This is a genomic window from Streptomyces sp. NPDC057445 (assembly GCF_042802855.1).
Classification (GTDB): Bacteria; Actinomycetota; Actinomycetes; order Streptomycetales; family Streptomycetaceae; genus Streptomyces.
The window spans coordinates 1-51,097 of sequence record NZ_JBHVDH010000031.1; the positions used below are offsets into that span (position 1 = coordinate 1).

Sequence of the window (51,097 nt, forward strand, 5' to 3'; positions counted from 1 at the left end):
CACCACTTTTTCGACCATGATCGACAAGGGGCGCAAGTCATGCCGGACCCGGAGACCGGGAACCCCATTGCGGGGCCACGAAAACGGTAACGGGGAGTCCGCTGCTCCGGTCCTCGTGGAGATGCTCCACGTCTTGCCGGGGCAGGTGAGAGATCGTGTACGCGGCCAACTGGTCCCTCGTGCGCCGCAGCAGGCTCAGAAGAATGCCGACAGTTGATCCGTGATATCGCGCCCAGTGGCTGCTCTCGTGGACGTAGGTCTTGTGCCAGGAGCCGACCGCCGTCACAAGATCGCTGGTGCGCGTGCGGGTCTGATCCTGGAAGAGGATCTGGCTGCGCAGATTCAACTCGGCGCCGCTCGAGTTCCGTAGACGTGGAGAGTGGACGGTCACCGGTTCTCCCCTTCCGAGCCGTCCGCACCCTGGTCGTCGTCTTCCGGTCGAGGAGGCTCCTCCTCCACGGGCCCCCGGTCACGCGCCCGCTCGACCAATGCCTTCAAGGCGTCATACAGGGTGTTCGTGGCCAGTCCGGCGGCGACGGAGATGGAGATCTCCGCCCAGTGGGCGTGGCGTAAGGAGTCGCGCCTGTTCTGCTGCAGGGGCGTGAGGGCGAGGGAGCACTTTCCGGCGAGGTGCTGATCCGCCTCTATTTCCCGTGCTAGCACCTTCAAGTTCGCGGCTTCGCCCCGGTATTCAAAGATCGGCATGGCGGGAGCCTACAACTGGCCTCCGGTTCCCGGATCGGGACTCGGACACCGCCGTCTTCGCTGGAGGACCGCTGTAGCGCAACGTCGGGTGAGTTCGCCCCCGGGTGGTCGTTTGAGGCCGGCGGCGACGTGGGGGGCCGGCGCCGGTATAGGCGCGGTCGGCGAGGACAGGGACGCCTTGTCGCTCACAGATCCGGATGATGTGGTGGCCCACGCCGACGCTCACTTTCCAGCAACATACGGCTGTCGTGGGTCGCTTCGGTGACTGATGGCCGGCGCGGTCCGACGCGCCCGTCGCCATCAGGGCGGCACGCGGACACAGGCGCCTGGCGACTACAACCTGTGCCAGGTGGGACCGTCAACGCGGGGCAGGCGGATGCGCCACTCCAACAGAGCCGCCGCCCCGAGATCATCAGTCAAGATCCGGACCAGTCCCGGGCCGGCGGTCCCGGCAACGTCCCCACGGCTGCCATATCCGCAGGTCAGCGAGCTGCTTGCGCTGTACAACCAGCAGACGAAGAATCTGCTGGGACGAACGCGCACCACACCGCAGCGCTTTGTCCGTGCCCGCAGAGCCGAGCGGCAAAGCCGGGTCGGACTATCAGTCAGGTCGCCTACCGCGCAACGGCCCTGAGCCGATCAGCCCCAAGATGTCCGAGTTCAACGGAGTGTAGTCAGCACCAAGTCAGCACGGGAGGGGTGAGCACAGGTGATGACGTGGGCTTTTAGTCAGCACCAAACCAGCACGGGAGTCAGCACCGCACCATCAAATCACCCTGAACTACGCGTCCCGGACGGCACCCGTTTCGACCACCATCGATCCCCTGAACCGCCTTTCCACGAGCCGGCATGGTGGCCACACGCATAGCCAACTCCCGAACTATGTTGCCTCGCCACATGTGCGCCTGACCTGCGTATTTCTACGGTGTGGCGACACGCAAACGTCCCCGTCACACCCCAGGAAGTGGTGCCGATGTCGTCGCCCGCAACCGCTCCACCGGCCCCGAACAACCTCAAGCGCATCGTCGCCGCCAGCCTCATCGGCACCACCATCGAGTGGTACGACTTCTTCCTGTACGGATCGGCCGCGGCGCTGGTCTTCAACAAGCTGTTCTTCCCGGACTCGGATCCGCTCGTCGGAACCCTGCTGTCGTTCCTGACGTACGCCGTCGGCTTCGCCGCGCGGCCGCTCGGGGCGCTGGTGTTCGGGCACTACGGGGATCGGCTCGGGCGCAAGAAGCTGCTGGTGCTGAGTCTGCTGCTGATGGGCGGGGCGACGTTCGCGATCGGCCTGCTGCCGACGCACGCCACCGTCGGGACGGCCGCTCCCGTACTGCTGACGGTGCTCCGGCTGGTGCAGGGGTTCGCGCTCGGTGGTGAGTGGGGCGGGGCCGTGCTGCTGGTGTCGGAGCACGGGGACGCCGGGCGGCGCGGGTTCTGGGCGTCGTGGCCGCAGACCGGTGCGCCGGCCGGGCAACTGCTGGCGACCGGTGTGCTGTCGGCGCTGACCGCGTTGTTGTCGGATGAGGCGTTCGGCTCCTGGGGCTGGCGCATACCGTTCCTGCTGTCCGGTGTACTCGTGGTCGTCGGCTTGTGGATTCGTCTCTCTGTCGATGAGTCGCCGGTCTTCAAGACCGCTCTGGCGCAGGCGGAGGCGCGCAAGGCCGCCACGGCCCAGGTCGAGAAGATGCCGCTGGTGGCGGTGTTGCGGCACCACTGGCGCGATGTGCTGATCGCGATGGGTGCCCGGATGGCCGAGAACATCAGCTACTACGTGATCACCGCCTTCATCCTCGTCTACGCGACCACCTCGGCCGGGCTCAGCAAGCAGACCGCCCTCAATGCCGTGCTCATCGCCTCCGCGGTGCACTTCGCGGTGATCCCGGCATGGGGCGCGCTGTCGGACCGGATCGGACGGCGGCCGGTGTATCTGATCGGCGCGGTCGGCGTCGGCCTGTGGATGTTCCCGTTCTTCTCGCTCATCGACTCCAAGTCGTTCGGCAGCCTGCTGCTGGCCGTCACGGTCGGCCTGGTGCTGCACGGGGCCATGTACGCGCCGCAGGCGGCGTTCTTCTCGGAGATGTTCGCGACGCGCATGCGGTACTCGGGCGCGTCCATCGGGGCCCAGTTCTCATCGGTGGCGGCAGGTGCCCCGGCCCCACTGATCGCGACCGCGCTCCTCGCCGAATACGGCAACTCCACGCCCATCGCCCTGTATGTCATCGCCGCCGCGCTTGTGACGGTCGTGGCGATCGCATGCGCCAAGGAGACCCGCGACCGGGATCTGGCGGACGTCACCGCAGGACAGGACGGACGGGAAGCGCGCGGCACGGATGCGGTGGCCGCCGCGGACGCCCCGACGTCCGCCTGACATCGGCGAAGGCCCAGGGTCTCTCGTCCGGATCAGGCCGGATCAGGGCGCCAGGGCATGCGAGCCCGGCAAGATCCGAACGAGAGACCCTGGGGGCCGCGTGAACCGTGCGAGGCGGTTCACGCGGCCCGCTGCGTCTGCCGGTGACCTCTCAGCGGACGACGGCCGCGGATATCTCGTGCAGCCGGAGGGCGAGCTGGATCTCCAGAGCGCGGGCCGGGGACTGCCAGTCCTCGCCGAGGAGCCGGCCGATGCGCTCCAGCCGCTGGGCGACCGTGTTCACGTGGACGTGCAGTTCGTCCTTCGTACGGGCCGGGCTCATGCCGCTGGCGAAGTACGCGTCGAGTGTGCGGACCAGGTCCGTGCCACGCCGCTCGTCGTAATCGGCGACGGGGCCGATGGTGCGCCGGACGAAGCCCGCGATGTCGCTGGTGTCGGCCAGCAGCAGTCCCAGGAAGCCCAGATCCTGCGCCGCCGCGCCTTCGCCGGAACGCCGCAGCAGCCGCAGGGCCTCGACGCATCGCAGCGCCTCCGCGTATGCCCCGGCTATCGAGCCCGGCGTGCCGACGGGCGCGTGGACCGGGGCAGAGGCGCCGACCGTCACGGGCTCACGGAGCGTGCCCCCGAGGTCCTTCGCGGTCTGGCGGGCGAGGTCGGTGGCGCCTTCTCCGGAGCGGAGCGGCAGCATCAGGACCGTACCGCCGTCGCGGGCAGCGGCCAGGCCGTGGCGGGTCGCCGCAAGATGGGACGCCGCGGACCACAGGCGCTGGCGGTCGGCGGTGGCACGGTCGGTGCCACCGGCGCCGGGCTGGATGTCGACGCGGGCGGCGAGCACGACATGCGGTGCGTCCAGATCGGCGCGGAGCCGCGCTGCGCGCTCCCGCAGCAGACGCGGGTCGCGCTCGGGCGCGTCCAGGAGGTCGTCGAGCAGCTCGCCCCGTACTCGCTGCTCGGCCTCGCCGGCGGAGCGACGGGCCAGCAGCAGAAGTGAGGTGACCATCGCGGCCCGCTCCAGTGTGCGTCGGTCGACGGGGTCGAGTGAGGGGTGTCCACGCAGGACGAGCGCTCCCAGCAGCTCGCCGCCCGCCGACACCGCGGCGACCCAGTCGTCGCCGTGCCGTATCGCGTGACCGTCGGCACCGATGAGCTCCAGGGCGGTGAGCGACGGGGCGTCGGGATCCGCGAACTCGACGGTGCCGTCGAGGACTTCGGACACCGCGCTTGCGACGTCATGCACCCCGCCGCCGTGCAGCACCAGTTCGGTGAGCCGGTCGTGCACGTCAGAGGCGCGCTCGATGACGCCGCTGTGGTCGCGGATGATCTCGTTGGCCCGCTCCAGCTCGGCGAGGGCGCTACGGGTCTCGGCGAGCAGGTTGGCGGTGTCGATGGCGACCGCCGCGTGGGCGGCGAACGAACCCAGCAGCGCCACCTGTTCCCGCTCGAAGACGCGAGCCCGCCGGTCGGCGGCGAACAGCACGCCGATCGCCTGGCTCCCCAGCATGAGAGGGACACCGAGGATCGCGACGAGGCCCTCGTCCCGGACGCCCGAGTCGATGGCGCGCGTGTGCTGGAAGCGCTCGTCGTCGAAATAGCTGTCGGTCACGTAGGGCCGGGCCGTCTGGGCGACGAGACCGCCGAGCCCCTCCCCCATGCCGAGCCGCAGCTGCTGGAAGCGGGCAGAGACGGAGCCCTCCGTGACCCGCATGTACGTGTCCCCGGCAGCCGGGTCGTTGAGGCTGAGATAGGCGACTTCCGTGCCGAGCAGCGAACGGGCACGCTGCACGATCGCCCTGAGCACCGCGTCGAGGTCGCGCAGACCGGACAGGTCGTGGGCGGTCTCGAACAGCGCGGACAGCTCCGCCTCACGGCGCCGTCTGCCCTCCAGCTCCGCGCGCACGCGCAGTGCGAGCTGCTTGGCATGCTCCAGGCCGGCCAGCGTCTCGGGGCCCGCGCCGCCCGCACGGGCGAGCAGCACGGGCCGGTCGTACGCCTCCGCGGCGGCGCCGCGGGCGAGGAGCTCCAGGTAAGAGGCCTGATCGTGGGACATGAACACAGGGATACCTGCCGTGCGGGGGGTCGCACCAGCCCTGTGGACGGCGCGGCCCCTGTGGACAACTCCGTCATCCCCTCGCCCCCGGCCGGGCGGGGCGGCCCGGCCCGTGAGGCGGCTCAGCGCGTTCAGTGCGCCGTCCAGCCCCCGTCCAGTGCCAGCGACATCCCGGTCATGAAGGAGGCATGCGGCGTGCAGAGGTACGCGACCGCCTCGGCCACCTCCTCCGGCTCGATGAGCCGCTTGAGCGCGGAGTCCTTCAGCAGGATGTCGGTGACGACCCGGTCCTGCGGGATGTCATGGGCAGCGGCCTGGTCGGCGATCTGTTTCTCGACCAGTGGGGTACGCACATAGCCGGGGTTGACGCAGTTGGAGGTGACCCCGTGCGGGGCACCCTCCAGAGCAGCGGTCTTGGAGAGCCCCTCCAGCCCATGTTTGGCAGCCACATAGGCCGATTTGTAGGCCGAGGCGCGCAATCCGTGGACGGAAGAGATGTTGACGATCCGCCCCCACCCCTGCCCGTACATGTGCGGCAGCGCTCCTCTGATCAGCCGGAACGGCGCCTCGAGCATGACGGTGAGCACCGTGCGGAAGACGTCGGGCGGGAACTGCTCGATCGGACGGACCAGCTGCAGCCCCGCGTTGTTGACGAGGATGTCGGTTCCCGCGGCTGCCGCCTCCGCCGCGTCGAGTTCGGTCAGATCGAGGACGAGGGGTTCCACCGAGCCCGGCACGCTCATCTCGAGCGCGCGCCCGACGAGCATGTCGAGACCGTCCGTCTCCCTGTCCACGGCCCTGACCTTGGCCCCGGCAGCGGCGAGCCGCAGCGCGCAGGCGCGCCCGATGCCGCTCGCCGCTCCGGTGACGAGGGCGGTACGGCCGGCGAGATCGAGGCCGACGGACCGTGTGGAGGCCAGGGAGTGGGGGGCGGGACCCGGATTCATGGTCATGTTCCGCACCCTAGGGAGGGCAAAGGCACCGACCGATGTGGGCAGCGCCCACAGTTCACTCAGGAACCATAGAGTCGAACCACGTCGGTCCATCGGTCAGCGCCTGCTTGATCCGGAAGAGTGCGAACTCCTGCAGCTCCGGAAGCGCGTCCACGGAGAACCAGCCGACTTCCAGTGATTCCTCGTCATTGACCCGTGCCTCGCCTCCGACGGCCCGGCAGCGCACACAGATGTCCATGAACTGGCACTGATCGCCGTTCGGGTATGTCACAGGCCTGTGCATGGCCTGTACGAGCACGACGCGCTCCACGACGCAGCGCACCGCGGTCTCCTCGTACACCTCACGCACGGCGGTCGTCGCGGGCTGCTCCCCCGGCTCCGGGATCCCGCCGATGATCGACCACTTCCCGGTGTCCGTCCGCCTGCCCAGCAGGACCCGCCCCTCGTCGTCGAGGACGACTGCGCTGACCCCCGGCAGAAAGAGCAGCTGAGTGCCCGCGCTCGCCCTGATCCGACGGATGAACTCAGGAGTGCCCATGGGTCCGACCCTATGTGCTGATCCACTGCGCCGCCTCAGGGCACGACGCGGCCGGGCGCCTCAGGCACCCGACCGTCCGCTGCCGCGCATACGGGTCCAGGCGGCGAAGCCGAGCGCCCCGGCGGCGAGCGCGACCAGGATGCCCTCGGGAAGGGTGCCCATGCGGGTGGCCGGAGTGAGCGAGGAGCGAAGAGGGACCTCGGCGACCAACGCGTCCGGGGTGAACATCTTCGTCTGCTGGACGATCTTCCCGTCGGGGCGGATGACCGCGCTGACGCCGCTGGTGACGGGGACGACCACGGCCCGGCCGTGCTCGACGGCTCGTACCCGCGACATCGCCAGCTGCTGGTACGTCATCTCGCTGCGCCCGAAGGTCGCGTTGTTGCTCGGCACGGAGATGAGCTGGGCACCATGGGTGACGGTGTCCCGCACGGCCCAGTCGAAGGCGGCTTCGTAGCAGGTCGCGAGGCCCACCTTCGTACCCGCGAGATCGAACACGCCCACCTTGTCGCCGGGGCCGAAGTCACGGCTCACGCGGTCGACGTTCGAGTTGAAGACCCGCACGACGGAGCGCATCGGGATGTACTCGCCGAACGGCTGCACATGCCGCTTGTCGTAGGTGGCGACAGGGCCGCGCGACGGATCCCATTCGATGAGGGTGTTGCGGAGCTTGCCCGTCTCGGGCGTGACGACGGCGCCGATCACGGTGGGCACGCCGATCTTCCTCACCGCCTCGTCGATGACGAGCCGCGCGTCCCCGTTGCGGTACGGGTCCAGGTCGGAGGAGTTCTCGGGCCACAGCACGAAGTCGGGCTTGGCCACCTTGCCCGCCGCGACATCGGCCGCGAGCTGCTCGGTACGGCGCGCGTGGTTGTCGAGGACCGCGCGGCGCTGGGAGTTGAAGTCCAGTCCGAGGCGCGGCACATTGCCCTGGATCGCGGCGACGGTCGCGGTGCCGTCCTCGGCCGAGTCGTCGACGAGCGGCAGCGCGGCGAGGGCCGCGGTGACGGGCACGAAGACGGTGAGTGCCGCTGCCGCGAGGGGGCCGCGCCGCAGCTCGCCGGTCTTGCGGTGGACATGGACCCGGCGCGCGGTCTCGTACAGCCCGAAGCCGCACAGGACGACACCGAAGCCGAGCACCGGCGTGCCGCCCACCGCGGCGAGCGGCAGGAACAGGCTGTCCGCCTGACCGAAGGCGATCTTGCCCCAGGGGAAGCCGCCGAACGGCACACGGGCCCGGACCGCTTCGCCGAGGACCCATACGGCCGCGCCCCACACCGGCCACAGCGGCAGGCGGGACACGGCCACGATGCCCACGCAGGTGAGGGCGACGAAGACTGCTTCGACAAAGGCGAGCGCGAGCCACGGGCCCGCGCCGACCTCCTCGCCCGTCCAGACGAGCAGCGGGAGCAGGAAGCCCAGGCCGGAGAGGTATCCGAGGCCGAGGGCCGCGCGCGGGCGGCGCCCCTGGAGGCACCATGCCAGCAGGGCGAAGCCGGGCAGAGTCAGCCACCACAGGGGACGGGGCGGGAAGCTCAGGTACAGCAGCACGCCTGACAGCGCGGCCGCGCCCGGTCGTACGAGCCGTCGCAGCAGCCTGAGGGGCGCGCCCTCGGGCGCCTCGACGGGCTGCCGGGTGTCGACGGGAGTCATGGTCGCGGTCACGTGCCGGAGTCTACGGTGGCGGGCTGGGTCGCGGCAGTCCGTCCCGGCCGAGACCGCCCATGGCGCGGTTGCGCCAGGGCGGGTAGGCCCGGGAACACAAATCCTGCGCAATCCATCCACAAAACCCGTCGTCGGCGTTACCGTGTGCGCCAGCCCTCCCATCTCCGCCTGCGCGACAGGCGGCGGGAAGGGTTCGCACAGGTCGGGGGCCGAGAAGGCCGGGGTCGGGGGTCGACATATGGCAGTACCGGCAGGCCGGTCGTCGGCCGCCGCGCGGGAGCGTGCGGACCGGGGCAACGGCCCCGATGCCATCGGTGTCGTCGTGCTCGGCGGCTGCGCGGCATGGGCACTGATCAGCGCGGCCGGCCGGGACGCTCGGCCCGAGGGCGTGCTGCTGGCCGTCCTGGCCGTCGCCGCCGGATACGCGTGCGGGCGGATCTGCGGCACGCTGCTTCCGGTGGCCACCGCTGCCGCCGCCGCGCTCGGCGGCCTGGCGCTGGCCCTCGCTTCGCCGCACGGGATGCCGGGCGTCGCGACCGTCGCCCCCACGCCACCGGGTCAGACGGGGGCCGCCGCGGCGCTGCTGGTCCTCGCGGTGGGCGCGGCGTGCTGTGCCGCGTCGGCGGCCGGGCCCGTGGCGATGCGCCTCATGCTGTGGCTCCTGGCGGTCGCCGTGGTCTGCGCCTCGCTCCTGCTCGGACCGGTCACGGGGTTCGTTGCCGCGCTCGGCGTGCTGCTGTGTTCGCTCGCGGCGGGCCGCATGCGCCGCCGGATGCTGGGGCTCGCCGGGTTCGCCCTGGCCACGGCGCTGGTGACCGGAGGCTCATGGGCAGTGGCGGAGGGCGCGCTCCCGGAGGGGCTCACGATCTCGCTCCAGGGGCAGCTCACGCAGCAGCGGGTGCAGCTGTGGCACGACGCCGCCGGCATGGCCAAGGAGCATCCGGTGCTCGGTGCGGGTCCCGACCGGTTCGGCGATCTGAGCCCGACGGTTCAGCAGGCGCTGTATTCCGACAGGAAGCCGCACTCCGCTCCGCTGCAGCAGGCCGCGGAGCAGGGCTTCGTCGGGGCGGGGCTGCTGGGCTCGCTGTTCTGCTGGATGCTGTACGGGCTGTGGCGCTCGTCGCGCGCGACGCCGGTGGTGCTCAGCGCGGGCGCCGCGCTGGCCGCTCTCGCCGCGCTGGCGAGCGTCGGCAATCCTCTGAGCTTCACCCCGGTCACCGCGGGCGCGGGCCTTCTCGCGGGCCTGGCCACGGCCCGGCAGGCCGCGGACGCCTTTGCTCCCGTGGCGTCGCCGGCCCGGGGAGCGGCCCTACCGAGGGAAGCGGCAACGAACACCCGTCACCCCGCCTGACTCGGGGCCGTCATCGACCGGGAATCGTCAGGGCTCCGCCGCCGGCCGGGCGGGACGTCCCAGGGCCCCGCCGCCCATCAGGCAGGTGACCCCACAGCCTGCCGGAGAGCACGCAGGAAGCCTCAGAGCCCCGCCACCGACGCGCAGGCATCTCAGAGCCCCGCCACCGACGAGGCAGGAACCTCAGAGCCCCGCCGCACTTCCCGTCGCCGGAAGCTGAATCTGCTCGCGGATGACCTGGACCGCAGTCGCGGCGTCGTCCACGGTGACCGTGAAGTTGCGGCCGTCGACGAGCGTGAGGATGACGCCCTCCCCGCGGCGGACGATGACGGCCGTTCCCTTCTCCGGGCGCCAGCGACAGCCCCACCCGCCCCAGTGGCGCGGGGTGACCTCGGGGGCGAACTCGGCGTCCACAACCTTCGCGAGCGGGATCCTCCGTCGCGGCACGCCGATATGGCCGCAGCGGACCTCCATGGCGTCACGGTCGACCGTGACGACCACATGGACGAAGGCGAGGGTGCCGAAGAGCATCAGCATCCCCGCCGCGACGCAGCCGATCACCGACATGAGGAGCGGGATGGTGCCCGAGGTCCAGGGCGAGTCGACGGCGAGTTCGATACCGAGCGCCATACAGGCCGCACCGGCGGCCGCGAGTACCCATTGGATGCGGTTGGTCGCGCGTCCGGTCCAGATGGGGGGCAGTGGCTCTGCGGCCTGCCCCTCAGCACAGGGGTGGTCCGTCATGCGTAGCAGCGTACTCACGTGGCGCCCGGGCGGCACCGGATCGTGCGGGGCGTAGTGCGGCCCCGCACACGCCCTCTGATCCGCGTCGCCGCAGGCCGCGACCCGGTCCGTCCGGCCGCCGGACGGGGGCGTCTCAGTGCGCCGGAGTGACGGGATTCACCGCACCGAGCATCCTGCCCTCCGCGTACGCCAGCGCCCGCTGCGGCAGCTGCGACATCCGGCCGCTGAGCAGCACGGTCAGCCGGGTGCTCGGCGTGGCGGCAGGCGCGGGCGAGGCACCGATGCGGCGCAGCGCCTGAGCGGCGACGGCCCCCGCGGAGCCGTGCAGGACGACCGGCCCCAGCCCTCCGGGCCGGCCGGCGCCGACCGCGGTACGGATGCGCTCTGCGACGAGCTCGTAGTGGGTGCAGCCGAGGACCACGGCGCTTACGTCCGTTGGAGTGAGACCGGCGGCCGCGGCCACGGAACGGTCGATCGCGTCCTCGTCGGCCTGCTCGACGGCGGCCGCGAGTCCGGGGCAGGGCACCTCGGTGACGTCGACACCATCGGCGAAGTCCCGGATGAGGCCGCGCTGATAGGCGCTGCCGGTGGTGGCAGGCGTGGCCCAGATGGCGATGCGGCCGCCGCCGGCGGCGGCCGGCTTGATGGCGGGGACCGTGCCGACGACCGGCAGGTCAGGCTCCAGTTCCGCCCGTAGCGTGGGCAGCGCATGGACGGAGGCGGTGTTGCAGGCGACGATCAGCGCGTCGGGGCGGTGGGCGGCCGCTGCCCGCGCGACGGCGAGCGCGTGCTCCGTCACGTCGTCCGGCGTCCGCGGGCCCCAGGGCATCCCGTCGGGGTCGGACGAGAGCACCAGATCGGCGTCCGGCCGCAGTCGGCGCACCGCGGCGGCCGCCGCCAGCAGACCGATTCCGGAGTCCATGAGCGCGATCTTCACCCGGTCACCCTAACCGACGGCCCTTGCGGTCCTGGCGGTGTGGGGCAGACTGCGGCGAATGGGCACCATTGCGTGGATCGCCTTGGGATCTCTGGCCGCGTGGCTGTGGCTGCTGCTCGGGCAGGGCTTCTTCTGGCGTACGGATCAGCGGCTGCCCCGGCGTGAGGCGCCGGGGACATGGCCGTACGTGGTGATCGTCGTACCCGCACGGGACGAGGCCGATGTACTGCCGGAGAGCCTGCCGTCGTTGCTGCGGCAGTCCTATCCGGGCGAAGCCGAGGTGATCCTGGTCGACGACGGCAGCACCGACGGTACGGGCAAGCTCGCGCGGGAGCTGTCCGAACGGTACGAGGGGCTGCCGCTCACCGTGACGACGCCGGGCGAGCCGGACCCTGGGTGGACGGGCAAGCTGTGGGCCCTGCGGCACGGTATGGCGCTCGCGCAGGCACGCCGGCCCGAGTATCTGCTGCTCACGGACGCCGATATCGCGCATGAGCCGGACAGCCTGGCCGAGCTGGTCGCGGCGGCCCGTACGAACGGCCTCGACCTCGTCTCGCAGATGGCGCGGCTGCGTGTGGCCACCGCCTGGGAGCGGCTGGTGGTGCCGGCCTTCGTCTACTTCTTCGCGCAGCTCTACCCGTTTCGCTGGATCAACAAGGAACGTGCCCGTGCCACAGCCGCCGCGGGCGGCTGTGTGCTGCTGCGCGCGCAGACGGCCCTGCGGGCCGGGATCCCGGAGTCCGTGCGTCAGTCGGTCATCGACGACGTGGCGGTGGCGCGGGCCGTCCGCCGGGCCGGCGGACGGGTGTGGCTGGGGCTCGCAGAGCGGGTGGACAGCATCCGCCCGTATCCCCGGCTGTCGGATCTGTGGCGGATGGTGTCGAGGAGCGCCTATGCCCAACTGCGGCACAATCCGCTGCTGCTCGCCGGGACGGTGGCCGGGCTCGCGGTGGTGTATCTCGCGCCGCCCGTCGCGCTCTGCGCCGCGCTGTCGGGGACGGACGCCCCGGGCGACGCCGTAGCGGGCTGGGCGGGGTTCCTCGCCTGGGCCGTGATGGCGGGCACGTACATCCCGATGCTCCGTTACTACCGGCAGACGCTGTGGCTCGCTCCCCTGCTGCCGTTCACGGCGCTGCTCTACCTCCTGATGACGCTCGACTCGGCGGTGCAGCACTACAGGGGGCGCGGCGCGGCCTGGAAGGGGCGTACGTACTCCCGCCCCGAAGCCGCGCCGGACCGTTGACGAGCGGCGTGGTCACTTCCTGCCCGGCGTCCAGTTCATGCCCCAGCCGTAGGCGTAGTCGATGGTGCGCTGGGGGCTGACTCCGCGTTCCGGCACCAGGTAGCGGGCCTCGCGCTGGACGACGAGGTCGCCGCCCTGGTTGGTGAGGAGGGCCAGGGCACAGACGGTCGAGGGGACGGTGCACTCGTCGAGGGAGAAGTCGACGGGGGCGCCGTGCTGCGGCTGGAGGGTGACGGTGGCGTGCAGATCGGCGAAACTGCGCGCGCCCTCGTAGATGGTGACGAAGATGACGACGCGGCGGAGCTTGTCCTTGTGGTCGAGGTTGACGGTGAGGTTCTCGCCGGAGTCCACCGCACCCGTACGGTCGTCGCCGTCGAGGTGGATGTACGGGGGTTGGTGGAGCGCCCCGAAGGCGTTGCCGAGGGCCTGGACGACTCCTTTGCGGCCGTCGGTGAGTTCATAGAGGGCGCAGAGGTCGAGGTCGAGGTCGGCGTGCACGGCGACGGCCCGGCCGAGCTTGGCTCCCCAGCCCTTGAACTGCTTGCGGACCTCCCAGTTGAGGTTGACGCGCATGGCACCCGACGTGCCGCCCTGCTTGCTGAGCGAGACGGTCGGCGACTCCTTCGTCAGGGTGACCTTGGTGAGGCGCACGGTGGCGGGACCGGGCGCGGTGGGTACGGCGGGCGCCGGCGGGGCGGTCACCGGTGGACGGGCCGGAGCCGCGGCGGGTGCGTGGTGAGGTGCCGGGGGCGGGGGCGCGGCCTGCTGGGGCTCGTCGACCGTGATGCCGAAGTCGGTCGCGAGGCCCTCGAGTCCACTCCCGTATCCCTGGCCCACGGCGCGGAACTTCCACGTGCCCTGGCGCCGGTAGAGCTCGCCGAGGATGAAAGCCGTCTCGACCGTCGCGTCCCGGCTGTCGTAGCGGGCGATCTCCGTGCCCGCGACGGCGTCGAGCAGGCGTACGTACAGTCCTGGCACCTGCCCGAAGCTGCCGCCGTCGGCCGACGCGGCGACGACGATCCGGTCGACGGTCGGCTCGACGCGCGCCAGGTCGACGAAGAGCTGGTCGGTCGCGCCGTCCGCCGCGGTGCGCTTGCCTTCGTGCCGGACCGCGCCCGAGGTGTGCGCCGGCTGGTTGTAGAAGACGAAGTCCGCGTCGGAGCGGACCTTCCCCGAGCCGGAGTCGAGCAGCAGGGCCGACGCGTCGACGTCGGGTACGCCGTTGCCCGACCGCCAGCCCAATTCGAGACGAACATTCAGGGCCGGTACTGGAACATTGGCTCCCTTGAGCATGGACATCCTCGCCCCCATCGCGGGTCCTCGTGCCCGGTCGTTTCCGTGCCGCCAACCTAGCGCCGGAGCCGCCCCGGCACCCGGCGCGACCCGAGGTAACACCTTCTCAGCTTGCCCTTTACAGGATTTAGACGCCGCTGGACGACCGTTTTTCCCAGATTCGCTCGCATTGGGGATCCCCGGTCACTGGTAACACGTCAAACAACCCTCTTATCGGGCTCCCCAACCAGCACATCGTGGGCTTAACTTATGTGCCATGACCTCCCCCCGCTCCACCTACGGTGGCGGTTACTACACCGCGCCGTCGTTCCCCGACACCCCGATCTACGACTCCCTGGTCGCTGAGCGGGGCACGCCTCAGATCGCCCCGATCCGAGTGCCTTCCGCATACGACACCATGGGCAGCTATCTGCCGGCGCTGCCCGCGGCCCTGCCCGCCCTCCCGGCGGCTCCCTCGCAGCCCGCTCCTTCCTATCCCTCGTACGGATACCCGCAGCCGATGCAGCAGCCCGTTCCGCTGCAGCAGGCGCCCGCGCCGTACATCCCGCAGCAGCCCACCGGCCCCCGTGGCTATCCGGGCGCCCAGCCGGGGCCCGCACCCCGTCCCATGGTGACCGGATACGAGGCGATGCGCCCCGCCGCGGGACCGCGTCCGATGCCCGCTCCCGCTCCGTACGAGGACCCGTACAACCGCCCCTACCAGGGCGGCGGGTACTGACCGGACAATGACCGGCGGACAATGACCGGCAGACACTGAGCGGCGGGCAGCAGACGGCGGGCGGTGGAGGCAGCACGGCCGAGGTCACGTCCCGACGGGCGGCCCAGCGACATGGGCACCGCTCGGCGGGATGCGAGGCGCGGCTGGCAGGATGGCTGTATGCCCACTCCTGTGCTCCGCTCCGTCCACGTCTACCCCGTCAAGTCGGTCGCGGGCCACGCACCGGATTCGGCCGTCGTGGAGCCGTGGGGACTCGCCGGTGACCGCCGCTGGATGCTCGTCGACGCGACGGGCCGCGCCGTGACACAACGCCAGCACGCCCGGCTGGCGTTGGCCGCCGCCGAGCCGTCGACGGACGGCGGGATCCGGCTGTCCGCACCGGGGCAGGAACGGCTGACCGTGGCGGTGCCCGAGCCTTTGGGCACTTCCGTCGTGGAGCTCTTCGGGGAGAAGGTGGAGGCGGTGCCCGTCGGCGCCGCCTCCGACGAATGGTTCAGCACGTTTCTCGGCGCACCGGTCCGGCTGGTGCATCTCGACGATCCGGCACACCGCCGTCCGGTCGATCCGGACTTCGCGCTGCCCGGCGAGACGGTCTCCTTCGCCGACGGCTTCCCCCTGCTCGTCACCTCCGTCGCGTCCCTCGACGCGCTGAACTCCCTCATCGCGCAAGGGGACCATCCGGACGAGGGCGCGCTGCCCATGAACCGCTTCCGGCCCAATCTCGTCGTGGACGGCACCGCACCGTGGGCCGAGGACGGCTGGCAGCGGATCCAGGTGGGCGAGATCGCCTTCCGCGTCGCCAAGCCGTGCGGGCGCTGCGTCGTGACGACCACCGACCAGCTGACTGCGGAGCGCGGCAAGGAACCGCTGCGTACGCTCGCCCGGCACCGCAGGTTCGGCGACCGGCTCGTCTTCGGCCAGAACCTGGTTCCGGAGCACCCGGGAAGCGTGAGCGTGGGAGACCCGGTCCGCATTCTCGGCTGAGTCACCGGAACGCCGGATCGCTCGGGGACCCGTCGCCGAGTCCGACGGCGCGCCGCTCTCCGGATCACTCGGCCAACCGTCCGGGCCCCGGGCGGGCTCAGAAAGCGGCCCGGCACCGCATGTCGGACGCGGGTGTCGGTCCCCGAATCGCCGGACGGGATCCCATGGAGCGCCGTCCGACAGCCGCAGACCGGGCACGCACCACCTTGGAACGCCGGGGCCGGCGTACGTCCTGCCGGGCGCTCGGCATCCGGGTCCCGATCAACCCAACCACCCCACCGCCTCGCCCGTCTCCCGGGGAACCCGCGTCTGCGGCCTGCTCGTCGGGGAGCGGTACGGGTGTGAATGCTCTCTCCCGGTGAACACCCGCGCCGGCCGTGCCGTAGAAGGTTGTGACGGACGCGCGAGGGAGTGCGGAACTGTGCGAGCGATCACGGGCATCTGGCGCTGGCGGCACAACCCCCTGTGCCGCGCCACCGATCTCCTCGAGGCATGGGCGGCGCTGACCGCCGCGCTGCTTCTGACCGTCGCCGCGCCTGCCGTCGGGTGGCTCTGCGGCGCGTTGGCCGACGACGCGCTCGGCGAGTCCGTGCGGGCGCAGCGTGCCGAACGGCACGTCACCACTGCTCGTGTGCTGGGGGCCGCCCCCGGGCCGGAGAACTCCCTCGGTGGCGATCCGGATCCGGCGGAACGCCGGGGCCGCCGGCTGGTGGTCGCCGAGTGGACCGGCGTGGACGGCGGCCGGAGGAGCGGCATGGTGGTCACGAGCGCGCGGACGGCCGACCCGGGGGACGCTTTCCGGATATGGACGGACGATCGCGGCAATCACGTCAATCGCCCCATGGAGCCGGGCACCGCGCGGGCGCACGCCGCGCTCGCCGGCCTCACCGCGGCGGCCGCCACGGCCGGGGTGGTGGAAGCCGGACGGCGTCTGTTCGTACGGCGGCTGATACAGCGGCGGTACACGCGCCTCGACCGTGCGTGGGCGAAAGCCGGTCCCGACTGGGGCCGTACGGGCACGGGCAGCTGACCGGTCAACTGCCGCCCTCCGCGCGCGCTACGGTGGTGCGACGCCCGGCACAGCGGGCGACGGCAGAGGTAACCGACGAGGTGGGGGCAGAGCAGCACCATGGCACAGGGCACGGTCCAGGTGACGCACACCGGCACGTCGCGGTGGCGGCGCCGCACAGGCGAGTACGCCTCCCTTGCCGCAGCCCTCGAGGCCGCCGGTGACGGTGACATCCTCACCGTCGCCCCCGGGACCTACCGGGAGAACCTGGTGGTGCAGCGCGCCGTGACCCTGCGCGGGACAGAAGGGTCCGTCGGATCGGTGCGGATCGCCCCGCCCGAGGGTGTTCCGCTGACCGTGCGCGCCTCCGCGACCGTACAGGACCTCCATGTCGAGGGTCAGGACACCGCGGCCCCCGCGCTGCTCGTCGAGGACGGCACGCCGGAGCTGATCGATCTGCGGATCGTCACCCGGTCCGCCGCGGGGATCGAAGTGCGAGGCGCGGCGCGGCCGACGGTGCGCCGGTGCACCGTCGACAATCCGGCCGGTGTCGGGATCGGCGTACTGGACGGCGCGGGCGGCGTGTTCGAGGAGTGCGAGGTCGTCTCGGCCGGGCAGTCCGGCGTATCGGTGCGCGGGGGCGCCCATCCTCGGCTGGAGCGCTGCAAGGTGCATCACGCCTCGGGTTCGGGGCTGAGTGTCACCGGCGAGGGGAGCGCGCTGGAGGCGCTCGGCTGCGAGGTGTACGAGATCAAGGGCGCGGGCGTGCAGATCGCCTCGCGCGCCACCGCCCATTTCACCGACTCCAGCGTGCACCGCACGTCCTCCGACGGCATCACCCTCGACACGGACGCGGTGCTCACGCTCTCCGACTGTGACATCCACGACGTCCCCGAGAACGCGGTGGACCTGCGCTCCCGTTCGGTGCTCACGCTCACCCGGTCGACCGTACGGCGGTTCGGCCGCAACGGACTGTCGGTCTGGGACCCGGGCACCCGGGTGGACGCCAACCAGTGCGAGATCCACGACAGTACGGGCGACTATCCGGCCGTATGGGTCAGTGACGGCGCAACCGCCGTTCTCGACTCCTGCCGCGTGCACGACGTTCCGGACGCGCTCTTCGTCCTCGACCGCGGCTCGCGGGTCGACGTCGTCGACAGCGATCTCTCCCAGGTGCGCAACACGGCGGTGTCGGTCAGCGACGGAGCCACGGCCCAGCTCGACGACTGCCGTATCCGGGAGGCTTCCACCGGCGCGTGGTTCCGTGACCACGGCAGCGGCGGAACGCTGAGCAACTGCACCATCGACCAGGCGCAGACGGGTGTGATCGTCACCAAGGGAGCCGATCCCTCGATCGAGCGCTGCACGGTGACCTCCCCGGCGGAGGCCGGCTTCTACGTGTCCGCGGAAGGCCGCGGCACGTTCCACGGCTGCCGGGTGACCGGCAGCGCCGGCTACGGCTTCCATGTGATGGACGGGTGTCGTACGACGCTGACGCGCTGCCGCACCGAGCGCTGCGCGCGCGGGGGTTACGAGTTCCCCGAGGAGGGGCTGGTCGTGGAGGAGTGCACCAGCGACGAGAGCGGTGTACGCACGGCGCCGCAGCAGACCCCGGCGGTGCTGACGGCGACCAGGCCGGACTCTCCCGGGCTGCTCGGTTCGATCCCCGGGCAGCGCGCGTCCGAACCCCTGCCCGTGCCCGGGCCCGGGCCCGCAGCCGGTGCGGCGCCCGTCGCCCCGGTCCGCAGCCCGGACGCCGTCCTCGGCGAACTCGACGCGCTGGTGGGCCTGGAGAGCGTCAAGCGCGAGGTCCGTACCCTCACGAACATGATCGAGGTCGGCCGGCGGCGGCAGGAGGCAGGGCTCAAGGCGGCGTCCGTGCGCCGCCATCTGGTCTTCACCGGCTCCCCCGGCACGGGAAAGACGACGGTGGCGCGGCTCTACGGGGAGATCCTGGCGTCGCTCGGGGTGCTGGAGCGGGGGCATCTCGTCGAGGTGTCACGGGTCGACCTGGTCGGCGAGCACATCGGGTCGACCGCGATCCGTACGCAGGAGGCGTTCGACCGGGCGCGCGGCGGGGTCCTCTTCATCGACGAGGCGTACGCGCTCTCCCCCGAGGACTCCGGGCGGGACTTCGGCCGCGAGGCCATCGACACGCTGGTGAAGCTGATGGAGGACCACCGGGACGCGGTCGTGGTCATCGTCGCCGGGTACACGGCGGAGATGGAGCGATTCCTGAGCGTCAACCCCGGTGTGGCCTCACGTTTCTCACGCACCATCACCTTCAGCGACTACTTGCCGGACGAGCTGCTGCGGATCGTGGAGCAGCAGGCAGAAGAGCACGAGTACCGCCTCGCCGACGGGACGGCCGAGGCACTGCACAAGTACTTCACCGCGCTGCCCAAGGGCCCCGCGTTCGGCAACGGCCGTACCGCGCGGCAGACCTTCGAGTCGATGGTGGAGCGGCACGCGGGCCGGGTCGCCGGGCTCACCGAGATGAGCACCGACGATCTGACCCTGCTCCATCCGGAGGACCTGCCCGAACTGCCCTGAGGCGGGCGGCCGGACGCGGCCCGCTCCCGCGGTGTCCGTCAGTCCCCCGCACCGGCGCGCTGGTGCGGCAGCGCGGGCGGCAGCCGGTCCAGCAGTTCCTTGCGTTCCTGCGCGAAGGCCGGATCGGCCTGGTAGTCCGAGTGCCCGAGGATCGGCTCCGGCAGCGGATGGGTGTCCGTACGCCCGTACACCACCGGGTCTTTGAGTGCTTCCCTGTCGACCTCGGGTCTGCCGTCCTCTGCGGGGAGCCGGAGCGGCCCGCCGATCGGGTCCGTGTGCCGCCACAGATTGCGCCAGCAGTGCAGTTCCTGATGGAGCACGCGCAGTTGGGCGGGCCCGAAGTAGGCCGGGAACCAACGGCCGTAGAGCCGCTCCAGCGGTGATCCGTAGGTGAGCAGGGCGACGCGGCGCCGGATGGCGGGAGGCAGCTGCCAGACCGCGGCTGCCGCGAGCACACTGCCCTGGGAGTGCCCGGAGATGACGAGCCGTCCGCCGGTGCTGCCCGTCCAGGAGGCCATCCGCCAGGTGAGGTCGGGTACGGCACGTTCGGCGTAGCAGGGCGGGGCGAAGGGGTGCGCGGCCCGTGGCCAGAACGTACCGACGTCCCAGAGGATGCCGATCGTACGGCGGGCGGCGGCGTCCCGGTACGCCCGTCTCCCCCAGGTGACGAAGAGTATGAAACCGAGCCCGATCAGCCACGAGCCGAGCGTCTGGGCGGCATCGGCCGCGGCTTCCACGACCGGGTGGGCGCGGTCGAAGGTTTCCCCGAGGACCTCGCCGCTCGCCCATGCTCCGGCCACCGAGCCGGCACCGAGCAGCAGGGTGGCCGTACAGAGGATGCCGATGACGGTGGGGGCCGCGTCGGTGAGACCCGCCCTCGCCCTCGTCCCGGCGATCCGCCGGGTACGGACCTCGTCGGGTCGCTCGTGCTCGTAGTCCCCCTCGACCTCGAGCGCGAGGGCACGCGCCGTGCGCCACGTCCGCACCCCGAGCACGGCGAGCGGGGCGAGCAGCAGGAACAGCAGGACCGGAATGACGGACGCCTGCCAGCTGAGCAGCACGGGCGGCCCGACGATGGGCCCGCGGCCCACTCCGGGCGTGCCGGGCCCGTCCAGCCAGTCGGCGACGCGCTGGGCGACACCACCGGTCATGACGCCGCCGAGGGCGCAGGCCAGCAGCGCGACGGCCGGACCTCCCAAGCCGTGCATGGCGGTGCGGGGGTGCCGCACCCGGCGGTGGAGGACGTGCGCGGTGACGGCCATTGCGACGATCATGCCGCCCTGGGCGAGGGTGAGGATCCGGAAGGCGGCGTCACCGGGGAGCGTGCCGTGGGACACCCAGCCGGGCCGTGACCAGGAGGCGTACAGCATCGCCAGGGCGAGCAGGGCGAGGGAGACGCCGGGCAGCCAGCCGACCAGAGCACGGTCGACGCGGTTGTCGGTGACGTTCTCGCTTCGGCCCCGGCGGAACACGATCGCGACGACGACTGTGGCGACGACGGTGAGTACCACCTCCAGGGCCCGCCCCGCGAGGTCCAGCGCGAGGACGTCCGCGCCCCGGTCGTGGCGGGCCGCGGCTCCGGTGACGGCGGCCGCGACGACGAGGAACCCGGCGGCGGTGTGGGCGGCACGCAGCCGGGCGACGATGCGGCGGCCGTACCAGAAGCCGGGGCGGCCGAGTGCGGGGCGGACGGCCGGGCGACGGATGCCGCCGTCGCTCGCGCTGTCGCTTTCCCTGTGGGCGTCGCCGGCGCCGCCGTTGCCGGGGCGGCTCGCGCCGTCGGTGCCTGGGCCGGACCCGGACGCAGTGTGGGGGGTCGCAGCTTCCTCAGCGCCCGCGCAGGCGCTCGCCGCCCGCCCGTACTGCCCGTGCGCCGTCGTGGTGCCGGGTGGCCGCTGGGACTCGTACGCGCTCCATGTGCGGTTGGAGAGATACCACAGCAGGCCCACCAGTCCGGCCGGTACGAGCGCCGCGAGCGAGAGGCGGCGGCCCGGCTGGGCCCACCACCCTTCGTGGGCGGCGGAGAGGAAGCCCAGCCAGGAGCGGTTGGCAGAGCAGGGGGCCGAACCCGCGCACTGCCAGGCCGTGAGATCGAGCGCCACCTCGCAGGCGGCGGCGGTGAGCAGCGCGGTGAGACTCAGCGCCACGAGCCGTACGAGCGTCCCGTAGAACCTCACCGCCGTTGTGGGGCCCTTGGTCGTCGGGCGCATCCAGTGCGCAAGGTTGACCACCATGAACGGCAGGAGCAGCAGCCAGAGCGCGCGGGCACCGTTGCCCGAGGTGAGGTTGGACCAGCAGTACGCCTCGGGCACCGGCCCGCCCTCGTAGCGCTCGGGGTGGCCCTCGGCCCCGGCGTCCTCGAGGCGCCGGTACACGGCGGCGGTCGCGTCGCCGGTGATCCGGACGGTGCGGGGATCGCCGAGCATGTCCTGCGGGGTGGCTCCGCCGACGCCGTGCACCAGTAACTCGAGTGCAGCGCCGCCGCTCCGCGGGACCGGGGCAGAGGCCGGGACCGGGGCCGGGGCAGAGGCCGGGTCCGGGACACGGTCCGGGACGGCGCCCTGGGCCTCGTCCGGGACGGGAGTGGCAGGCGGCACTTCTCTGGCTCGCTCTCTGCTGGGAGGATCGGCGGCGCGCGACCAGAATCCCGGATCACGGCCTCCGTCCGCGCGGCTCTCACGGAATCTCCCCTCTCCCGGCGCGAACCGACCGTGGCAGGATGAGAAAGCCCGGTGAGCAGCGGTGATACGGCGAGGCGTAGCGGAAGGACAGGCTCCGGCGGTGAGCGACAATCAGAACCTCCTCGCGGAACAGCGGCGCGCCCTGATCCTCGACGAGGTACGGAGGCGCGGCGGCGTCCGGGTCAACGAGCTCACCCGGAAGCTGAACGTCTCCGACATGACCGTGCGCCGCGATCTGGACGCCCTTGCCCGCCAGGGGGTCGTCGAGAAGGTGCACGGCGGCGCGGTGCCGGTCGGGGCGAGCACGCACGAGCCGGGCTTCGAGGCCAAGTCGTCACTGGAGCTGAGTGCCAAGGAGGACATCGCGCGGGCGGCGGCGGTGATGGCCGTCCCGGGCAGCGCGATCGCCCTGTCGGGCGGCACGACGACCCACGCGCTGGCCCGGCATCTCGTCGACGTCCCCGATCTGACGGTGGTGACGAACTCGGTGCGGGTCGCCGATGTCTTCCATACGGCGCAGCGGGCGGGCGCGGCAAGCGGTCAGCGGAACGCGGCGGCGACGGTGGTACTCACGGGCGGTGTGCGTACACCGTCGGATTCGCTGGTGGGCCCGGTCGCCGACCAGGCGATCCGTTCACTCCACTTCGACGTGCTCTTTCTCGGGGTACACGGCATCTCGGCCGAGGCGGGCCTTTCGACACCGAATCTCGCGGAGGCGGAGACCAACCGCCGCTTCGTCCGGTCGGCCCGGCGGGTGGTCGTCGTGGCCGACCACACCAAGTGGGGGACGGTGGGACTGAGTTCGTTCGCCCGGCTGGAGGAGGTGGACACGCTCGTCACGGATGCGGGGCTGCCGGCCGGGGCGCGCGAGGAGATCGCGGAGCGTCTGCCGCATCTGGTGGTGGCCGGCGAGTCTTCCGGAATCCCCAAGGAGTGACCTGATGGCAGTGTTCCGGGTCGTGCGTACCACACCGCTTTCCGTGGACCAGGCATGGCGGCGGCTCACCGACTGGCCCGGGCACGCGGCGCACGTGCCGCTGACACGGATCTCGGTGCTGACGCCGGAGGCTTCGGGCGAGGGCACCTGCTTCGTCGCCCGTACCGGACTGGGCCCCCTCGCCGTCGACGATCCCATGGAGGTCGTGCGCTGGGAGGTTCCGGGCCCGGGGCGCCCGGGCCGCTGCCGACTCGAGAAGCGCGGGCGGACCATCATGGGCTGGGCCGAGATCGAGGTGCGGGAGAGGCCTCTCGGGACGCGGGTGACGTGGGTGGAGGAGCTGCGCGTACGGCGACTGCCCCGGGCCCTCGACCTCGTGCTGGCCAGGGCGGGGCGCCGGGTGTTCGGCCGGGCGGTGGACGGCTTGTTGTCCACCGGCGCCGGGCCCCGGTCCGCGTACCGGCACGGCAGCGGCTGAGCCGCCCGCGCCGCAGCGGGTGCGGCGCGCCGGTGGCCGGAACCACGCTGGGCCGGAGCCCCCGTGGCCCGGGGCGGACGCCAGGGCCACCGGGACAGTGCCCATCTGATGGTCGGACAGCTATGGTGTCCCGGCTCCGTCTTCCGCCCCGGTCTTCTGCCCCGTCCCAGGAGGAACGGCCTCATGCCACACCGATTGAACCCCGTGCCGCTCGACTTCGTGCATTCCGCGCCGGTGCGCCTCGTTTTCGCGACCGGGGTGAGGGCCGAACCGTCGGCCGTCTTCCGTGCCCTGGCCGAGGATGTCGAGGGGTGGCCCTCCTGGTTCAGGGCGATCACCGCGGCCCGGCCGACGGACGGGGGCGCCGGCCGGGAGGTCCGGCTGATCGGCGGCACCCGGTTCCGCGAGACGATCATGGCTGCGATACCCGGCGCCCGGTACGCGTACCGCGTGGACGAGACCAACGTGCCCGGCGTGCGCGCCATGCTGGAGGACTGGCGGCTCACACCTTCCGGATCCGGTACGGGCGTGCAGTGGACGATGGCGGCCGACGGACCTGTGCCTGTCCGGGTCGCGCTGCGGCTGGCGAGGCCAGGAGTCGGTCATGCCTTCCGTGACGCGATGCGCGGCCTCGACCGCCGCCTCGCGTCGGGGGCCGTGTAGCGGCGTGGGTCAGTCCGGCCACACGCCGCTGTCGAGGAAGCGGTCGATCGCTTCGCTGTACGGCGTGATGTCAAGGCCCTGTCCGGCCAGCCAGTCGTCCGAGTAGTACTTGTCCAGGTAGCGGTCGCCGGGGTCGCAGATCAGTGTGACGACGCTGCCCCGCCGTCCCTCGGCCACCATCTCCGCGACGATCTTCAGTGCGCTCCACAGCCCTGTGCCGGTGGATCCGCCCGCCTTGCGGCCGATGGACCGCTCCAGGGCGCGGACGGCGGCGACGGTCGCCGCGTCCGGGACCTTCATCATCCGGTCTATGGCCCCGGGGACGAAGCTGGGTTCCATGCGCGGGCGGCCGATGCCCTCGATGCGCGAACCGCAGTCGCTGGCCGCCAGGGGATCGTCGCGGGTCCAGCCGTCGAAGAAGCAGGAGTTCTCGGGGTCGGGGACGCAGACCATGGTGTCGTACTGCATGTAGTGCACGTAGCGGGCGATGGTCGCCGATGTACCGCCCGTACCGGCGGTCGCGACGATCCAGGCGGGCTCCGGGTAGCGCTCCAACTCGAGCTGCTGGTAGATCGATTCGGCGATGTTGTTGTTCCCGCGCCAGTCGGTGGCCCGCTCGGCGTAGGTGAACTGGTCCATGTAGTGGCCGCCGCACTCCACGGCGAGCGCCGCGGACTCCTCGTACACCTTCATGGGGTCGTCCACGAAGTGGCACTGCCCGCCATGGAATTCGATCAGACGGCACTTCTCGGCGCTGGTGGTGCGGGGCATGACGGCGATGAACGGAACACCGATCAGTTTTGCGAAGTACGCCTCCGACACGGCGGTCGAGCCGCTGGACGCCTCGATCACCGGCCTGCCGGGCCGGACCCAGCCGTTGCAGAGTCCGTACAGGAACAGCGAACGGGCCAGCCGGTGCTTGAGGCTGCCCGTGGGGTGCGTGGACTCGTCCTTGAGGTAGAGGTCGATCCCCCACTGCTCGGGCAGCGGGAAACGCAGCAAGTGAGTGTCCGCCGAGCGGTTCGCGTCGGCCTGCACCTTGCGTACGGCCTCCTTCAGCCACCTTCGGTATTCCGGATCGCTTCGGTCCACATCGATGGTGGCCATCGCCTCGTACGTGCTCATGCGCCCCGCTCCTCACTTTGTCGGGTCCACTCCCCACTGCCACCATAAGCCCCTCACCTGCACAAACGTTGACTTTGGGGTTCCATAGCAACTTCTTGTGGGAGGCAGCCGGAATGTGCCCTGGTGTCGGTGCGGTTACGTCGGCACACTGAGGTGCAGGAGCAGGCGCGAAGGGGGCGGCGGCCATGCACGAGCCCGAGTTCAACGCCACTGGTGTCCGTATCGAGCGGTGGCCCCGCTCGCTCACCAAGGCGGGTCAAGTCCTCATCGAGGACGGCCGTCTCGCGCTGCTGACCAGCTACGGCCGGGTGATCGACAGTGCGCCGGTCCAGGCCGTGCAGGCCGGAAAAGCCTGGTTCACGGGCGGCGGCAGCACGGTCGCGACGGTCAACGGGACGCGCTACCGGCTGACCATGGACCGTCCCGGACGGGGAGCAGACGGCCGCCCGCTCGACGGTACGGCGCTGGCGGTGCGCTTCCTTGACGTGGTGCACAGGGCCGGGGGCAGCCGGGGCTGACATGTGCGCGCCCGTGTGACCGGACACGGGCGGCGTCCGCGCCCCAAGGGCGAACGAGTGGGACACGCATGCCCCGCCGCGCGGCCCGCGCAACCTGAGAGACGAATGTACGCGGAGTTGCGAAGTCGTCACCCCTGGTTCACGCTTGACTACATCACTCAGGGTTCACCGGCGGTAACAGTGTGACCCAGCCCGCCGGCGCCAACAGCAGGCAGCCGACTGCTGGATCCGTTCCTTCGTCTTCTTCCGGACCTATTTCGGGGAGTCGCAGCCGTGATCAGCGAGGCAAGCAGGCATTGCAGGGTGGAGCTCCAGGCCCTGCCCATGCGGATCGGTCAGGTCCGCAGAATCGTGTCGGCGCAGTTGCGTTACTGGCATCTCGATCCGTTGATCGACCATGCGGCGCTCGGCGTCACGGAGTTGCTGACCAATGTCCACCGGCATGCCGAGCCGGACAAGCTGTGCACCGTCGAGATAGAGCTGCTGCTCGACCGGCTCACCATCTCGGTGCACGACCACGACCCGCGGCTGCCCGAGGTCGGTGCCACGGGACCGCTCGAGACCACGGGTCGCGGACTCGCCCTGATAGAGGCGGTCAGCGAGAGCTGGGGCGTGCTGCCCAAGGGCGCTGACGGCAAGGTCGTGTGGTTCACCCTCCCGACGACGGTGCCCATGACATCGAAGCTCGCCTACGCGGCTGCCTCGCGCTACGGGCAGACGGCGGGTGCGCCTCTCACGGTCGGTGGTCCCGTTGCGGCGGGCACAGCTTTCGCCGACGCCGGGGCCGGGCGGGCCCACGAGCCGCGTACTCCCGCCGTGGTCCGGTCACCGGTTGCGCACTGACCGGACCGGACCGACGGCCGGGGTGGGAACGGAACGGCCCTGGGGTGGCAACGGAACGGCGCAGGAGGCGGGGGCGCGCGGCAGGAAAGGGATCAACGGCCGGGGCCGTCGCTCTCATTCGCCGCGATCGCCCGCAGCACGTCGAGACGGGCCGTCCGGCGTGCGGGGCCGGAACCCGAGGCCCCATGATCGCGATGAAGCGGCCGGCCGGGATTCCGACGCTCACCCGTCCAGGGCCCTGATCTCCGCGTCGCCCCCGCCGTAGATCTTGACGGCGTCCACGACGCGGGCGGCGGTACGGGTGGCGGTGGTCGCGGTGGTCATGCGCGGCTTCCCTTGGCCGGGCGTCCGAACCGCTCGTCGAGAACGGACAGCCTGCGCCAGTACTCGTCCTCGTCGATCTCGCCGGAGGCGAAACGGTGGCCGAGCGGCCCGGGTCGTCGTACAGCCGGTGGCACCGGGAGTACCACTCCGGGAGTACGCAGGGCTCCTGACCCTGCTCCCGATCAGCTCTGGATTCTGTACCTACTGGTATGTACAGTGACAGCCATGAGCACTCCGGAGCGTCTGATAGAAGCCACCCGCGAGCTGCTGTGGGAGCGGGGTTACGTGGGCACCAGTCCCAAGGCGATCCAGCAGCAGGCCGGCGCCGGGCAGGGCAGCATGTACCACCACTTCACCGGTAAGCAGGACTTGGCGCTCGCGGCCATCCGGCGGACGGCCGAAGAGATACGCGCCCGGGCCGAGGGCCAACTCAACGGGCCCGGCTCGGCCTACGCGCGCATCTCGGCATATCTGCTGCTGGAGCGTGACGTGCTGCGCGGCTGTCCCATCGGCCGTCTGACGATGGACCCCGAAGTCATCAGCGACGACGAGCTGCGCGCACCGGTCGACACGATCCTCGACCAGCTGCGCGAGCGGCTCGAGGAAGTGGTCGAGGAGGGGCAGCAGCACGGCGAGTTCGCCGCGGGGCTCGTCCCTTCCCAGATCGCGGCACTGATCGCCGCGACCCTGCAGGGCGGTTACGTGCTCGCCCGCGCGGCCGGGTCGACGGCGGCGTTCGACGCGGCCGTCCGGGGCCTGCTCGCGCTGCTGGCTCCCCCGGCCCCGCACGAGGCATGAATCATTTCAGCGACGAAGGAGAGCGTTCCGGTGCACGCCATGCAGTACGAGATCACCCTGCCCGCCGGGTACGACATGGGGATCATCCGCAGGCGCGTCGCGACGAAGGGGAATCTGCTCGACAAGTTCCCCGGCCTCGGCCTCAAGGCGTATCTGATCCGTGAGCGCGCCGACGGCTCGGAGGTCAACCAGTACGCGCCCTTCTATTTGTGGGCCGCTGCCCGGGGTATGAACTCCTTCCTCTGGGGGCCCGGCTTCCAGGGCATCGTCAACGACTTCGGGCGGCCGGAGGTGCAGCACTGGACGGGACTGGCGTACGAGGAGGGACCGGCATCCGGATCGGTACCGATGAGCGCCACCCGCAGCCGCAGCCGTGTCGAGGGGGACGGAAGTCCGACCGGTACGGTCGAGCGCGCCCTCGATGCTCACCGCGAACTCGCGGACCGCGAAGGTGTGGTGGCGGCAGCGGTCGCCATCGATCCGAGGCACTGGGAGCTGCTGCACTTCACGCTCTGGGCGGACGAGCCCCCACGGGCCGACGGTGACCGCTTCCAGGTACTCCATGTGTCGGCCCCTCATCGCGGCGAACTCCCCCGGGGCAGATACTGGTGACCCGCCGGCTCGCCACCGGGCATCTGTTCAGCCGACGGGGATGAGCGTGAGCATGACGAACCCGAGCACTCCGCGGTAGCCGCGCAGCCAGCCGGCCCGGTGACGGTCCACCCGGTCCCGGGTCTCGGGGGCCAGGGAGTGCTCCGGGTTGGCGGCGAGCCACTCCTCCACGTCGGCGAGATAGCCGGACTCGAAGTGCTCCCACTCCTCCTCGGTCGCCGTCTCTGTCCATTCGATACGGAACCCGGCGTTGGTGGCCGCATCCGCCACCGCCGCGAGAGACACATGGTCGTCCTCGCGTGCACCCGGCCACATGGCGGCAAGCTCCTCGGGCGTGGGCGTGCGCTGCCAGAATCCCTCGCCGAACAGCACCCGGCCGCCCGGCGTCACCAGCGGACGCAGCGCCCGGAGCGCGGCTTCGGTGGCCGACAACGCCGGCATGTCACCGTCCGTCTCCCCGCCGTCGACCAGCGCCTGCCCCGAGCCCAGACACAGCACGACATCGGCCGGCCCTCGGGTGGTCCCGGTGGCCGACTCCTCCACGAAGTCGACACGCCCCTCGAGCCCACGCTCCTGCGCGTTGCGCCGGCCACGCTCGAGATCCGCGGTGGTCAGGTCGAGCCCGACCCCTTTGGCTCCCGGCGCCCCTTCCAGCAGCCGCAGCATCAACTCGCCCCATCCGCAGCCGATGTCCAGCACCGACTCAGGATCGTGCCGCCTCAGCCGGGTGACCAGTTGCGCGGCCCGCGCTTCGGAGAGCGGTCCATGGAAGGTGAGTCGGCTGAGCCGGGGCGGAAGAGCGCTGTCAGACATGGTGCGGACCGTACGGCAATCCGGCCGTACCCACACCTGAATTACGTTGACCGTCCCGGTGGCCCTTGGGACGCTTGACGGTTGGGGACCGATTCCGTCGCCACGCCGCCTCACCGCGATCAGGAGGTCCTGGGATGGGGGAACTGCACCCGCCGGTCGAGCCGTACGACCGAGGGATGCTCGACGTCGGCGACGGCAACCTCGTGTACTGGGAGGTCTGCGGCAATCCGGAGGGCAAACCGGCGCTCGTCGTCCACGGCGGGCCGGGATCCGGGTGCGGCCCCCGCGCCCGGCAGTACTTCGACCCCGGACCGTACCGGGTCGTCCTCTTCGACCAGCGTGGCTGCGGGCGCAGCACCCCGCACGCGAGCGATCCGGCGACCGACATGCGGCACAACACGACCGGCCGTCTGATCGCCGACATGGAGCGGCTTCGGGAGCACCTGGGCATCGAGCGCTGGCTGCTGTACGGCGGCTCGTGGGGCTCCACGCTGATCCTGGCCTACGCGGAGCGACATCCGCGGCGCGTGTCCGAGATCGTCATCCCCTCCGTCACCACCACACGGCGTTCGGAGATCGATTGGCTCTACCGCGGCGCCGGCCGGTTCTTCCCCGAGCAGTGGGAACGTTTCCTCGCCGGCGCCCCCGGCACAGCACGCGACGGTGACATCGTCGCGGCCTACGCGCGCCTGACCGAGCACCCCGACGCCGCGGTGCGGGCGAAGGCCACGGCCGACTGGTGCGCCTGGGAGGACGCGGTGCTGTCCGGGGAGACGAACGGCGCCTCCAACCCGTACGGGGACAGGCCCCCGGCCGAACAGCTCGCCCTGGTGCGGATCTGTGCGCACTACTTCTCGCACGGCGCATGGCTGGAGGAAGGCGCGCTGCTGCGCGATGCCGGCCGTCTGGCCGGCATCCCCGGCGTACTGATCCACGGCAGGCTCGACATCAGCAGTCCGCTCGCCACCGCGTGGGAGCTCGCCCGCGCCTGGCCCGACGCGGAGCTCACCGTCGTCGAGGACGCGGGACATCTGGGCGGCGGCGCGACGCGTGAGCACGTGCTGCGCGCCCTCGAGCGCTTCGCACACCGGTGACGGCCGTGCACCGGTGACGGCCCTGGATGAGGGATGTGTCTGCGGCCGCCGTCGTCCGTGTCAGGAAGGGCGGCCGGTCAGCACGGTCAGCGGATCGTCCAGGACCGGCTGCCAGGCCAGTTCCGCCGCACCCACCAGGCTGTTGTGGTCGAGGGTGCAGGGAAGGATGGGGACGCTGCCGCTGCGGCCCCAGAGACTGCGGTCGGCGACGACGGCACGGAGGCGTTCGGGGTCGGCGTCCAGGAGTTCGCGGTGGAGACCGCCGAGGATGATGCGGTCCGGGTTGAGGATGTTGACCAGGCCCGCGAGACCGAGTCCGAGACGGTCGACGAGCTCTTCGGCGGCGGCACGTACCGACGGGTCGTCGTACTCCGTGCGGAGCAGATCGCGGGACTGCTGGAGCAGGGACACCTCGGGGCCGGGATCACGGCCCGCGGCGGTGAGGAAGGCAAGAGGGTCGGCCTCGACGTCGAGGCAGCCGCGGCTGCCGCAGTAGCAGGGGCGCCCCTCGGGGTTGACGGTGAGGTGGCCGACCTCCAGGGCCAGGCCGGAACTTCCCGTGTGGAGGCGGCCGTCGAGAACGAGCGCGCCGCCGACGCCACGGTGGCCGGTGGCGACGCAGAGCAGATGCTGGGCGCCTCGGCCCGCGCCGTGGCGGTGCTCGGCGAGGGCGGTCAGATTCACGTCGTTGCCCGTGAACGCCGGTCCCGCGATGCCCGCCGCGCGCACACGTTCCGCGAAGATGTCGCGCACGGGGGCACCCGCGGGCCAGGCCAGGTGCAGCGGGTTGAGCGCGGTGCCCTCGGGTTCGGCCACGGCCGAGGGCACGGCGAGTCCGGCGCCCACACATCTGCGCCCCGAGGCACGCAGCAGTTCCACCCCGGCCTCGACGACCTCGCCGAGCACCTGGGCCGGGTCGGCGGAGACCGTGACGCAGCCGGGCGCGGTCGCGACGATCGTCCCGCCGAGCCCGACCAGCGCGGCCCGGAACCCGTCCGCGTGCACCTGCGCGGCCAGCACGACCGGACCCGTTTCTTCGACGGACAGCCGGTGCGAGGGGCGGCCCTGGGAACCGGCCGCGGCGGGCCGGGAGTCGACGCGGATCAGTCCGAGTGCCTCGAGTTCGGCGGCGACGGCGCCGGCAGTGGCACGAGTGACGCCGAGCTCGGCGGTGAGTACGGCACGGGTGGGCGCCCTGCCCGTGTGCACCAGTTCCAGCGCGGGGCCGAGCACGCTGCGGCCTCTCTCCAGCTTCGTCCGCGTGGTGGTCACCTTGCCGTTCATGGGGGCGAGTCTCCCATGATCCCGCGGGAAGACGGGCGGCCTGGTGGCCGGTCGGCGTTCGGCTGCGCGTCACGGGACGGCCGGTCGGCGTTCGTCCGCGTGTCATGGGGACGGCGGACAAGCCGGACGGCACGCATGTCACCGACGAACGCGCCGGAAGCACGCCACGGACCGGTACGCGAAGGAGCCGCAGAGTGGTCGGCCTACGGCTCCTTCTCAGCGGTGCCCGCTGTTTGTGCCGTGGACGGACACGCCCTATCCTGACTTTGTGCCGCTACTAAACAAACTGCGTACGGTCACTCCGGGGGGCTCCGGCGGAGATCCCGCCCCGCACTCCCTGACCCGCCTCCGCGCAGCCCTGACCGTCTTCTTCGCCCTCGACGGCTTCCTCTTCGCCGGCTGGGTGGTCCGCATCCCGTCCATCAAGCAGCAGACAGGCGCATCCGAAAGCGACCTCGGGCTCGCCCTGCTCGGAGTGTCCGCCGGCGCCGTCGTGACGATGACCCTGACCGGGCGGCTGTGCCGACGCCTCGGCAGCCACCCGGTGACCGTCGCGGCCGGGGTCCTGATGTCGCTGAGCATCGCCCTGCCGGCGCAGACGCATTCAGCGCTCGCGCTCGGCCTGGTACTCCTCGTGTTCGGCATCGCGTACGGCGGCATCAACGTGGCGATGAACAGCGCCGCCGTGGATCTGGTCACGGCACTGCGTCGGCCCGTGATGCCCAGCTTCCACGCCGCGTTCAGTCTGGGCGGCATGATCGGGGCCGGTCTGGGCGGACTGGTCGCCGCGGGCCTCTCCCCCACCACGCACCTCTGCGCCCTCACGGGCATCGGACTGCTCGTCACTGCGACGGCCGGCTCGGTGCTGCTGCGCCACCCTTCGCCCGCCTCGCCCGCCGCCGCTGACACCGCGCGGTCCGGCCCGGGAGCCCCGCCCGCCGAACGGGCACGGCTCACGCGCCGCACCCGTCGCCTGGTCACCCTCTTCGGCGTGATCGCGCTGTGCACGGCGTACGGGGAAGGCGCACTGGCCGACTGGGGCGCGCTCCACCTGGAGCAGGACCTGGGAGCGCATCCCGGTCTCGCGGCAGCCGGGTACTCGCTGTTCGCCCTCGCGATGACCGCGGGCCGACTCACGGGCACCACCATGCTGGAGCGGCTCGGCCAGACCCGGACCCTGGTCGCAGGCGGCACGACCGCCGCCGCGGGCATGCTGCTCGGCGCCCTGGCACCGAGCGCCTGGCTCGCCCTGCTCGGCTTCGCCGTGACCGGACTCGGCCTCGCGAACATCTTCCCCGTGGCGGTCGGCCGCGCGGGCGCCCTCGCCGGTGCCGCCGGTGTGGCCACGGCGTCCACGCTGGGCTATGGCGGGATGCTGCTGGGACCGCCGGCGATCGGCTTCCTCGCCGACTGGTTCTCGCTGCCGGCCGCCCTGACAACGGTGGCGGCGCTCGCGGGTGCGGCTGCCCTGATCGGGTACTCGGCTCGACGGGCCCAGGAACCTTCCGCCGATCACACGACGGCGGATCGTTTGGCGGCCGATCGCTAGGTACCGCCATCACTGGGCACCGCCGCGCCTAGGTCCCACGTTCGAGCAGCCGTACTCAGGAGCGCGCCCGGCGTCGGCACCACGAGGGACTGTTCGTGGAGCACGAGGACGCGTCGTTCGCGTGGGTGCTGCCGATGCTGCCGGCGGCGCCGACGATCGCCCTCTTCCTCACCACTGGCACAATGCCCCGCATGGAGACCTCGGAGCTCATCCAGCACCTCGCCGGGGAGGGCCGCTTGCTGGCCGCCGCCGCCGAGAAGGCGGGCCCGGACGCCGACGTACCCGTCTGCCCGGGCTGGCAGGTGCGCGACCTGCTGCGGCACACGGGCATGGTCCACCGCTGGGCAACGGCCTTCGTGACCGAGGGACATACGCAGTACCACCCGGACTCGGGTGAGCCGGACCTCGACGGCGACGAACTGCTGGGGTGGTTCCGGGAGGGGCACGGACGGCTGGTGGCGGCACTCACCGACGCCCCGGAGGACCTGGACTGCTGGAGCTTTCTGTCCGCCCCTTCGCCACGAGCCTTCTGGGCGCGGCGCCAGGCCCATGAGACCACCGTGCACCGCGCGGACGCCGAATCGGCGCTCGGTGACCCCGGTCCCGTAGCCACCGCGCCGGCGAGGGACGGCATCGACGAGCTGCTGTGCGCGTTCCACTCCCGCTCCAGGAGCCGGGTACGCACCGAGAACCCGCGGATCCTTCGGGTACGGGCCACCGACACGGACGACGTCTGGACCGTGCATCTTTCATCGGAGCCGCCGCGCACCGTGCGCACCACGGGCAACGGCGAAGGTCCGGCGGACTGCGAGCTGAGCGGCCCCGTCGACCGCCTCTACCTCACGCTCTGGAACCGGCTGCCGCACACCGCGGTGCGCATCAAGGGCGATGCGGAACTCGCGCGGCTGTGGCGCGAGAAGTCCCCCATCACCTGGTCCTGACCCCGGGCACCCGCCGCACGGTCACCGGGCACCCGCCGCACGTCTCCCGGGGCGGCGCTCAGCCCGATGATTGCTCCGCCAGCATCCGGGTCAGCACCGCACGCTGCAGCGGCAGCACCTCGGCATGGATCTCACGGCCCTTGTCGGTGAGCGCCACCCGCACACCGCGCCGGTCCTCGCTGCACATGCCGCGGGTCACCAGCCCGTCCTTCTCCAGCCGCGCCACCAGGCGCGAGAGCGCGCTCTGGCTCAGATGCACGCGTGCCGCCAGCTCCTGGACGCGGTACGAACAGCTGCCGTCCTCCGCCTTGCTCTCGGCCAGCACGTCCAGCACCTCGAAGTCGCTGGCGCCCAGACCGTAGGGATGCAGCTCGCGGTCGAGCTCGCACATCGTGCGCGCATGCAGCGAGAGCACATCCCGCCACTCCTCCACGAGCGCGCGCTCGGACTTCTTCGCTGCCATGACCGCACGTTAACCGAAGACCAATTTCATTGCAAGGGAATTAAATGCACTAGCAATCAATGCATGCGCATGTAGTGTTCCTCGCATGACCTCTCCGCTCAATGTCCCCGACGCGCAGGAGCGTTGGACGCCGCGGCTGTGGGGCACCCTCCTCGTGCTCTGCGCCGCGATGTTCCTCGACGCCCTCGATGTCTCGATGGTCGGGGTCGCCCTGCCCTCCATCGCCACCGACCTCGGCCTTTCCACCTCGGCCCTGCAGTGGATCGTCAGCGGCTACATCCTCGGATACGGAGGACTGCTGCTCCTCGGCGGCCGCGCCGCCGACCTCCTCGGCCGACGGCGGGTCTTCCTCATCGCTCTCGCCGTCTTCGCTCTCGCGTCACTGCTGGGCGGACTCGTCGACTCCGGGCCGCTGCTCATCGCCAGCCGCTTCATCAAGGGCCTGAGCGCCGCGTTCACCGCTCCCGCGGGGCTCTCCATCATCACGACGACCTTCAAGGAGGGCCCGCAGCGCAACCGTGCCCTGTCCATCTACACGACCTGCGCCGCCACCGGCTTCTCCATGGGCCTGGTCCTGTCCGGGCTGCTCACCGAGCTCAGCTGGCGCTGGACCATGCTGCTGCCCGCCCCGGTGGCCGTCATCGCGCTGATCGCCGGGCTGAGGCTGATCCCGCACAGCCCACGCGAACACACCCACCGCGGCTACGACCTGCCGGGCGCCGTCACCGGCACGGCCTCGATGCTGCTGCTGGTGTTCACCGTCGTCCAGGCACCCGAAGCGGGCTGGGCCTCCGCCCGCACGCTGCTGTCGTTCCTGGCCGTCGCTCTGCTGCTCAGCGCTTTCGTGGCGATCGAGCTGCGCTCCTCGCACCCACTGATCCGGCTCGGGGTGCTGCGCTCCGGCACCCAGATCCGGGCGCACCTCGGCGCCGCCGCGTTCTTCGGCTCGTACGTCGGCTTCCAGTTCCTGGTCACCCAGTACATGCAGTCGCTGCTCGGCTGGTCGGCGCTGCAGACCGCGCTGGCCTTCCTGCCGGCGGGTGTGCTGGTCGCGGTCTCCTCGACGAAGATCGGCGATGTGGTGGACCGCTTCGGTACACCACGGGTCATCGCCACGGGCTTCGCACTGCTGGTCGTCGGGTACGCGCTCTTCCTGCGGATCAGCCTCACCCCGCAGTACGCGGCGGTCGTCCTGCCCTCGATGCTGCTGCTCGGTGCGGCCTGTGCACTCACCTTCCCCTCGCTCAACATCCAGGCCACCAACGGTGTGGACGACAACGAGCAGGGCATGGTCTCGGGCCTGCTGAACACCTCGTTCCAGGTGGGCGGCGCGATCTTCCTGGCCGTCGTCACCGCGGTGATCACGGCGGGCGGCAGCGAGGGCGGCACCCCGCAGCAGGTCCTGGACAGCTTCCGCCCCGGGCTGGTGGTGGTCACCGCGATCGCGCTGGCCGGACTGCTCGTCACCCTGACCGGCATCCGGACCCGGCGCCCCGACCGGTCGGTGGTCGTCGCGAAGTCCGCGCCGGTCCGTGAGGACGCCGCCGACGAGCGCGTCGGCGCGCTCGACTGACGTATCGACACTGGGGGGCGGCGGCGTGCGGGGCGGTTGCCCGCGCGCCGCCGCGGCTGTGACACTCCCTGTCATGGGGGAACGTACACAGGCCGAGCGGGACGCGATCACGGTGGAGATCGGGTACGCCGTGTTCAGCGCGGCCCTGGCGGCGGCGCTGGTCTTCTGCGCGATCGCGGGACCGGCGCTCCTGCTCGATCCGCCCCGGACAGCGGCGAACGTCCTGCTGATCGCCGCAACCGCCGCGGCCACGGTCGTGTTCGTCGCCCGCATCGTCCATGTTCTGTGGCGATTTCCCCGCGCGGCCGCAAGCGCAGGTGACGGGCCCGGCAGCGGTCAGCCGAGCCAGCCGGGGCGGACGAGCCCCGACTCGTAGGCCAGCACGACCAGTTGGGCCCGGTCGCGGGCGCCCAGCTTCACCATCGTCCGGCTGACGTGGGTCTTCGCCGTGAGGGGGCTGACCACGAGGCGGCGGGCGATCTCCTCGTTGGACAGGCCCGTCCCGACGAGCGCCATCACCTCCCTTTCCCGCTCCGTGAGTTCGGCGAGGTTCTCGTCACCGGCCGGCGCCTTGGACCGGGCGGCGAACTCGGCGATGAGCCGGCGCGTGACGCCCGGTGACAGCAAGGCGTCGCCCTCGACCACCGCCCTTACCGCGCGCACCAGTTCCTCCGGCTCGGTGTCCTTCACCAGGAACCCGGAAGCTCCGGCGCGGATCGCCTCGAAGACGTACTCGTCCAGCTCGAAGGTGGTCAGCATGACGACCTTCACGCCGACGAGCGACTCGTCCTCCGTGATGCGACGCGTGGCGGCGAGACCGTCGAGAAGCGGCATCCGGATGTCCATCAGGACGACATCGGGCCTCAGTTCGGCGACCCTTCGCAGCGCCTCCTCGCCGTCCGCGGCCTCTCCGGCGACCTCGATCTCCGGCCGGGCGTCCAGCAGGGCACGGAACCCCGCCCGCACCAGCGACTGGTCGTCGGCGAGCAGAACCCGGATCACGGTGTCTCCTTCGGCTCGATCGGCAGCTCGGCGTGCACCCGGAAACCGCCGTCCGGGAGGGTGTCCGCCTCGATCGTGCCACCGAGCGCCGCGGCACGCTCCCGCATCCCGACGAGTCCACGGCCGGCGCCGCCCTCGTGCGTGCCGGTGGCCGGGCCGTCGTCGTCGATTCGGAGATCCAGGCGGCCGGTCGCGTAGCCGATCCGCACCCGAGCGGTTCGGGACCCCGAGTGACGCACGACGTTGGTCAGAGCCTCCTGCACGATCCGGAAGGCGGCGAGATCGGCACCGGGCGGCAGAGCCGCCTTCCGGCCCTCGGTGGTGACCTCCACGGTGAGGCCGGTCCCGGCCGCCTGCTGGACGAGTTCGGGAAGCTGGTCGAGTCCCGGCGCGGGGGCTCGCGGCGCGTCGCCGGGGGTGCGGAGCGTGTCGAGGACCTGTCGCACCTCCCCCAGGGCTTCCTTGCTGGCCGCCTTGATCGTGGTGAGGGCCGTACGGGCCTGCTCCGGGTCGGAGTCCAGCAGCGTGAGGCCGACGCCGGCCTGCACGTTGATGACGGAGATCGAGTGGGCGAGGACGTCGTGGAGTTCCCGGGCGATGCGCAGCCGTTCCTCGTCGGTACGGCGCTGCTGGGCGGCCGCCCGTTCGGCACGTTCCTTGGCCCACTGTTCCTTGCGGACGCGGGCCAGCTCGGCGAGGGCCAGGACGGCCACGACGAACATCGCGGAGGCCAGTTCCTGCCCCCACGCCACTGCCCGGTCCCCGGCCGGCGGCAGATACTCGTAGAGCCAGTGCCCGACCAGGAGATGGCCGGCCCAGAGCATGCCGACCGCGCCCCACGCCGCGTACCGGTGACCGGTGACGACGGCCGAGAACACCCCGACGGCCACGGTGGCGAGAACCGGACCGTAGGGATAGCCCGCGAGGAGGTAGCCGAGCGCGAGCGCGGAAACCCCGAAGACCACGGGAACCGGGTACTTGCGGCGCAGCAGCAGAAGCGCCGGACCGGCGAGCAGCAGTACGCGCGCCAGGGCGTCCACGGGCTCCCGGCCCGGCTGGTTCCGGGCCGCGAAACCCGATCCCACCATCACGAAGACGGCGAGGACGAGGGTCGACCGCCAGGGCAGCCGGGTGCCGTCCCACCACTCCTGCCGGTACCGCACCCAGGGCGGCCCGCCGTGTGCCCACGGTGGCCCGCCGCGCGTCCAGGGCCGGCCACCGTGGTGGTGGCGGGTGCGCTGCTCCTCATCCATACCGGCCACGCTAGACCGGGGCGCTCCCCGTGGGCGTCGGCCGGGCGCGGTGATCCCCCGTACTCTCTGCGCAGTACGCCGGGCCGGTCGGGCCCCGGGGAGACGGACGCTACGGAGTACGCGACAGAACGAGGCCGGCGTCGCGGGCGATGCGGGACACGGAGTGACCGAAGAAGGTGTCGCGGTCCTCCACGAATCGTGTGAACTGGCCGAACACCTCGAACGAGATGAGACCGAACACCTCGGCCCAGCCGGCGACCAGAGCGATGACCAGCGCCGGGGGGAGGTCGGGCGCGAGGCCGGCGGTCAGCCGGTCCGCCTCGGCACGGAGCTCGGCGGGCAGCGGCGCCGGGGCGACGCCGGGGCCGCGGTGGGCATCGCGGGCGATCGAGACGAGGACGAGGCCCACGCGCGAGGCGGGCCCCACGGTGGCCGGCGGGGCCGCGTAGCCGGGGATGGGGGATCCGTAGATCAGTGCGTACTCGTGGGGGTGGGCGAGCGCCCAGGCGCGCACGGCCGAGCAGACGGCGGTCCAGCGGGCGACGGGGGCCGGCTGTCCGGACGGCGCCGTGGCGTCCACGTCGGCGAGGGCACGCTCGGCGGCGGCGCCGATGGCGTCGTACGCATCGACGATGAGCGCGGTGAGCAGCTCGTCGCGGCTGGGGAAGTACCGGTAGAGCGCCGAGGACACCATGCCCAGTTCGCGAGCGACTGCGCGGAGGGAGAGCTTGGCCGCGCCCTCGGCCGCTAGCTGTCTGCGCGCCTCGTCCTTGATGGCGGCCGTGATCTCGCTCCGGGCCCGTTCCCTGACTCCTCGCACGGTGCTGCTCGCTCGGCTCTCACTGGTCATGCGAGACAGTGTGTCACGTTTCAGAGCAGTGACCAATGATGAGAGCAGTGCTCTTGCTTTGGATCGCCGTTCCGGTACACACTGCTCTTACCCGAGAGCACTGCTCTCTCAAGAGGCCACTGATCAAGCGATGGAGATCGCCATGTCATCGACGCCGCACTACATCAAGGCCAACTCGTTCGACCGCGCGGTGAACGCGGTCGTCGGCCACCTCGCCCGGCACGGCATCAGCCTGCTCGGCTCCGCGGAGCTCTCGGTACGCGGCCGAAAGAGCGGTGCCATGCAGCGCATCCCCGTCAATCCGTTCACCCAGCACGAGGCGCAGTATCTGGTCTCGGCGCGCGGCCACTCCCAATGGGTGCGCAACATGCGCGTCGCGGGCGGCGGTGAGCTGCGCGTGGGCCGCAAGGTGCGCACGTTCACCGCCGTGGAGATCCCGGACGACGAGAAGCTCCCCGTCCTGCGCGGCTACCTCGAGCGGTGGGGCTGGGAGGTCAACCAGTACTTCCAGGGCGTCACCGCCAAGTCCTCCGACGCGGAGATCCTGGCGGCCGCCCCTGATCACCCGGTGTTCCGCATCACCGTCATGAACTGACGGCGGCATGAACCGACGACGGCATGGACCGACGACGGCACCGGCCTTCGCGCGGTGAGCCCGCAGCACCGTCGACCGACGGCGCCGTCAGCCCGTATCGCCATGAACCCTCGGCGTCATGAACCGATCGCGGCTCCGTCTGACTCCGGCTCCCCGGAGCCGGTACCGGCGTCCGCGGCCTCGCGGCCCGCCCCGGCGGCACCCACCGGACGCACCCGGTCCAGCGCCTCCAGCGCCCGCCGGACCATGGGCCGCGAGCGCACGATGCCCGCCAGCGAGGTCGACCCACGGGTGATGTCCGCGAACGCCTTCCAGGCAGGACGGAATCCGGTGATGACGGCGTGGAGGATTCCCGGACGCCGTTCGAAGACCGCCAGCATCCGCCGGCCGACGGCCATCTCCACGCCCAGCCCCGCCTTGACGGCGAAGGCATAGTTCAGCGCCTGGCGCCGGGCGTCGACGGCGTCGCCCGCCTCCGCGATCCGTACGGCCCACTCCCCTGCGAGCCGCCCGGAGCGCAGCGCGAACGAGATGCCCTCACGCGTCCACGGCTCCAGCAGCCCGGCCGCGTCCCCGCAGACCAACACCCGGCCGCGCGACAGCGGCGAGTCGTCGGCGCGGCAGCGCGTGAGATGCCCCGACGAGACGGCCGGCTCGAAACCGGCCAGCCCCAGCCGCGCGATGAAGTCCTCCAGATAGCGCTTGGTGGCCGCGCCCTCGCCACGCGCCGAGATCACACCGACCGTCAGCACCTCGCCCTTGGGGAACACCCAGCCGTAGCTGCCGGGCATCGGGCCCCAGTCGATGAGTACCCGCCCTGCCCAGTCCTCCGCGACCGTCGCCGGCACGGGGATCTCGGCCTCGAGACCGAGATCCACCTGGTCGAGCTTGACGCCGACATGGGCTCCTATCCGGCCGGCGCTGCCGTCGGCCCCCACGACGGCGCGGGCGAGTACCGTCTCCCCGTCGGCGAGGACGACCGCGACCGTCCGGCGGTCCGGCACGGCCGGACCGTGCTGCTCGACCCGGGAGACGGCCGCCCCGGTGCGCAGCTGCGCGCCCGCCTTCTGCGCCTGCTCCACCAGCCCGGCGTCGAACTCCGGCCGGTTGACGAGCCCGAACAGCATCCTGCGCGAGCGCCGGGTGCGGGCCAGCTTGCCGTTCATCGAGAACGTGACCGCGTGCACCCTGTCCTGGAGCGGCAGCTCGAAACCGGGCGGCAGCGCGTCCCGCGAAGGCCCGATGATCCCTCCGCCGCAGGTCTTGTAACGGGGCAGCTCGGCCTTCTCCAGGAGGAGCACCCGGCGTCCGGCGACCGCGGCGGCATAGGCGGCCGACGCTCCCGCCGGTCCCGCGCCGACCACGACGACATCCCACACAGGCTCGCCCCGTCCGTTGACGGCATCTGCGTTCTCGCTGCTCACGATGTGCTTCTGCTCCCGATCCGACCCATGGCCCACGCTCTCGACGGCATCCTACGGGCGCGGCCCGCTGCCCCCCGTTGTGGGAGGATCGGCCGTACCTTCGCCGTACACACACCGAAGACAACGTCGCACCCACAAGGAGCGTGCCCATGACCGCCGATCCGATCGCCGAGACCGTCGCGACCTTGATGTCCCGCGCCAAGTCGGAGCTCACGGAGCTGGTGGCGTTCCAGTCGGTGGCGGACCCGGCCGTGGCGCCGAGGAGCGAGTGCGAGGCAGCCGCGAACTGGGTGGCCGACGCACTGCGCGCCGAGGGATTCCAGGACGTGGCGCTGCTCGACACCCCTGACGGTTCCCAGTCCGTGTACGGTCTGCTGCCGGGTCCCGAGGGTGCGCCGACCGTGCTCCTGTACGCGCACTACGACGTACAGCCGATGCTGGACGAATCGGCCTGGGTGACCCCTCCGTTCGAGCTGACCGAGCGCGACGGCCGCTGGTACGGGCGCGGGGCGGCCGACTGCAAGGGCGGCTTCATCATGCACCTGCTCGCGTTGCGCGCCCTCAAGGCGAACGGCGGCATACCGGTCTCCGTCAAGGTCGTCGTCGAGGGTTCTGAGGAGCAGGGCACGGGTGGTCTGGAGCGGTACGCAGAGGCGCACCCGGAGCTGCTGAAGGCCGATGCGATCGTGATCGGCGACACCGGGAACTTCAGGGTCGGTCTGCCGACCGTGACGGCGACGCTGCGCGGTATGACCATGATCCGCGTCCAGGTCGACACCCTCGAGGGCAATCTGCACTCGGGGCAGTTCGGCGGGGCCGCGCCCGACGCCCTGGCCGCCCTGATCCGGGTCCTCGACTCGCTGCGCGCCGAGGACGGCTCGACCGTCGTCGACGGGCTCGCCGCCGATGCGGCGTGGGACGGACTGCAGTACCCGGAGGACGACTTCCGCAAGGACGCGAAGGTCCTGTCCGGGGTCGGCCTGATCGGGAACGGCACGGTCGCCGACCGGATCTGGGCCCGTCCGGCCGTCACCGTCATCGGCATCGACTGTCCGCCGGTGGCCGGCGCGACGCCGTCCGTGCCCGCGAGCGCCCGCGCGCAGATCAGCCTGCGCGTGCCGCCCGGCCAGGACGCGGCCGAGGCGACGAAGCTGCTGTTCGCCCACATCGAGAAGCACACCCCCTGGAACGCCCGGGTGAGCCTGGAGCAGGTGGGGCAGGGCCAGGCGTTCCGAGCGGACGTCAACAGCCCCGCCTACGCGTCCATGGCCGAGGCGATGCGCATCGCCTACCCCGGCGAGGAGATGCAGACGTCCGGCATGGGCGGCTCCATTCCGCTGTGCAACACGCTCGCCGCCCTCTACCCGCAGGCGGAGATCCTGCTGATCGGCCTCAGCGAGCCGGAGGCGCAGATCCACGCGGTGAACGAGAGTGTGTCGCCGGAGGAGCTGGAGCGGCTGTCGGTGGCCGAAGCCCACTTCCTGGTGAACTACGCGCGCTCGAAGCAGGGTTAGGCCGCGCCGCCGTTACGCGGGCGGCGAAGCTCGCGGAGAGCGTAGTTCCGTACGGCCTGCGTGCGCGTCCGCGTACGTTCGCCGTATGGACGTCATCGAAGTGCTCCCCGGGTTGCACATGTTCCGTTTCCCTGTCGGCCAGGCATATCTGTGGTGCGACGGCGAGGAGTTCACGCTGGTCGACGCGGGCCATGTCCATGCCGCCGCCGACATCGAGGCGGCCGTACGGGGGCTCGGTGCCGATCCCGCCGGGATCCGCCGGATCGTCCTCACGCACTGCCACCGCGACCATGTCGGCGCGGCGCAGGAGCTGGCGGACCGGTACGGGGCGCAGGTGCTGGCGCATGCCCTTGATGCGCCGGTGATCCGGGGCGAGGCGCCGGTGCCGGCGCCCGTGCTGCTCGACTGGGAGGTCCCGCTGTACGAACTCGGGCTCACCGTGCCAGAGGCACCGCCGACCCGGGTGGACCGGGAGGTGACGGACGGCGATGAGCTCGATTTCGGCGGAGGGGCCCGGGTGGTGCATGTCCCGGGCCACACCGACGGCTCGATCGCGGTTCATCTGCCGCGCCACGATGTGCTGTTCACCGGGGACACGGTCGCGGGCGTGGGTCAGGTGTTGCCGGGTGTGTTCAACGTGGACCGGGACCGGGCCAGGGCGTCGTTGCGCCGGCTGGCCGCACTCTCACCGTCCACCCTGTGCTTCGGGCACGGCGACCCGGTGACCGTGGACGCCGCGGCGGCGCTGAGAGCGGCGGCCGATGCCCCCGCAGAAGGCGCGTGACCGGGCGGGGTCCCGGTCGCCGCCGGTGGTCCCGGCCGGCTGTTCAGCTGTCCTGGCCGGCTGTTCGGCTGTCCCGGCCGGTTGTCCGTACAACCGGGACACCGGTACTCATCCGACCGGAACGCCGGCTTCCAGGTTGAGCACGGTGCCCCGCTCGCGGGCCCGCAGGGCCCAGCGCAGCCGTTCGTAGCGGGCGGGGGGCAGCATCCCCGCGGCCTCCTCCTCCGAGGCGAACCTCCAGGCCCGCAGTTCCTCGCCCGGCAGCAGCACCCGCGCGGCCGCCTCGCCGCTGAGCCTGCCGCCGTCGAAGAGCAGCCGGAGCCCGCCGTAGCCGGGCGGCCGTGGCGGCTCCCAGTCGACGACCAGCAGCCGCGGCACGGCGTCGAGCCGGATGCCGATCTCCTCTGCGACCTCGCGCATCCCCGCACGGGCGGGAGCCTCTCCCTGTTCCACCACCCCGCCGGGGAACTCCCAGCCCGGCTTGTAGGTGGGGTCGACGAGGAGCACCCGGTCCTCGTCGTCGAAGAGAAGGACCCCGGCGGCCAGCGTCTCCGCGGTCGGCTCTGGCGTCTGCACGATGTCGCAGGCTCCGGCGCCGCCGCTGCTCATCGCCTCGGCGACTGCTTCGGCGGTCTCGCGTGGCGTCAGACGCGAGGTGTCGACGACATGGGCGTCGGCGGTGAGCCAGCCGAGGGCGCTTCGGTAGGGCTCGATGTGGTCGTACGCCCATTGCCGTACGCGCTGTTCTGCGTCGGGGACGTCCGGCTCCTCGCGTGCGGCGATACGCGTACGCAGGATCGTTTCCTCCGGGGCGAGCAGGACATGGCGGACCGGTATCCGGCGGGCGGCGAGGCCGCCGAAGATCTCGTCCCGGTAGTCCTGCCTGAGCAGCGTCATCGGCACGACGAGCACGCCGCCGACCTCGGCGAGCAGAGCGGCGGCCGTGTCCACGACCAGCCGGCGCCAGATCGGCAGGTCCTGGTAGTCGCTCACCTCGTCGAGCCGCTTCTGCGGCAGCAGATACCGCAGCGACCCGCCGGTCACCTCGGGGTCGTACAAAGTGCTGTTCGGGATCAGATCGATCAGTTCGCGAGCGGCGGAGGTCTTGCCCGCGCTGAACGCACCGTTGATCCAGACGATCACGGTTCCCCCTCTTCCGATAGCCCCCAGTGGACTGCCCGCAACACCCTGCCACGGAAACCCGTGTCCGGGGCGGGTCGGACGGGCCGGGTCCGCTCCCGGACGGCCGGAAGACGGTCGTCGCCCGGTCATGGCCGGGCGGGGCGTAACAGATCCGGAGGAAGCGTCGTTGGGGATCACGATGGCGAGGGGGGTGCCGAATTGACGAGGGGGTGCGCGAATGCGCCGCAGGGTGCTGGAGATGTTTCCCGCAGGCGGACCGCGGGGCAGCTGGCCGGCAGAGGAGTTCGCCCGCGCCCGGCGTGACGAGGGCCTGCCCGCGGAAGTCGTGATGGACCTGGACGCCGACGCGTTCCTGGTGGTGGTGCCCCAGCAGTCGTCCGAGCAGGGGCGCAGGCCGGTCGGTTGACGCGGCCGGGGCGGGTGCGAGCCGTCGCCCCGGCGGACCGGCCAGGTCATCGGAACGTGGGCAGCCGGCCGTTCACCCCGTCGTCCCGGCGGGGGGCCGCGGGTCGGCCGTCACGGCGGGCTACTCGTCGAGCGACCACTGGTCGTAGGCGTGTTGGCCATATTTGGCCGCGATGACGCGGCCGTCGCCGTCGCCGTCGATCAGGAAGTCGGCGGGAAGCCCCGGCCGTCCGCCGGGCCGTGTCGCTGCCGGCCGGTGTTCCCGGCCGCGGGCGATCACCCAGGCGCTGCGCGCGATCGCCGCTCGACCGGGCCCCGAGCACGCGGGCTGAGCAGCGAGCAGGGCGCCGGCTCCACGCCGAACTCGGCGTACAGCACCTTGCCGGGGCCGGCGATCACGGCGAACGGCGGGTCGGCCGTGGGCGACTGCGCGATCCACCTGTCCCTCGGGGCGACGGCCTGTCCGGCGTCCGGCCCGGCACGCCCGGTAACAGTCAACGCGCGACGCACACTCGCCCGACCGGGACAGTTGGCCGACGCCAAGTGGCGGTTCTGGCGTGGTCCCGGTCCCGAGGCTGAGAACTCGCCCCCACCGGGCGCTCGGACTCAGCGGGTCGCCGCTGTCTCGCCCCGCAGGCCGGGCGACGCGGCGGCTGCCGCGCCCAGGAGGCCCGCGTCCGTGCCCGTGCGGGCCGGGACCACCACGAGGTTCTGGACGAAGGAGAGCGTGGCGTAGTCATGGAGCGCACGGCGCAGGGGGGTGAAGAGGACGTCCCCGGCGCCTGCCACTCCCCCACCGATGACGGCGATGTGGATCTCCACGAGCGTTGCGGTCGCGGCGATCCCCGCGGCCAGGGCCTGGGCGGCGCGCTCGAAGGAGGCGACGGCCACGGGGTCGCCCGCGGTCGCCGCGGCGGCCACGGCCACGGCCGATGTGTCGCCGCCGGGGCCCGGCCGCCAGCCGTCCTCGATGGCGCGGCGCGCGATGTTGGGGCCGCTGGCTATCCGCTCGACACAGCCCCGACCGCCGCAGGGGCAGGGATCGCCGTCCAGGTCGACGCTGATGTGGCCGATGTGGCCCGCGTTTCCGGTCGGCCCGGGATACACCCTGCCGCCGAGGACCAACCCACCGCCGACGCCCGTCGAGACCACCATGCACAGCGCGTTGTCGTACCCGCGTGCTGCTCCCTGCCAGTGCTCGGCCGCGGTCATCGCGACTCCGTCGCCCACCAGCTCCACGGGGAGCCCGCCGGAGGCCGCGCACACCCGGTCCACCAGGGGAAAGCCCCGCCAGCCCGGCACGTTGACAGGGCTGACCGTGCCCGCCGACGCGTCCACCGGCCCCGCGCTGCCGATGCCGACCGCCCTCGTATGCAGCCACAGGGGCGAGGTCGCCAGTTCCGCGAGCACCGTCTCCACCGCACGCATGACCGTCTCGCCGTCCTCGCGGGACGGCGTCGGACGCTGGGCGCGGACGAGAATCCTGCCGCTGCCGTCCACCAGCGCGCCGGCGATCTTGGTGCCACCGATGTCGAGCGCGGCGACGAGGTCGTTATGCATGTATGTGCGATCTCCAAGGGACTGGCGCAGCGGTGGCCGCCACCTGCGGCCTTGACGACCAGTCTCCATTGCCCTGACAACGTTGTCCAGGGCCTATGCTCGACGCCACAGCCTTGCACAGCGCCCCCGGTGCCCGCAGGGCAACTCGCAGGGGCCCCGAGCCGGGCACACCGACGACGACAGGACAGCGCACCGTGGCCGAGTTCGCCCGCCGCCCAGAGACCACCCGCTACGGCACCCGGCCCACCATGAAGGACGTGGCCGCGCGTGCCGGAGTCGGCCTCAAGACGGTCTCGCGGGTCGTGAACGGCGAACCCGGCGTCACCCCGGACACGGAGCGACGCGTACAGGAGGCCATCGAGGCGCTGGGCTTTCGGCGCAACGACAGTGCGCGGGTGCTGCGCAAGGGTCGCACCGCGTCCATCGGCCTGGTCCTGGAGGACCTCGCCGACCCCTTCTACGGGCCACTGAGCCGGGCGGTGGAGGAGGTCGCACGGGCCCACGGCGCGCTGCTGATCAACGGGTCCAGCGCGGAGGACCCCGAGCGGGAGCAGGAGCTGGTGCTCGCGCTGTGCGCCCGCCGTGTGGACGGGCTGATCGTGATCCCCGCGGGGCACGACCACCGCTATCTGGAACCGGAGATCAAGGCGGGCATCGCGACGGTGTTCGTGGACCGGCCGGCCGGGCGGATCGACGCGGACGTCGTCCTGTCGGACAGCTTCGGCGGCGCCCGGGAAGGCGTCGCCCATCTGATCGCCCACGGCCACCGGAGGATCGGGTTCATCGGCGACCAGCCCCGCATCCACACGGCCACCGAGCGCCTGCGCGGCTACCGCGCGGCGATGGACGACGCGGGGCTCCCGGTCCACGAGCGATGGGTCGCCCTCGGTTCGACCGACCCGGAGCGGGTCACGGAGGCGGTCGAGGCGATGCTCTCCGGGCCCGACCCGGTCACGGCGGTCTTCGCGGGCAACAACCGCGTGACCGTCACGGCCGTACGGGTCCTGGCGGGGCGCGACGCGCCGGTCGCCCTGGTCGGGTTCGACGACATCGAACTCGCCGATCTGCTCGGCATCACCGTCATCGCGCAGGACGCGGCCGCCCTCGGCCGTACAGCGGCGGAGCGGCTGTTCCGACGGCTCGACGGGGTTGCGGAGGAGCCGGCCCGGGTGGAGCTGACGACCAGGCTGCTGGCACGCGGCTCCGGCGAACTGCCACCGGGACGGTAGCCGCGCACAGACAGGGGGCAACACCCGGCGCCCGTCGGCGAGTTCACGGCACTCACCCGGCGCGGACCCACCGTCCGGAACCCCCGCGGCCAGGCCGCGCACACGATGCCCGGCTGTCCGGCGGGCTTTGCTTTCCCCGTGTTTCCCCGTGCTCTCCCGGCGCCTTGCCGGTGCTGCCCCAGGGGCCTTTCCGGGCGCCTTTCCGAGGCTTTCCCTGGCCCCTTCCGGGCGCTCTTCCCGGTGCCACAGAGTTGCCCGCCGATTGCGTGGAGTTGCGCCGGCGTTGATGGACAGGACAATTATGGGGTGGCATGAGCTTTCCGTCCGAGGCGGAGGGAGAGGGATTGTGAAGTCTCCGATGGCTGTCTCTCAGAGTTCGGGGCGCGTGCGGGTCGTACGCCTTCTTCATGTGAAGGAAGGCATGGAAGAGGGTTTCATCAGCGCCTACGAGCAGGTACGCAAGCGGGTTGCGGCGACCCCTGGACACATGGGCGAGCAGTTGTGCCGTTCGGTCGACACTCCTGGGCAGTGGATGCTCACCAGCGAGTGGAAGGACACGGATGCCCTCAAGCAGTGGCGGACGAGTCCCGAGCACGAAGCCCTCGTCAAGTCGATGAACACGTTCCTGCACGGCGACCGGTCGACCACCCTCTTCAACATCATGGAATGAGAGGCCGGTTCGAGGACGGGACCTGAACCGCCGGTCCTCGTCGCCGGTTCTCTCCGAACCCCCGGCGTCTCTCTCACCGCGCGCGACGTGCGGTGAGAGAGATGTGCCGGGACCGCGATCGAACGGGCCCGGGAGGGTTCACCACCCCGCGGGCCTCCCTCAGCGCTCAGGCGGCGCCGTCGACCGCACGGACAACTCGTGTCGGGGCGCAGCCCAGTTGCCCCGGCCCGACGCTCGCCGGAAGCCGCCCTCCGCCCGGGCGCTACCGGGCCGTGGCCGTCAGACCGCCGCGTCGCGGCCGCGCGAAACCGTCGATCTCCTGGCGACCCAGTCCGGTGAGGCGGACGACCTCGTCCTCGTCGAGCGCACCGCAGTCGAGTCCGCGCAGCAGATACCCGCTGAGCGCCTTCGCCGTGGCGGGCTCGTCCAGGATGTCGCCGGCGCCGCCCCCGGACGTGGCGACGTACGCGGCGAGGCGGGCCGCCGCCGCCTCCACGCCTTCGCGATAGAAGGCGAAGACGGCGGCGTAGCGGGTCGGCAGATGTCCGGGGTGCATGTCCCAGCCCTGGTAGTACGCGCGCGCGAGCGCACGGCGGGTCAGGCCGTAGTGGAGCCTCCACGCCTCGTGGACGTGCTCGGTGGAGCCGACAGGCAGCACGTTGGTGGAGCCGTCGGACACGCGGACGCCCGTACCCGCCGCGGCGACCTGCATGATCGCCTTGGCGTGGTCGGCGGCCGGGTGGTCGCTCGCCTGGTACGCGGCGCTGACGCCGAGGCAGGCGCTGTAGTCGAACGTGCCGTAGTGAAGGCCCGTCGCGCGGCCCTCGGCGGCGTCGATCATGCGTGCGACGGTGGCGGTGCCGTCGGCAGCGAGGATGGCCTGGCTGGTCTCGATCTGGATCTCGAAGCCGATCCGCCCGGTTTCCAGGTCGTGCGCCCGCTCGAAGGCCTCGAGAAGGCGCACGAACGCCGTGACCTGCTCGGGGTAGGTGACCTTGGGGAGGGTGAGGACGAGACCGTCCGGGAGGCCGCCGTTCTCCATCAGGCCGGTGAGGAAGATGTCCGTGGTACGGATGCCGCGGTCGCGTACGGCGGCCTCCATGCACTTCATGCGGATGCCCATGTACGGGGCGGCGGTGCCGGTGGCGTACGCCTCTGAGATCAGGCGGGCGGCGCGGGCGGCGTCCGCGTCCTCGTCACGGCCCTGGTAGCCGTCCTCGAAGTCGACGCGGAGATCCTCGACGGGCTCCCGCTCGAGCTTGGCCCGTACGCGCGCGTGGACAGGCTCCGCGAGTTCGTCGGGCAGACCCAGCACCCGGGCGAGGGTTGCCGCGTCCGGCGCGTGCTCGTCGAGCGCAGCGAGGGCCTGATCCCCCCAGGAGCGGATGGTGCCGGAGTCGAAGGCGTCTCCGGGTACGTACACGGTGTGGATCGGCTGGCGGGTGCCCGGGTCTCCGGGGTAGCGACGGGCGAGCTCCGCGTCGACCGGTGCGAGCGAGGCGCTGATGCCCTCGTGGACCGTGCCTGCGAGGCTCGTTGCCGGCTTCTCCTGCTGCCCCATCGCTGCACACCCTCCTGTTTTCCGCCAAACGGAATCAACAATCCGCATGGTGAAGCTAGTCGGCGCGACTGACCTGCGTCAATGGTCCGTCTCAACAGCGCGGGGCCGCGCGGTGAGGTTCACCGCGCGGCCCCGGACGAATGCCTGCCGGGTTCAGCCCTTGCGGGTGGTGATCTCGTCGGTGAGCTGGGGGAGGACCTGGAAGAGGTCGCCGACGACGCCGTAGTCGACGAGGTCGAAGATGGGGGCTTCGGCGTCCTTGTTGACGGCGACGATGGTCTTGGAGGTCTGCATGCCGGCGCGGTGCTGGATGGCGCCGGAGATGCCGGAGGCGATGTAGAGCTGGGGGGAGACGGACTTGCCGGTCTGGCCGACCTGGTTGGTGTGCGGGTACCAGCCGGCGTCGACCGCGGCGCGGGAGGCGCCGACGGCTGCGCCGAGGGAGTCGGCCAGGGCCTCGATCACGGAGAAGTTCTCGGCGCCGTTGACGCCGCGGCCGCCGGAGACCACGATCGCGGCCTCGGTCAGCTCGGGGCGGCCGGTCGATTCGCGCGGGGTGCGGGAGACGATCTTGGTGCCGGTGGCGTGGTCGCCGAAGGTGACGTTCAGGGGTTCGACGGTGCCGGCGGCCGGGGCGGGCTCGACGGGGGCGGAGTTCGGCTTCACGGTGATGACCGGGGTGCCGCGGGTGATGCGCGACTTGGTGGTGAAGGAGGCGGCGAAGGCGGACTGGGTGGCGACCGGGCCCTGGTCGCCGGCTTCCAGGTCGACGGCGTCGGTGATGATGCCGGAGCCGATCCGGACCGCGAGACGGCCGGCGATCTCCTTGCCCTCGGCGGAGGAGGGCACGAGTACCGCCGCGGGTGAGACGGCGTCGTGGGCGGCCTGCAGTGCATCGACCTTGGGCACGACGAGGTAGTCGGCGAACTCGGGGGCGTCGGCGGTCAGGACCCTGACCGCGCCGTGCTCGGCGAGGACGCCGGCGGTGTTCTGGGCGCCGGGGCCCAGGGCGACGGCGACCGGCTCGCCGATACGGCGGGCCAGTGTCAGCAGTTCCAGGGTCGGCTTGCGGACGGCACCGTCCACGTGGTCGACATAGACGAGTACTTCAGCCATGGGACTTCTTCTCTCCTGCTTGCGAAGTATGCGGGGCGGTGGGGACGGTGACCGGAGCTCAGATGAACTTCTGGCCGGCCAGGAACTCTGCGAGCTGCTTGCCGCCCTCGCCCTCGTCCTTGACGATCGTGCCGGCGGTGCGGGCCGGGCGTTCGGTGGCGGAGTCCACCGCGCTCCAGGCGCC

The 51,097-nt window shown here is 71.7% G+C and carries 47 protein-coding genes and 4 pseudogenes; 25 read left to right on the plus strand and 26 right to left on the minus strand.

Annotated features, from left to right (window positions below; all coding sequences use genetic code 11):
• Positions 1–37 precede the first annotated feature (37 nt).
• The 3 genes and pseudogenes from ACFU5O_RS34755 to ACFU5O_RS34765 form a co-directional block, all read right to left on the minus strand.
• Positions 38–391: a hypothetical protein gene (locus ACFU5O_RS34755; protein WP_384246519.1), complete on the minus strand. Its 354-nt coding sequence runs from the start codon at positions 389–391 to the stop codon at positions 38–40.
• The gene (locus ACFU5O_RS34760; protein ID WP_384246520.1) at positions 388–705 is read right to left on the minus strand and encodes a hypothetical protein; all 318 of its coding nucleotides are present in this window, start codon (positions 703–705) and stop codon (positions 388–390) included. Before ACFU5O_RS34760 ends, ACFU5O_RS34755 begins: the two co-directional genes overlap by 4 nt.
• 87 nt (positions 706–792) lie before the next feature.
• Positions 793–913 (minus strand): annotated as a pseudogene (locus ACFU5O_RS34765) (IS5/IS1182 family transposase); the annotation flags it as partial.
• A 765-nt stretch (positions 914–1,678) separates the two neighbouring features.
• Here ACFU5O_RS34765 and ACFU5O_RS34770 point away from each other — a divergent pair.
• Entirely contained in the window at positions 1,679–3,076 is a 1,398-nt protein-coding gene (locus tag ACFU5O_RS34770) for an MFS transporter (protein ID WP_384246522.1), read from the plus strand.
• A 151-nt stretch (positions 3,077–3,227) separates the two neighbouring features.
• Here the strand turns inward: ACFU5O_RS34770 and ACFU5O_RS34775 are convergent, their stop codons facing one another.
• From ACFU5O_RS34775 to lnt, 4 genes are all read right to left on the minus strand, one after another.
• Positions 3,228–5,123 (minus strand): helix-turn-helix domain-containing protein, encoded by a 1,896-nt coding sequence (locus ACFU5O_RS34775; RefSeq protein ID WP_384246524.1) that lies wholly within the window; start codon positions 5,121–5,123, stop codon positions 3,228–3,230.
• A 131-nt stretch (positions 5,124–5,254) separates the two neighbouring features.
• Entirely contained in the window at positions 5,255–6,076 is an 822-nt protein-coding gene (locus tag ACFU5O_RS34780) for a 3-hydroxybutyrate dehydrogenase (RefSeq protein ID WP_384246525.1), read from the minus strand.
• A gap of 55 nt (positions 6,077–6,131) precedes the next feature.
• Positions 6,132–6,614 (minus strand): NUDIX domain-containing protein, encoded by a 483-nt coding sequence (locus ACFU5O_RS34785; RefSeq protein WP_384246526.1) that lies wholly within the window; start codon positions 6,612–6,614, stop codon positions 6,132–6,134.
• A gap of 60 nt (positions 6,615–6,674) precedes the next feature.
• Positions 6,675–8,279, minus strand: a complete 1,605-nt coding sequence (gene lnt / locus ACFU5O_RS34790; RefSeq protein WP_384246528.1) for an apolipoprotein N-acyltransferase — start codon at positions 8,277–8,279, stop codon at positions 6,675–6,677.
• Between the two features lie 238 nt (positions 8,280–8,517).
• On the opposite strand from lnt, the gene ACFU5O_RS34795 reads away from it, so the two are divergent.
• The gene (locus tag ACFU5O_RS34795) at positions 8,518–9,630 is read left to right on the plus strand and encodes an O-antigen ligase family protein (protein WP_384246529.1); all 1,113 of its coding nucleotides are present in this window, start codon (positions 8,518–8,520) and stop codon (positions 9,628–9,630) included.
• Positions 9,631–9,813: 183 nt separating this feature from the next.
• On the opposite strand, the gene ACFU5O_RS34800 is transcribed toward ACFU5O_RS34795, so the two are convergent.
• Together ACFU5O_RS34800 and ACFU5O_RS34805 are read right to left on the minus strand one after the other, a co-directional pair.
• Positions 9,814–10,374, minus strand: a complete 561-nt coding sequence (locus ACFU5O_RS34800) for a hypothetical protein (protein ID WP_384246531.1) — start codon at positions 10,372–10,374, stop codon at positions 9,814–9,816.
• Positions 10,375–10,507: 133 nt separating this feature from the next.
• On the minus strand, positions 10,508–11,311 hold the full coding sequence (locus ACFU5O_RS34805) for a glutamate racemase (RefSeq protein ID WP_384246532.1): 804 nt from the start codon (positions 11,309–11,311) through the stop codon (positions 10,508–10,510).
• A 58-nt stretch (positions 11,312–11,369) separates the two neighbouring features.
• Here ACFU5O_RS34805 and ACFU5O_RS34810 point away from each other — a divergent pair, with 58 nt between their 5' ends.
• Positions 11,370–12,554: a glycosyltransferase gene (locus tag ACFU5O_RS34810; RefSeq protein WP_384246534.1), complete on the plus strand. Its 1,185-nt coding sequence runs from the start codon at positions 11,370–11,372 to the stop codon at positions 12,552–12,554.
• 12 nt (positions 12,555–12,566) lie between these two features.
• Here ACFU5O_RS34810 and ACFU5O_RS34815 read toward each other — a convergent pair whose 3' ends face one another.
• On the minus strand, positions 12,567–13,853 hold the full coding sequence (locus ACFU5O_RS34815) for a TerD family protein (protein ID WP_384246535.1): 1,287 nt from the start codon (positions 13,851–13,853) through the stop codon (positions 12,567–12,569).
• Positions 13,854–14,103: 250 nt separating this feature from the next.
• Here ACFU5O_RS34815 and ACFU5O_RS34820 point away from each other — a divergent pair, with 250 nt between their 5' ends.
• From ACFU5O_RS34820 to ACFU5O_RS34835, 4 genes are all read left to right on the plus strand, one after another.
• Positions 14,104–14,565 (plus strand): DUF6643 family protein, encoded by a 462-nt coding sequence (locus tag ACFU5O_RS34820; RefSeq protein WP_384246536.1) that lies wholly within the window; start codon positions 14,104–14,106, stop codon positions 14,563–14,565.
• 159 nt (positions 14,566–14,724) lie between these two features.
• Positions 14,725–15,549 carry an MOSC domain-containing protein gene (locus ACFU5O_RS34825; RefSeq protein WP_384246537.1) on the plus strand — a complete coding sequence of 275 codons (825 nt, stop codon included), beginning with the start codon at positions 14,725–14,727 and terminating at the stop codon, positions 15,547–15,549.
• A gap of 421 nt (positions 15,550–15,970) precedes the next feature.
• Positions 15,971–16,579, plus strand: coding sequence for a hypothetical protein (locus ACFU5O_RS34830; RefSeq protein ID WP_384246538.1), 609 nt, complete (start codon positions 15,971–15,973; stop codon positions 16,577–16,579).
• Between the two features lie 99 nt (positions 16,580–16,678).
• Complete coding sequence (locus tag ACFU5O_RS34835; RefSeq protein ID WP_384246540.1) at positions 16,679–19,111, plus strand: right-handed parallel beta-helix repeat-containing protein; 2,433 nt, start codon at positions 16,679–16,681, stop codon at positions 19,109–19,111.
• A gap of 38 nt (positions 19,112–19,149) precedes the next feature.
• Here the strand turns inward: ACFU5O_RS34835 and ACFU5O_RS34840 are convergent, their stop codons facing one another.
• Positions 19,150–21,708: a hypothetical protein gene (locus ACFU5O_RS34840; protein WP_384246542.1), complete on the minus strand. Its 2,559-nt coding sequence runs from the start codon at positions 21,706–21,708 to the stop codon at positions 19,150–19,152.
• A 184-nt stretch (positions 21,709–21,892) separates the two neighbouring features.
• Here ACFU5O_RS34840 and ACFU5O_RS34845 point away from each other — a divergent pair, with 184 nt between their 5' ends.
• From ACFU5O_RS34845 to ACFU5O_RS34855, 3 genes are all read left to right on the plus strand, one after another.
• Positions 21,893–22,729 carry a DeoR/GlpR family DNA-binding transcription regulator gene (locus tag ACFU5O_RS34845; protein ID WP_384246543.1) on the plus strand — a complete coding sequence of 279 codons (837 nt, stop codon included), beginning with the start codon at positions 21,893–21,895 and terminating at the stop codon, positions 22,727–22,729.
• Between the two features lie 4 nt (positions 22,730–22,733).
• Entirely contained in the window at positions 22,734–23,207 is a 474-nt protein-coding gene (locus ACFU5O_RS34850) for an SRPBCC family protein (RefSeq protein WP_384246545.1), read from the plus strand.
• A gap of 183 nt (positions 23,208–23,390) precedes the next feature.
• Positions 23,391–23,870 (plus strand): SRPBCC family protein, encoded by a 480-nt coding sequence (locus tag ACFU5O_RS34855; protein ID WP_384246546.1) that lies wholly within the window; start codon positions 23,391–23,393, stop codon positions 23,868–23,870.
• 9 nt (positions 23,871–23,879) lie between these two features.
• On the opposite strand, the gene ACFU5O_RS34860 is transcribed toward ACFU5O_RS34855, so the two are convergent.
• A complete protein-coding gene (locus ACFU5O_RS34860; RefSeq protein ID WP_384246548.1) occupies positions 23,880–24,995 on the minus strand; it encodes a PLP-dependent cysteine synthase family protein in 1,116 nt (371 codons plus the stop codon).
• Positions 24,996–25,180: 185 nt separating this feature from the next.
• Here ACFU5O_RS34860 and ACFU5O_RS34865 point away from each other — a divergent pair, with 185 nt between their 5' ends.
• Together ACFU5O_RS34865 and ACFU5O_RS34870 are read left to right on the plus strand one after the other, a co-directional pair.
• A complete protein-coding gene (locus ACFU5O_RS34865) occupies positions 25,181–25,513 on the plus strand; it encodes a hypothetical protein (RefSeq protein ID WP_384246550.1) in 333 nt (110 codons plus the stop codon).
• A 273-nt stretch (positions 25,514–25,786) separates the two neighbouring features.
• Positions 25,787–26,356, plus strand: coding sequence for an ATP-binding protein (locus ACFU5O_RS34870; RefSeq protein ID WP_384246552.1), 570 nt, complete (start codon positions 25,787–25,789; stop codon positions 26,354–26,356).
• Positions 26,357–26,534: 178 nt separating this feature from the next.
• On the opposite strand, the pseudogene ACFU5O_RS34875 reads toward ACFU5O_RS34870, so the two are convergent.
• Together ACFU5O_RS34875 and ACFU5O_RS34880 are read right to left on the minus strand one after the other, a co-directional pair.
• Positions 26,535–26,680, minus strand: a pseudogene (locus ACFU5O_RS34875) (ABC transporter ATP-binding protein); the annotation flags it as partial.
• Positions 26,677–26,784 (minus strand): annotated as a pseudogene (locus ACFU5O_RS34880) (SHOCT domain-containing protein); the annotation flags it as partial. The pseudogenes ACFU5O_RS34875 and ACFU5O_RS34880, both read right to left, overlap by 4 nt.
• A 121-nt stretch (positions 26,785–26,905) precedes the next feature.
• On the opposite strand from ACFU5O_RS34880, the gene ACFU5O_RS34885 reads away from it, so the two are divergent.
• Together ACFU5O_RS34885 and ACFU5O_RS34890 are read left to right on the plus strand one after the other, a co-directional pair.
• A complete protein-coding gene (locus ACFU5O_RS34885; protein WP_384246554.1) occupies positions 26,906–27,478 on the plus strand; it encodes a TetR/AcrR family transcriptional regulator in 573 nt (190 codons plus the stop codon).
• Positions 27,479–27,508: 30 nt separating this feature from the next.
• The gene (locus ACFU5O_RS34890) at positions 27,509–28,090 is read left to right on the plus strand and encodes a DUF4865 family protein (protein ID WP_384246556.1); all 582 of its coding nucleotides are present in this window, start codon (positions 27,509–27,511) and stop codon (positions 28,088–28,090) included.
• A gap of 27 nt (positions 28,091–28,117) precedes the next feature.
• Here the strand turns inward: ACFU5O_RS34890 and ACFU5O_RS34895 are convergent, their stop codons facing one another.
• Positions 28,118–28,903 carry an SAM-dependent methyltransferase gene (locus tag ACFU5O_RS34895; protein ID WP_384246558.1) on the minus strand — a complete coding sequence of 262 codons (786 nt, stop codon included), beginning with the start codon at positions 28,901–28,903 and terminating at the stop codon, positions 28,118–28,120.
• Between the two features lie 134 nt (positions 28,904–29,037).
• On the opposite strand from ACFU5O_RS34895, the gene pip reads away from it, so the two are divergent.
• Positions 29,038–29,997, plus strand: coding sequence for a prolyl aminopeptidase (gene pip, locus ACFU5O_RS34900; RefSeq protein ID WP_384246560.1), 960 nt, complete (start codon positions 29,038–29,040; stop codon positions 29,995–29,997).
• A 60-nt stretch (positions 29,998–30,057) separates the two neighbouring features.
• Here the strand turns inward: pip and ACFU5O_RS34905 are convergent, their stop codons facing one another.
• On the minus strand, positions 30,058–31,281 hold the full coding sequence (locus ACFU5O_RS34905; RefSeq protein ID WP_384246562.1) for an ROK family protein: 1,224 nt from the start codon (positions 31,279–31,281) through the stop codon (positions 30,058–30,060).
• 268 nt (positions 31,282–31,549) lie between these two features.
• On the opposite strand from ACFU5O_RS34905, the gene ACFU5O_RS34910 reads away from it, so the two are divergent.
• Together ACFU5O_RS34910 and ACFU5O_RS34915 are read left to right on the plus strand one after the other, a co-directional pair.
• Entirely contained in the window at positions 31,550–32,830 is a 1,281-nt protein-coding gene (locus ACFU5O_RS34910) for an MFS transporter (protein WP_384246564.1), read from the plus strand.
• A 191-nt stretch (positions 32,831–33,021) separates the two neighbouring features.
• The gene (locus ACFU5O_RS34915; RefSeq protein ID WP_384246593.1) at positions 33,022–33,771 is read left to right on the plus strand and encodes a maleylpyruvate isomerase family mycothiol-dependent enzyme; all 750 of its coding nucleotides are present in this window, start codon (positions 33,022–33,024) and stop codon (positions 33,769–33,771) included.
• 58 nt (positions 33,772–33,829) lie between these two features.
• On the opposite strand, the gene ACFU5O_RS34920 is transcribed toward ACFU5O_RS34915, so the two are convergent.
• Positions 33,830–34,234 carry a MarR family winged helix-turn-helix transcriptional regulator gene (locus ACFU5O_RS34920; protein ID WP_384246566.1) on the minus strand — a complete coding sequence of 135 codons (405 nt, stop codon included), beginning with the start codon at positions 34,232–34,234 and terminating at the stop codon, positions 33,830–33,832.
• An 85-nt stretch (positions 34,235–34,319) separates the two neighbouring features.
• Here ACFU5O_RS34920 and ACFU5O_RS34925 point away from each other — a divergent pair, with 85 nt between their 5' ends.
• Entirely contained in the window at positions 34,320–35,807 is a 1,488-nt protein-coding gene (locus ACFU5O_RS34925; protein WP_384246568.1) for an MFS transporter, read from the plus strand.
• A 73-nt stretch (positions 35,808–35,880) separates the two neighbouring features.
• The gene (locus ACFU5O_RS34930) at positions 35,881–36,183 is read left to right on the plus strand and encodes a DUF6332 family protein (RefSeq protein ID WP_384246570.1); all 303 of its coding nucleotides are present in this window, start codon (positions 35,881–35,883) and stop codon (positions 36,181–36,183) included.
• Here ACFU5O_RS34930 and ACFU5O_RS34935 read toward each other — a convergent pair.
• From ACFU5O_RS34935 to ACFU5O_RS34945, 3 genes are all read right to left on the minus strand, one after another.
• Positions 36,144–36,809 (minus strand): response regulator, encoded by a 666-nt coding sequence (locus ACFU5O_RS34935; protein WP_384246572.1) that lies wholly within the window; start codon positions 36,807–36,809, stop codon positions 36,144–36,146. The genes ACFU5O_RS34930 and ACFU5O_RS34935 overlap by 40 nt on opposite strands.
• On the minus strand, positions 36,806–38,062 hold the full coding sequence (locus ACFU5O_RS34940) for a sensor histidine kinase (protein ID WP_384246574.1): 1,257 nt from the start codon (positions 38,060–38,062) through the stop codon (positions 36,806–36,808). Before ACFU5O_RS34940 ends, ACFU5O_RS34935 begins: the two co-directional genes overlap by 4 nt.
• A gap of 109 nt (positions 38,063–38,171) precedes the next feature.
• Positions 38,172–38,912, minus strand: coding sequence for a TetR/AcrR family transcriptional regulator (locus tag ACFU5O_RS34945; RefSeq protein WP_384246575.1), 741 nt, complete (start codon positions 38,910–38,912; stop codon positions 38,172–38,174).
• Between the two features lie 142 nt (positions 38,913–39,054).
• Here ACFU5O_RS34945 and ACFU5O_RS34950 point away from each other — a divergent pair, with 142 nt between their 5' ends.
• Positions 39,055–39,507 carry a nitroreductase family deazaflavin-dependent oxidoreductase gene (locus ACFU5O_RS34950; RefSeq protein ID WP_384246577.1) on the plus strand — a complete coding sequence of 151 codons (453 nt, stop codon included), beginning with the start codon at positions 39,055–39,057 and terminating at the stop codon, positions 39,505–39,507.
• Positions 39,508–39,623: 116 nt separating this feature from the next.
• Here the strand turns inward: ACFU5O_RS34950 and ACFU5O_RS34955 are convergent, their stop codons facing one another.
• Positions 39,624–40,931 (minus strand): geranylgeranyl reductase family protein, encoded by a 1,308-nt coding sequence (locus ACFU5O_RS34955; protein ID WP_384246578.1) that lies wholly within the window; start codon positions 40,929–40,931, stop codon positions 39,624–39,626.
• A gap of 149 nt (positions 40,932–41,080) precedes the next feature.
• Here ACFU5O_RS34955 and ACFU5O_RS34960 point away from each other — a divergent pair, with 149 nt between their 5' ends.
• Positions 41,081–42,445: a dipeptidase gene (locus ACFU5O_RS34960; RefSeq protein ID WP_384246580.1), complete on the plus strand. Its 1,365-nt coding sequence runs from the start codon at positions 41,081–41,083 to the stop codon at positions 42,443–42,445.
• Positions 42,446–42,530: 85 nt separating this feature from the next.
• A complete protein-coding gene (locus tag ACFU5O_RS34965) occupies positions 42,531–43,229 on the plus strand; it encodes an MBL fold metallo-hydrolase (RefSeq protein WP_384246581.1) in 699 nt (232 codons plus the stop codon).
• 108 nt (positions 43,230–43,337) lie between these two features.
• Here the strand turns inward: ACFU5O_RS34965 and ACFU5O_RS34970 are convergent, their stop codons facing one another.
• Positions 43,338–44,372, minus strand: coding sequence for an NUDIX domain-containing protein (locus tag ACFU5O_RS34970; RefSeq protein WP_384246582.1), 1,035 nt, complete (start codon positions 44,370–44,372; stop codon positions 43,338–43,340).
• 217 nt (positions 44,373–44,589) lie between these two features.
• Between ACFU5O_RS34970 and ACFU5O_RS34975 the strand changes: the two genes are divergently transcribed.
• Complete coding sequence (locus ACFU5O_RS34975; RefSeq protein ID WP_384246584.1) at positions 44,590–44,778, plus strand: hypothetical protein; 189 nt, start codon at positions 44,590–44,592, stop codon at positions 44,776–44,778.
• Between the two features lie 605 nt (positions 44,779–45,383).
• Here the strand turns inward: ACFU5O_RS34975 and ACFU5O_RS34980 are convergent.
• Positions 45,384–46,337: an ROK family protein gene (locus tag ACFU5O_RS34980; RefSeq protein WP_384246586.1), complete on the minus strand. Its 954-nt coding sequence runs from the start codon at positions 46,335–46,337 to the stop codon at positions 45,384–45,386.
• A 194-nt stretch (positions 46,338–46,531) separates the two neighbouring features.
• Here ACFU5O_RS34980 and ACFU5O_RS34985 point away from each other — a divergent pair, with 194 nt between their 5' ends.
• Together ACFU5O_RS34985 and ACFU5O_RS34990 are read left to right on the plus strand one after the other, a co-directional pair.
• Complete coding sequence (locus ACFU5O_RS34985; RefSeq protein ID WP_384246587.1) at positions 46,532–47,566, plus strand: LacI family DNA-binding transcriptional regulator; 1,035 nt, start codon at positions 46,532–46,534, stop codon at positions 47,564–47,566.
• A gap of 358 nt (positions 47,567–47,924) precedes the next feature.
• On the plus strand, positions 47,925–48,236 hold the full coding sequence (locus ACFU5O_RS34990) for an antibiotic biosynthesis monooxygenase family protein (RefSeq protein ID WP_384246588.1): 312 nt from the start codon (positions 47,925–47,927) through the stop codon (positions 48,234–48,236).
• Between the two features lie 262 nt (positions 48,237–48,498).
• On the opposite strand, the gene ACFU5O_RS34995 is transcribed toward ACFU5O_RS34990, so the two are convergent.
• From ACFU5O_RS34995 to ACFU5O_RS35005, 3 genes and pseudogenes are all read right to left on the minus strand, one after another.
• Positions 48,499–49,797, minus strand: a complete 1,299-nt coding sequence (locus ACFU5O_RS34995; protein WP_384246590.1) for a DUF6986 family protein — start codon at positions 49,795–49,797, stop codon at positions 48,499–48,501.
• Positions 49,798–49,950: 153 nt separating this feature from the next.
• Complete coding sequence (locus tag ACFU5O_RS35000) at positions 49,951–50,913, minus strand: electron transfer flavoprotein subunit alpha/FixB family protein (protein ID WP_384246591.1); 963 nt, start codon at positions 50,911–50,913, stop codon at positions 49,951–49,953.
• A 58-nt stretch (positions 50,914–50,971) separates the two neighbouring features.
• A pseudogene (locus ACFU5O_RS35005) lies at positions 50,972–51,097 on the minus strand (electron transfer flavoprotein subunit beta); the annotation flags it as partial.

Bases quoted from the DNA above. Each gene is read 5' to 3' on its own strand.
- ACFU5O_RS34930 (WP_384246570.1), top strand. From the start codon at position 35,881: ATGGGGGAACGTACACAGGCCGAGCGGGACGCGATCACGGTGGAGATC.
- ACFU5O_RS34800 (WP_384246531.1), bottom strand. From the start codon at position 10,374: ATGACGGACCACCCCTGTGCTGAGGGGCAGGCCGCAGAGCCACTGCCC.
- ACFU5O_RS34835 (WP_384246540.1), top strand. From the start codon at position 16,679: ATGGCACAGGGCACGGTCCAGGTGACGCACACCGGCACGTCGCGGTGG.
- ACFU5O_RS34960 (WP_384246580.1), top strand. From the start codon at position 41,081: ATGACCGCCGATCCGATCGCCGAGACCGTCGCGACCTTGATGTCCCGC.
- pip (WP_384246560.1), top strand. From the start codon at position 29,038: ATGGGGGAACTGCACCCGCCGGTCGAGCCGTACGACCGAGGGATGCTC.
- ACFU5O_RS34945 (WP_384246575.1), bottom strand. From the start codon at position 38,912: ATGACCAGTGAGAGCCGAGCGAGCAGCACCGTGCGAGGAGTCAGGGAA.
- ACFU5O_RS35000 (WP_384246591.1), bottom strand. From the start codon at position 50,913: ATGGCTGAAGTACTCGTCTATGTCGACCACGTGGACGGTGCCGTCCGC.
- ACFU5O_RS34810 (WP_384246534.1), top strand. From the start codon at position 11,370: ATGGGCACCATTGCGTGGATCGCCTTGGGATCTCTGGCCGCGTGGCTG.
- ACFU5O_RS34975 (WP_384246584.1), top strand. From the start codon at position 44,590: ATGCGCCGCAGGGTGCTGGAGATGTTTCCCGCAGGCGGACCGCGGGGC.
- ACFU5O_RS34780 (WP_384246525.1), bottom strand. From the start codon at position 6,076: ATGACCATGAATCCGGGTCCCGCCCCCCACTCCCTGGCCTCCACACGG.
- ACFU5O_RS34795 (WP_384246529.1), top strand. From the start codon at position 8,518: ATGGCAGTACCGGCAGGCCGGTCGTCGGCCGCCGCGCGGGAGCGTGCG.
- ACFU5O_RS34925 (WP_384246568.1), top strand. From the start codon at position 34,320: ATGACCTCTCCGCTCAATGTCCCCGACGCGCAGGAGCGTTGGACGCCG.
- ACFU5O_RS34785 (WP_384246526.1), bottom strand. From the start codon at position 6,614: ATGGGCACTCCTGAGTTCATCCGTCGGATCAGGGCGAGCGCGGGCACT.
- ACFU5O_RS34865 (WP_384246550.1), top strand. From the start codon at position 25,181: ATGCACGAGCCCGAGTTCAACGCCACTGGTGTCCGTATCGAGCGGTGG.
- ACFU5O_RS34940 (WP_384246574.1), bottom strand. From the start codon at position 38,062: ATGGATGAGGAGCAGCGCACCCGCCACCACCACGGTGGCCGGCCCTGG.
- ACFU5O_RS34760 (WP_384246520.1), bottom strand. From the start codon at position 705: ATGCCGATCTTTGAATACCGGGGCGAAGCCGCGAACTTGAAGGTGCTA.
- ACFU5O_RS34950 (WP_384246577.1), top strand. From the start codon at position 39,055: ATGTCATCGACGCCGCACTACATCAAGGCCAACTCGTTCGACCGCGCG.
- ACFU5O_RS34860 (WP_384246548.1), bottom strand. From the start codon at position 24,995: ATGAGCACGTACGAGGCGATGGCCACCATCGATGTGGACCGAAGCGAT.
- ACFU5O_RS34980 (WP_384246586.1), bottom strand. From the start codon at position 46,337: ATGCATAACGACCTCGTCGCCGCGCTCGACATCGGTGGCACCAAGATC.
- ACFU5O_RS34820 (WP_384246536.1), top strand. From the start codon at position 14,104: ATGACCTCCCCCCGCTCCACCTACGGTGGCGGTTACTACACCGCGCCG.
- ACFU5O_RS34770 (WP_384246522.1), top strand. From the start codon at position 1,679: ATGTCGTCGCCCGCAACCGCTCCACCGGCCCCGAACAACCTCAAGCGC.
- ACFU5O_RS34855 (WP_384246546.1), top strand. From the start codon at position 23,391: ATGCCACACCGATTGAACCCCGTGCCGCTCGACTTCGTGCATTCCGCG.
- ACFU5O_RS34885 (WP_384246554.1), top strand. From the start codon at position 26,906: ATGAGCACTCCGGAGCGTCTGATAGAAGCCACCCGCGAGCTGCTGTGG.
- ACFU5O_RS34915 (WP_384246593.1), top strand. From the start codon at position 33,022: ATGGAGACCTCGGAGCTCATCCAGCACCTCGCCGGGGAGGGCCGCTTG.
- ACFU5O_RS34850 (WP_384246545.1), top strand. From the start codon at position 22,734: ATGGCAGTGTTCCGGGTCGTGCGTACCACACCGCTTTCCGTGGACCAG.
- ACFU5O_RS34825 (WP_384246537.1), top strand. From the start codon at position 14,725: ATGCCCACTCCTGTGCTCCGCTCCGTCCACGTCTACCCCGTCAAGTCG.
- ACFU5O_RS34990 (WP_384246588.1), top strand. From the start codon at position 47,925: ATGGCTGTCTCTCAGAGTTCGGGGCGCGTGCGGGTCGTACGCCTTCTT.
- ACFU5O_RS34775 (WP_384246524.1), bottom strand. From the start codon at position 5,123: ATGTCCCACGATCAGGCCTCTTACCTGGAGCTCCTCGCCCGCGGCGCC.
- ACFU5O_RS34965 (WP_384246581.1), top strand. From the start codon at position 42,531: ATGGACGTCATCGAAGTGCTCCCCGGGTTGCACATGTTCCGTTTCCCT.
- ACFU5O_RS34895 (WP_384246558.1), bottom strand. From the start codon at position 28,903: ATGTCTGACAGCGCTCTTCCGCCCCGGCTCAGCCGACTCACCTTCCAT.
- ACFU5O_RS34920 (WP_384246566.1), bottom strand. From the start codon at position 34,234: ATGGCAGCGAAGAAGTCCGAGCGCGCGCTCGTGGAGGAGTGGCGGGAT.
- ACFU5O_RS34995 (WP_384246590.1), bottom strand. From the start codon at position 49,797: ATGGGGCAGCAGGAGAAGCCGGCAACGAGCCTCGCAGGCACGGTCCAC.
- ACFU5O_RS34905 (WP_384246562.1), bottom strand. From the start codon at position 31,281: ATGAACGGCAAGGTGACCACCACGCGGACGAAGCTGGAGAGAGGCCGC.
- ACFU5O_RS34815 (WP_384246535.1), bottom strand. From the start codon at position 13,853: ATGTCCATGCTCAAGGGAGCCAATGTTCCAGTACCGGCCCTGAATGTT.